At 32.7% G+C, this 57,671-nt stretch carries 55 protein-coding genes (2 of these 55 cut by a window edge); 18 read left to right on the top strand and 37 right to left on the bottom strand.

The window, feature by feature from the left end:
• The 6 genes from I6U51_RS19505 to I6U51_RS19480 all read right to left on the bottom strand — a co-directional run.
• Positions 1-322, bottom strand: the beginning of a protein-coding gene (locus I6U51_RS19505; RefSeq protein ID WP_211144240.1) for a sigma-54-dependent transcriptional regulator. 2,351 nt of this gene lie to the left of the window's left edge; 322 of the gene's 2,673 nt are visible here — the first part of the coding sequence; the start codon lies at positions 320-322; the stop codon falls past the left edge of the window.
• A gap of 65 nt (positions 323-387) precedes the next feature.
• Positions 388-663, bottom strand: a complete 276-nt coding sequence (locus I6U51_RS19500; RefSeq protein ID WP_211144239.1) for a hypothetical protein — start codon at positions 661-663, stop codon at positions 388-390.
• A gap of 18 nt (positions 664-681) precedes the next feature.
• Positions 682-984, bottom strand: a complete 303-nt coding sequence (locus tag I6U51_RS19495; RefSeq protein WP_211144238.1) for a PTS sugar transporter subunit IIA — start codon at positions 982-984, stop codon at positions 682-684.
• A gap of 40 nt (positions 985-1,024) precedes the next feature.
• Positions 1,025-2,344, bottom strand: coding sequence for a 6-phospho-beta-glucosidase (locus tag I6U51_RS19490; protein ID WP_211144237.1), 1,320 nt, complete (start codon positions 2,342-2,344; stop codon positions 1,025-1,027).
• Between the two features lie 116 nt (positions 2,345-2,460).
• A complete protein-coding gene (locus I6U51_RS19485) occupies positions 2,461-3,738 on the bottom strand; it encodes a PTS sugar transporter subunit IIC (RefSeq protein ID WP_211144236.1) in 1,278 nt (425 codons plus the stop codon).
• A gap of 18 nt (positions 3,739-3,756) precedes the next feature.
• Positions 3,757-4,062: a PTS sugar transporter subunit IIB gene (locus I6U51_RS19480; protein WP_211144235.1), complete on the bottom strand. Its 306-nt coding sequence runs from the start codon at positions 4,060-4,062 to the stop codon at positions 3,757-3,759.
• A 248-nt stretch (positions 4,063-4,310) separates the two neighbouring features.
• On the opposite strand from I6U51_RS19480, the gene I6U51_RS19475 reads away from it, so the two are divergent.
• Complete coding sequence (locus tag I6U51_RS19475) at positions 4,311-5,108, top strand: endonuclease III domain-containing protein (protein WP_211144234.1); 798 nt, start codon at positions 4,311-4,313, stop codon at positions 5,106-5,108.
• 97 nt (positions 5,109-5,205) lie between these two features.
• Here I6U51_RS19475 and I6U51_RS19470 read toward each other — a convergent pair whose 3' ends face one another.
• Complete coding sequence (locus tag I6U51_RS19470; RefSeq protein WP_211144233.1) at positions 5,206-6,288, bottom strand: GerMN domain-containing protein; 1,083 nt, start codon at positions 6,286-6,288, stop codon at positions 5,206-5,208.
• Positions 6,289-6,472: 184 nt separating this feature from the next.
• Between I6U51_RS19470 and I6U51_RS19465 the strand changes: the two genes are divergently transcribed.
• Positions 6,473-6,877: a secondary thiamine-phosphate synthase enzyme YjbQ gene (locus I6U51_RS19465; protein WP_211144232.1), complete on the top strand. Its 405-nt coding sequence runs from the start codon at positions 6,473-6,475 to the stop codon at positions 6,875-6,877.
• Between the two features lie 254 nt (positions 6,878-7,131).
• Here I6U51_RS19465 and I6U51_RS19460 read toward each other — a convergent pair whose 3' ends face one another.
• The 5 genes from I6U51_RS19460 to I6U51_RS19440 form a co-directional block, all read right to left on the bottom strand.
• Complete coding sequence (locus tag I6U51_RS19460) at positions 7,132-7,611, bottom strand: hypothetical protein (RefSeq protein WP_211144231.1); 480 nt, start codon at positions 7,609-7,611, stop codon at positions 7,132-7,134.
• Between the two features lie 79 nt (positions 7,612-7,690).
• Positions 7,691-8,230, bottom strand: a complete 540-nt coding sequence (locus I6U51_RS19455) for an AAA family ATPase (protein WP_211144230.1) — start codon at positions 8,228-8,230, stop codon at positions 7,691-7,693.
• Positions 8,231-8,271: 41 nt separating this feature from the next.
• Complete coding sequence (locus I6U51_RS19450; protein WP_211144229.1) at positions 8,272-9,438, bottom strand: CynX/NimT family MFS transporter; 1,167 nt, start codon at positions 9,436-9,438, stop codon at positions 8,272-8,274.
• Positions 9,439-9,761: 323 nt separating this feature from the next.
• On the bottom strand, positions 9,762-11,006 hold the full coding sequence (locus I6U51_RS19445; protein ID WP_211144228.1) for a chloride channel protein: 1,245 nt from the start codon (positions 11,004-11,006) through the stop codon (positions 9,762-9,764).
• Positions 11,007-11,212: 206 nt separating this feature from the next.
• Positions 11,213-12,133 carry a hypothetical protein gene (locus I6U51_RS19440; protein WP_211144227.1) on the bottom strand — a complete coding sequence of 307 codons (921 nt, stop codon included), beginning with the start codon at positions 12,131-12,133 and terminating at the stop codon, positions 11,213-11,215.
• Positions 12,134-12,482: 349 nt separating this feature from the next.
• On the opposite strand from I6U51_RS19440, the gene I6U51_RS19435 reads away from it, so the two are divergent.
• Both I6U51_RS19435 and I6U51_RS19430 read left to right on the top strand, forming a co-directional pair.
• Positions 12,483-12,911, top strand: coding sequence for a hypothetical protein (locus I6U51_RS19435; protein ID WP_211144226.1), 429 nt, complete (start codon positions 12,483-12,485; stop codon positions 12,909-12,911).
• The gene (locus I6U51_RS19430; RefSeq protein WP_211144225.1) at positions 12,912-13,289 is read left to right on the top strand and encodes a DUF6438 domain-containing protein; all 378 of its coding nucleotides are present in this window, start codon (positions 12,912-12,914) and stop codon (positions 13,287-13,289) included.
• A gap of 75 nt (positions 13,290-13,364) precedes the next feature.
• On the opposite strand, the gene I6U51_RS19425 is transcribed toward I6U51_RS19430, so the two are convergent.
• From I6U51_RS19425 to I6U51_RS25175, 4 genes are all read right to left on the bottom strand, one after another.
• On the bottom strand, positions 13,365-13,520 hold the full coding sequence (locus I6U51_RS19425; protein WP_211144224.1) for a hypothetical protein: 156 nt from the start codon (positions 13,518-13,520) through the stop codon (positions 13,365-13,367).
• A 195-nt stretch (positions 13,521-13,715) separates the two neighbouring features.
• Positions 13,716-13,847 (bottom strand): hypothetical protein, encoded by a 132-nt coding sequence (locus I6U51_RS25180; protein ID WP_281396112.1) that lies wholly within the window; start codon positions 13,845-13,847, stop codon positions 13,716-13,718.
• A gap of 128 nt (positions 13,848-13,975) precedes the next feature.
• Positions 13,976-14,626, bottom strand: coding sequence for a hypothetical protein (locus tag I6U51_RS19420; RefSeq protein ID WP_211144223.1), 651 nt, complete (start codon positions 14,624-14,626; stop codon positions 13,976-13,978).
• A gap of 17 nt (positions 14,627-14,643) precedes the next feature.
• Entirely contained in the window at positions 14,644-14,772 is a 129-nt protein-coding gene (locus tag I6U51_RS25175; RefSeq protein ID WP_281396110.1) for a hypothetical protein, read from the bottom strand.
• A 60-nt stretch (positions 14,773-14,832) separates the two neighbouring features.
• Here I6U51_RS25175 and I6U51_RS19415 point away from each other — a divergent pair, with 60 nt between their 5' ends.
• The 4 genes from I6U51_RS19415 to I6U51_RS19400 all read left to right on the top strand — a co-directional run bounded on the left by I6U51_RS19415 (position 14,833) and on the right by I6U51_RS19400 (position 19,081).
• Positions 14,833-15,975 (top strand): RNA-guided endonuclease InsQ/TnpB family protein, encoded by a 1,143-nt coding sequence (locus tag I6U51_RS19415; protein ID WP_211144222.1) that lies wholly within the window; start codon positions 14,833-14,835, stop codon positions 15,973-15,975.
• 624 nt (positions 15,976-16,599) lie between these two features.
• Positions 16,600-17,262: an isochorismatase family protein gene (locus I6U51_RS19410; protein ID WP_211144221.1), complete on the top strand. Its 663-nt coding sequence runs from the start codon at positions 16,600-16,602 to the stop codon at positions 17,260-17,262.
• 493 nt (positions 17,263-17,755) lie between these two features.
• Positions 17,756-18,433, top strand: a complete 678-nt coding sequence (locus I6U51_RS19405) for a uracil-DNA glycosylase (protein WP_211144220.1) — start codon at positions 17,756-17,758, stop codon at positions 18,431-18,433.
• Positions 18,434-18,517: 84 nt separating this feature from the next.
• On the top strand, positions 18,518-19,081 hold the full coding sequence (locus I6U51_RS19400; RefSeq protein ID WP_211144219.1) for a spore coat protein: 564 nt from the start codon (positions 18,518-18,520) through the stop codon (positions 19,079-19,081).
• A gap of 138 nt (positions 19,082-19,219) precedes the next feature.
• On the opposite strand, the gene I6U51_RS19395 is transcribed toward I6U51_RS19400, so the two are convergent.
• Positions 19,220-19,741 (bottom strand): flavodoxin domain-containing protein, encoded by a 522-nt coding sequence (locus tag I6U51_RS19395; RefSeq protein ID WP_211144218.1) that lies wholly within the window; start codon positions 19,739-19,741, stop codon positions 19,220-19,222.
• Positions 19,742-19,872: 131 nt separating this feature from the next.
• Positions 19,873-21,267: a putative bifunctional diguanylate cyclase/phosphodiesterase gene (locus I6U51_RS19390; RefSeq protein ID WP_211144217.1), complete on the bottom strand. Its 1,395-nt coding sequence runs from the start codon at positions 21,265-21,267 to the stop codon at positions 19,873-19,875.
• Positions 21,268-21,574: 307 nt separating this feature from the next.
• On the opposite strand from I6U51_RS19390, the gene I6U51_RS19385 reads away from it, so the two are divergent.
• Both I6U51_RS19385 and I6U51_RS19380 read left to right on the top strand, forming a co-directional pair.
• A complete protein-coding gene (locus I6U51_RS19385; RefSeq protein WP_211144216.1) occupies positions 21,575-22,027 on the top strand; it encodes a hypothetical protein in 453 nt (150 codons plus the stop codon).
• A gap of 2 nt (positions 22,028-22,029) precedes the next feature.
• Entirely contained in the window at positions 22,030-22,458 is a 429-nt protein-coding gene (locus tag I6U51_RS19380) for a ferritin family protein (RefSeq protein WP_211144215.1), read from the top strand.
• 78 nt (positions 22,459-22,536) lie between these two features.
• Here the strand turns inward: I6U51_RS19380 and I6U51_RS19375 are convergent, their stop codons facing one another.
• From I6U51_RS19375 to I6U51_RS19335, 9 genes are all read right to left on the bottom strand, one after another.
• Positions 22,537-23,583: a glycosyl hydrolase family 18 protein gene (locus I6U51_RS19375; RefSeq protein ID WP_211144214.1), complete on the bottom strand. Its 1,047-nt coding sequence runs from the start codon at positions 23,581-23,583 to the stop codon at positions 22,537-22,539.
• A gap of 15 nt (positions 23,584-23,598) precedes the next feature.
• Entirely contained in the window at positions 23,599-25,284 is a 1,686-nt protein-coding gene (locus tag I6U51_RS19370) for a polysaccharide deacetylase family protein (protein WP_246517515.1), read from the bottom strand.
• A complete protein-coding gene (locus tag I6U51_RS19365) occupies positions 25,268-27,145 on the bottom strand; it encodes a glycosyltransferase family 2 protein (RefSeq protein ID WP_211144212.1) in 1,878 nt (625 codons plus the stop codon). Before I6U51_RS19365 ends, I6U51_RS19370 begins: the two co-directional genes overlap by 17 nt.
• A gap of 29 nt (positions 27,146-27,174) precedes the next feature.
• Positions 27,175-29,787, bottom strand: coding sequence for a polysaccharide deacetylase family protein (locus tag I6U51_RS19360; protein ID WP_211144211.1), 2,613 nt, complete (start codon positions 29,785-29,787; stop codon positions 27,175-27,177).
• A 343-nt stretch (positions 29,788-30,130) separates the two neighbouring features.
• A complete protein-coding gene (locus I6U51_RS19355; protein WP_211144210.1) occupies positions 30,131-31,612 on the bottom strand; it encodes a hypothetical protein in 1,482 nt (493 codons plus the stop codon).
• A gap of 129 nt (positions 31,613-31,741) precedes the next feature.
• Positions 31,742-34,843, bottom strand: coding sequence for a type I restriction endonuclease subunit R (locus tag I6U51_RS19350; RefSeq protein ID WP_211144209.1), 3,102 nt, complete (start codon positions 34,841-34,843; stop codon positions 31,742-31,744).
• A complete protein-coding gene (locus tag I6U51_RS19345; RefSeq protein WP_211144208.1) occupies positions 34,840-35,994 on the bottom strand; it encodes a restriction endonuclease subunit S in 1,155 nt (384 codons plus the stop codon). Before I6U51_RS19345 ends, I6U51_RS19350 begins: the two co-directional genes overlap by 4 nt.
• Positions 35,991-37,559 (bottom strand): type I restriction-modification system subunit M, encoded by a 1,569-nt coding sequence (locus I6U51_RS19340; protein ID WP_211144207.1) that lies wholly within the window; start codon positions 37,557-37,559, stop codon positions 35,991-35,993. Before I6U51_RS19340 ends, I6U51_RS19345 begins: the two co-directional genes overlap by 4 nt.
• A 4-nt stretch (positions 37,560-37,563) precedes the next feature.
• Complete coding sequence (locus I6U51_RS19335; RefSeq protein WP_013810668.1) at positions 37,564-37,785, bottom strand: helix-turn-helix domain-containing protein; 222 nt, start codon at positions 37,783-37,785, stop codon at positions 37,564-37,566.
• A gap of 653 nt (positions 37,786-38,438) precedes the next feature.
• Between I6U51_RS19335 and I6U51_RS19330 the strand changes: the two genes are divergently transcribed.
• The 4 genes from I6U51_RS19330 to I6U51_RS19315 all read left to right on the top strand — a co-directional run bounded on the left by I6U51_RS19330 (position 38,439) and on the right by I6U51_RS19315 (position 43,894).
• Positions 38,439-40,733 (top strand): phage/plasmid primase, P4 family, encoded by a 2,295-nt coding sequence (locus tag I6U51_RS19330; protein WP_343069740.1) that lies wholly within the window; start codon positions 38,439-38,441, stop codon positions 40,731-40,733.
• A gap of 272 nt (positions 40,734-41,005) precedes the next feature.
• Entirely contained in the window at positions 41,006-41,905 is a 900-nt protein-coding gene (locus tag I6U51_RS19325; RefSeq protein ID WP_211144206.1) for a phage major capsid protein, read from the top strand.
• Between the two features lie 75 nt (positions 41,906-41,980).
• Complete coding sequence (locus I6U51_RS19320) at positions 41,981-42,184, top strand: transposon-encoded TnpW family protein (protein WP_211144205.1); 204 nt, start codon at positions 41,981-41,983, stop codon at positions 42,182-42,184.
• Between the two features lie 57 nt (positions 42,185-42,241).
• Complete coding sequence (locus I6U51_RS19315; protein WP_211144204.1) at positions 42,242-43,894, top strand: recombinase family protein; 1,653 nt, start codon at positions 42,242-42,244, stop codon at positions 43,892-43,894.
• Positions 43,895-44,140: 246 nt separating this feature from the next.
• On the opposite strand, the gene I6U51_RS19310 is transcribed toward I6U51_RS19315, so the two are convergent.
• Entirely contained in the window at positions 44,141-44,338 is a 198-nt protein-coding gene (locus I6U51_RS19310; RefSeq protein ID WP_211144203.1) for a hypothetical protein, read from the bottom strand.
• Positions 44,339-44,637: 299 nt separating this feature from the next.
• Between I6U51_RS19310 and I6U51_RS19305 the strand changes: the two genes are divergently transcribed.
• Positions 44,638-45,435 (top strand): polysaccharide deacetylase family protein, encoded by a 798-nt coding sequence (locus I6U51_RS19305; RefSeq protein ID WP_211144202.1) that lies wholly within the window; start codon positions 44,638-44,640, stop codon positions 45,433-45,435.
• 48 nt (positions 45,436-45,483) lie between these two features.
• On the opposite strand, the gene I6U51_RS19300 is transcribed toward I6U51_RS19305, so the two are convergent.
• From I6U51_RS19300 to I6U51_RS19280, 5 genes are all read right to left on the bottom strand, one after another.
• The gene (locus I6U51_RS19300) at positions 45,484-46,158 is read right to left on the bottom strand and encodes a pentapeptide repeat-containing protein (RefSeq protein WP_211144201.1); all 675 of its coding nucleotides are present in this window, start codon (positions 46,156-46,158) and stop codon (positions 45,484-45,486) included.
• A 225-nt stretch (positions 46,159-46,383) separates the two neighbouring features.
• Positions 46,384-46,803: a GyrI-like domain-containing protein gene (locus I6U51_RS19295; RefSeq protein ID WP_211144200.1), complete on the bottom strand. Its 420-nt coding sequence runs from the start codon at positions 46,801-46,803 to the stop codon at positions 46,384-46,386.
• 88 nt (positions 46,804-46,891) lie between these two features.
• Positions 46,892-47,602: an Ig-like domain-containing domain gene (locus tag I6U51_RS19290; RefSeq protein WP_211144199.1), complete on the bottom strand. Its 711-nt coding sequence runs from the start codon at positions 47,600-47,602 to the stop codon at positions 46,892-46,894.
• Positions 47,603-47,705: 103 nt separating this feature from the next.
• Positions 47,706-48,578 (bottom strand): hypothetical protein, encoded by an 873-nt coding sequence (locus I6U51_RS19285; RefSeq protein ID WP_211144198.1) that lies wholly within the window; start codon positions 48,576-48,578, stop codon positions 47,706-47,708.
• A 20-nt stretch (positions 48,579-48,598) separates the two neighbouring features.
• Positions 48,599-49,843 carry a WD40/YVTN/BNR-like repeat-containing protein gene (locus I6U51_RS19280; protein ID WP_211144197.1) on the bottom strand — a complete coding sequence of 415 codons (1,245 nt, stop codon included), beginning with the start codon at positions 49,841-49,843 and terminating at the stop codon, positions 48,599-48,601.
• A 415-nt stretch (positions 49,844-50,258) separates the two neighbouring features.
• On the opposite strand from I6U51_RS19280, the gene I6U51_RS19275 reads away from it, so the two are divergent.
• The 3 genes from I6U51_RS19275 (at position 50,259) to I6U51_RS19265 (ending at position 53,846) form a co-directional block, all read left to right on the top strand.
• Positions 50,259-50,960, top strand: a complete 702-nt coding sequence (locus tag I6U51_RS19275) for a response regulator transcription factor (RefSeq protein ID WP_211144196.1) — start codon at positions 50,259-50,261, stop codon at positions 50,958-50,960.
• Positions 50,935-52,401, top strand: a complete 1,467-nt coding sequence (locus I6U51_RS19270) for a sensor histidine kinase (RefSeq protein WP_425489781.1) — start codon at positions 50,935-50,937, stop codon at positions 52,399-52,401. The genes I6U51_RS19275 and I6U51_RS19270 overlap by 26 nt, the downstream gene beginning before the upstream one ends.
• An 86-nt stretch (positions 52,402-52,487) precedes the next feature.
• Complete coding sequence (locus tag I6U51_RS19265) at positions 52,488-53,846, top strand: hypothetical protein (protein WP_211144194.1); 1,359 nt, start codon at positions 52,488-52,490, stop codon at positions 53,844-53,846.
• A gap of 558 nt (positions 53,847-54,404) precedes the next feature.
• Here the strand turns inward: I6U51_RS19265 and I6U51_RS19260 are convergent.
• The 4 genes from I6U51_RS19260 to I6U51_RS19245 form a co-directional block, all read right to left on the bottom strand.
• Positions 54,405-55,313, bottom strand: coding sequence for a hypothetical protein (locus I6U51_RS19260; protein ID WP_211144193.1), 909 nt, complete (start codon positions 55,311-55,313; stop codon positions 54,405-54,407).
• 48 nt (positions 55,314-55,361) lie between these two features.
• A complete protein-coding gene (locus I6U51_RS19255) occupies positions 55,362-56,237 on the bottom strand; it encodes a helix-turn-helix domain-containing protein (RefSeq protein WP_211144192.1) in 876 nt (291 codons plus the stop codon).
• Positions 56,238-56,300: 63 nt separating this feature from the next.
• Positions 56,301-57,230: a hypothetical protein gene (locus I6U51_RS19250; RefSeq protein WP_211144191.1), complete on the bottom strand. Its 930-nt coding sequence runs from the start codon at positions 57,228-57,230 to the stop codon at positions 56,301-56,303.
• Positions 57,231-57,281: 51 nt separating this feature from the next.
• Positions 57,282-57,671, bottom strand: partial view of a suppressor of fused domain protein gene (locus tag I6U51_RS19245; protein WP_211144190.1) — the end only. It continues 681 nt past the right edge of the window; the window shows 390 of its 1,071 coding nt (coding positions 682-1,071); its start codon lies off the right edge, out of view; the stop codon is at positions 57,282-57,284.

Genomic DNA, 57,671 nt, shown 5'->3' with positions numbered 1-57,671 from the left:
CTGCCTTTGCTAAGGATATTTGATTTTTTAGACTTGCATCTCTTCCTATTACAGTGTCAAAAATAGATGGTGCCTCAGCTTTATCTTCACATATATAATCCTTTTCATTAAGCTCAACATAATAAAGTACAGGCTTTCCCTTTTGTTTTTTAACTTTACCTTCAGCAACTAATTTATTTAGTTCTCTAGACACATTTGTCCTTCGCATATTTAAATATAAGGACAATTTTTCTGTACTTACTCCAATATTTATAGCTTCTTTTTTAATTTGTTCTACGCAAATTTTCCTCAATGATTCGTATACTATCTCCTGATTTTTCATTTCTATAACCGCCTTATTTATATCGCTCTATATAAATAATATAATGGATATTAAACTACTAATCACTATTTTCTGTACTTTTTTAATTCTTTTTCTCTTTTTTCCATAATCCCCTTGGATATTTCAAAGAACATTATACACATAATGGAGAATATAACTATTAATAAATTCAATATCCAAGGATTTTTTATATCAAAAACTATCATAGGTACCATTATAACCAAAGGGGCACTCAAGGCTAAAAGCCATCTATTAATCCTAAATCTTTTGGTTATAATATTAGATAGCTTAACACCAACTAGCATTAGAGCTATAAATGCTATGCCGTAAAATAACTTCATAATTATTTCCCCCTAAAATTATTTTCTTAGTTCTCTATACATATCAACCATCTCTTCAATTAGATTTTTTTCTGATATAGCAGTCATAAGCTGATCTTGTGCATGTATCATCAAAAGAGAAGCCTTAAAGGAATCTCCATTTAATTCTGCTTGAATTAACTTTGTTTGGGTGTTGTGAGCTAAATCTAACTCTTCCTGTGCTTTTTTTAATCTTTCCTCTGCTTTTTCCATATCTCCTGCTTTTGCTGCTTTTAATGCTTCATAAGCATAGCCTCTTGCATCTCCAGCGTGAGAAATTATATTAAAAATATGTTCTTCCATAGATAAAACCTCCAAAGTCAAATTATTTTCTTATTGTTAACTAATCTAATTTAAATTGTGGTAAATATTCTTTATTTATCATAAGTAAGTCATCTAACAAATCTTTTGCTACAGTTACGGATGGAACTAAAGGATGACTTGCTAAAGCTAATAGTGCCTTTTCCTTATCTCCCTTAACTGCTGTCTCTACAGCAAGTACTTCGTAGCTTTTTACAGCTTGAATTAATCCCTTTACTTCTATTTGTAAATCTCCCTTTAAGCTAAGTGGAGTTGCTCCTCTGCTGTCTATTATGCAGTTTGTTTCTATAACAGAGTTATCAGGTACTCCTTTAATTATTCCATTGTTTAAGGTGTTAACTGTATGGATTTCTCTTTTGTCATTGTAAATTGCACTTATAAGTGACACTGCTGCATCTGAGTAATAAGCCCCTCCTCTTTTTTCTAATTCTTTAGGCTTAACATTAAGTTCAGGTGATTTATAAAGCTCAAATAATGTTTTTTCTACTGCCTTTACCTGTTCTGCCCTTGTACCCTTGTTGCAATCCTCCGCCGCTTCTATTTCTTCCTCAACCATTTTATCTGTCATATAAAAATATCTGTGGTATGGACAAGGAATCATTCCTAAGGCTCTTAAAAAATCCCCGTCCCATTTTAAGTTAGATATATTTTTCATATTAAGCACTGCACCGTCAAGAAGTTTTTCAATAACTTCCTTAGTTACATCCTTATCCTTATGCCAGACTTTCTTACCCCATACCAAATGGTTTAAGCCAGCAAATTCTATAAAAATATCTCTATAAGGTACTTCCAGCATATTTGCTACATCCATTGCCATGTGTATAGGTACATTACATAAACCTATGCACTTTATATCAGTATATTTTAGTACAGCCTCTGTAACTAATCCTGATGGATTCGTAAAATTTATAAGCCAAGCATCTGGACATACTTCTTTTATATCCTTGCATATATCGAGCATTACAGGTATAGTTCTAAGGGCTTTAGCAAAACCGCCTGGTCCTGTTGTTTCTTGACCTAATACTTTATATTTTAAAGGAAATCTTTCATCCTTTGCTCTCGCCTCTAATCCGCCTACTCTAAATTGTGTAACTACAAAATCCGCATCCTTAAGGGCTTCTCTTCTATTTAAGGTTATAACTAATTTTATATTTAGTCCTGCTTTTTTTATCATTCTTCTTGCTAGGCTGCCTACTATACTTAATTTTTCTTCTCCCTCTTTTATGTCCACTAAATGTATTTCTTTAATAGGTAATTCTGATATTCTCTTTAAAAATCCTTCTATTATTTCCGGGGTATAACTACTACCCCCTCCTATTACAACTACTTTAAGCTCCTTCATAATCTGACACCTCCAAATTTATATGCTGCTATTACTTACTACATAATTGCTCTCTTAACTTTAAATTAATAGTTAGGTGAACTTTAATTCACCTAACTATAATTTTCCTTATATCATTAAGCATTTAATGTATTATCTTCTTCACTTATTCCCTGTTCTTGAAGTAATTTTTTTTCGTAAGCTTTGAAGAATGGGTAGTATATTGCTGTTGTAATTGCTATGTTGACTAAAACAAGAACTATAGCCTTCCAATCTCCTTTTGTAGCAAGATATGCACCTATTGGTGCTGGAAGTGTCCATGGTGCTTGTATTACCGGTCTGGCTACTATATTAAAATACATTGCAAAATATGATATAAATGCCGATAATATTGGTCCTAAAATAAATGGTATAAGGAATAATGGGTTTAGCATTATTGGTGCACCAAATATTACTGGTTCATTAATGTTGCAAATACCTGGAATTAAGGACACTCTACCTATATCTTTTAAATATTGTGATTTAGACCTCATCATTAAAAGAACTAAACCTATAGTAGCACCTGAACCTCCTATCCATACAAACCATTGGAAGAATGGTTCTGGAGCTATGTGTGGTATTGCTGTGCCTGCTGCTAATGCCTTTGTATTTTCATCTAATAAAACAAGCCATATAGGTCTTGCTACTGTACCAACAATAGAATCTCCATGAATACCACATGCCCAAAGTAAAGTAATAAGGAAGGTAGGGACTAATACTCCGCCTAAAGTATCTCCTGCAACTACAAGTGGCTCAAATATACTCATTATAAAATGTTGTATATCAAAGTTTAATAAGTCTCTAACTATCCATAATACAACTATAATAATTGTTGCTGGTATTAATGCTGCAAAGGAGTTTGCAACAGATTCCGGTACTCCTTCTGGCATTTTAATTGTTAAATTCTTTTCCTTTGTAAATCTTAGAGTTTCTACAGCAAAAATAGCCATTAATATAGCTACGAACATTCCTGCACCGCCAAGATTGCCTAAAGGTAAAACAAAGCCTAAATCGTTTTCTTTAACTGCTACTGGTAAGCTTGTCAATAAGAATGCTGCTACGGATAAACTACCTCCAGCTAATGAATCTAGCTTATAGGATTTGGCAAGACTATATCCTATTCCAAAGGATGCATATAAGGCCATAATTCCCATAGTTAATCTATAAGGATATAATATCCTTCCTATATAAGGCTTTACCATTTCCGCCCATGAATTTACAGGTGGAAAGGCAATAACTAAGAAAAAACTGCCTACAATTATAAGAGGTATAGTTGAAACGATACCATCACGTATAGCTCTAAGATGTCTTTGTTCTGCCACTTTTGTCATAGGCGGCAAAAGATATTTCTCTAAAAGCTCAAAAATTAATTTCATTTTAAGTCCCCCTTAATATTATTTTGAATGTTTTTTTATTTGTTCTAATACCTTTGGAGCACCTATTGGTGTATATCCCATTGGAACTATTAATTCAACAGGTATATTAAGTTCTTCTGCCTGTGTTTTAAAAACTTCTAATCTGTGTTTTACTTGTGGAGCAACTAATGCCATGTCATATCCTAATTTAATTTCATCTTCAAATTCATAAGTGCCCACAGCCTTAATTTCTAGTGGAAAATTTTGTTTATCAGCTTCAGCTTTTATAGCTTTAACCACTATTGCACTAGACATTCCTCCTGAACAAACCATTAAAACTTTCATATATAAATTCCTCCTCACATTTGTTTTTATATTAAATTATTAAGCAATAGTCATGCCAATATCGTAAACTCCTTCTATAGTAATTGTTTTCATTTGATCTGTATCATGCCGAAGTTTTTGATACACAATTTTTGATACACAAATAAGTTTATTGTACATTGTAAAAAGATTTTTTAGTGAATATTTTAGTATAATAAGGATATACTTTACCACATTACTAATGAAGTATTTAAAAGGAGGAATTTAATATGGTCAAAAAGAATCTGTCCTTAAACAACCACATTGATAAAGAAAAGAATTCCTTTGAATTAATTAGAGAAGATATTTTATCATATTATAATATCCTTAGTAATGAGCATAGCATAACAAAGGGAACATTTTTGGAAGAAAGTGCAAAGAAATTTATACTAGAAAATCCTAACGCTTTTTTATTTGCCTTAATAGCAGAACAATCCGTTAAAACAGAAGTTGCTTGGAGCTTACCCTATAATTTAAAAGAAAGATTAGGTCATTTTGATATATATAAATTTGCTAATTATAGCGAGGAAGAATTTGAAGTGTTTTTTAAGACAAAACCTGCATTACACAGATATCCAGGTACAATATCGAAATATATTTTATCCGCATGTAAAATCCTTATCGAAAAGTATAGCGGCTCAGCAAATAATATTTGGAAATATCCCTCTACTGCCAATGAAATAATAGCTAGATTAAATGAATTCAAAGGCATTAGTCAAAAAAAAGCTGCATTAGGCGCAATGTTGTTAATAAGAGATTTCATGCTAGAAGTTGAAGATAAAAATCATGTAGACATAGCCTTTGATGTTCATATTAAAAGGGTTTTTTTACGTTCCGGACTTGTTAATAAAGATGATTTAAATGAATTAATAAATATAGGTAGAATTTTAAACCCCGAATATCCAGGTATTTTAACCTCACCCTTTTGGAATATTGGCCGTAATTGGTGTAGACCGACGAATCCCAATTGTTCTGAATGTCCTATAAGAAGAGGTTGCCTAAAAAAAATAAATTCTTTTACTAAATAAAGAGAACCATAAGCAGATTAAAAATCCACTTACAGTTCTTTCATAATAGAGCACTAATAATCTAAGTTACAGCACTGTAGATAATTACTTTATTATACTAATCTAAGGATACTATATTTTCATAATTTACTTTAAATACTTCTCCAGCCTTCTTTATTATATGACCTGAAGCATAAGGCTTACCTTCTATTGTAATATATACTTTATCCACATTATAATAGTTTCCTAAAGTGTCCGTTACAGAAGTCAGTACTGCCTGCTCTTTATATGTCCCTGCATTCATTTGGGAAACAAATTCCTTTGAAAAATCTACATAAACTTTCTTTTCAGCTTCATTTAAATAAAGTTTATTTATCTTCGTGTTAGCAGTCATTAAAGGTATTGTAGATGAGTTTGGAGCTTTTTTAAAGTTTTTTTCAAAGAATGATTTTGTTTCATCGTTGGTTTTAAAGCTTGCTACTATTTTCTTTTTTCCAATCTTACTATCTTCAGGCATAGGATAATAGAATTTAACAGTCTGTGTGACAGCTGCATCTTTATCAAGCTTCTCTAAGGTAGTAGTAACAAGTAATCCATTAGATTGAAAAACAGTTTTTATTAGTCCTATTCCTAATCCATAATAATCTTTTGTGGTGGAGTCTTTTCCTTCTGTGGTAACTTCTATGGATTTAAACTTTCCAGCTGGAGTAGTTATAAAGTCTCCAACAGCTGTTATGGTTCTTTTTCTACCATCAGATAAAGTCCATGTATTCCCTTTCACTATTGGTTCTTTAATTAAAATGTCATTTGTATTTGAATTTTCCTTTGTTAAGTCATCTCTATAGTAAAACTCACCCCTGGAGAATACTGTTTTTAGCTCTCCATTTTTATTTTCAAGTATTTGTCCTCCTGTGGTACCTCCAGTTATAATTCGCAGCTGAACTTTGTTATCTCTTAAATAGTCAACATATACGTCCTTTGATGCATATTCGTTTCCTGATCCAGCATATTTCATTCTGAGGTTTCCCTTCATTGGGAAAAAGTCATTTATTACATATTGTTTTGATTCACTTTCTGTTTTGGTTTGAGTTTGATTTTGTGTATCTGTAGGTTTTTGCTCTACTGTTAAATTTGCGGATTTATTACATGCTGTTAACACAACCATAAACAAAGATAGTATAATTACTATTAGCTTTTTCATAACATCACCCCATATAATGTTTTGTAAATTATATAATATATAATATATTTAGTAAACAAAAAAGAAGTGAAGAGTATCAAAAAATATAACACTTTATACATTTAATTAATTGTGGTGAAATATAATAAAAACAGTATTATACCTTTATTTTTTGTATAATGAATATAAAAAGGAGGATTTAGCTATGAGTAACACATTCAAATATGATATTAAAACTACAAAAGAAGAGCAATTTATTAATATAAGCCATCTTGTTGAAAAGTCTGTTAAAGAAAGTGCTATGAAGAATGGAATAGCAGTAATTTTTTGTCCACATACCACTGGTGGTATAACAATAAACGAAAATGCTGATCCTGACGTAACTAGAGATATAATTGCTACTTTGGATAAACTTATACCAATTAAAGGCGATTATAAGCATTTTGAAGGAAATTCCCATGCTCATCTTAAAGCTTCCTACATGGGCTCTAGTGCTACTGTCATAGTAGAAGATGGAAATCTTCTTACAGGAACCTGGCAGGGAATTTATTTCTGTGAATTTGATGGCCCTAGAAATAGAAAGGTTTATATAAAGGTTATTGAAGGATAATATCTACTTTAAATTTACATATGAAGTGGAAACTTGAATCAGATGGGGTTTCACCCCCCACCTGATTCTTAGTTGAACGAATCCATGGACGTATCCGCTATTTACTCCCTCTTTGAGAAAAGCAGATATCCCAAATCTGTGATTTGGTGATAGTCGCTTTCACAGAGTGCGAGGGAGTATTAGAGCGGGTAGTCATCGGATAAAAAAGAGAACGTAGATAGATTTGTTTAAATTCAAATCTATCTAAAATACAATTACCCTGTAACACAAATACACATTTTCTCTGAGCTTATTTCCGTAAGATCATCCTCTGTAAGCTCTGATAGCTTAATCTCCTTTATATTTCTCACCCTATATATTTCATTTTTATTTCCAATCCAAATTGACCATATTTCAACCTTTTGGTCTTTCAACATGTTCTTTTTCAAGTATTCAAGCAGCTGTGCTGAACATTTCTCAGTAAATCTATAAGGTAACCAATAAACATATTTCTTTTTTATGTGATAGTCCAAATTATTTGGTGGATTATCACACAAACTAACTGTTAGCCCGTCCATGTCATCCTCTGACTCACAATACATTACTTCTAAATTTTCATCTAACCTATCTAAAGGTAAAGGACTCTTCGCTTCAGGGTTCAGCTTTTTTAATTCCTTTACTGTGATTCTTTTTACATTCGTTAAATCAACTTCTGGCATCTGGATGTCAGAAGCTATAAGATTATACTTACTCATAAATTATCTTTAGTGAGAAAGTGTATTGTAAGTACCAAACTCTCACCAAATCTATCCTCCTTTCGTTTTATGTTATTATTCATCCAACCTGCCAATACGCATTTAGAATATGTGCATAAAGTGCATATACTGGCTGATTTCCGTCTAAAACTAATGTTTTACAAGATGCTTCCTTCAAACGAAGCATATGGCTTGCTAATGAATTAACCGCATTTTCATCCTCAGTCAGATAGGTTCTACACCAGTCAAGAAACTCGCAGGTCAAGTGATAGTGATCTCCACCTGGAAGCATCCTTTCTCCGAATCTTGCAAACTCTCTGTCAGAAATTCTCTTCATGCGAATCTCCTCATCAAGTATCAGCAATACCAGCAACTCCCTATCATTGAACCCTTCAGGGTTCCAAGAATGCACAGAACCTGAAACAACATAATCTTGATGATTAGCAATATCGTCGTTATACATCTTAAAACGTTCTTCAACATGATGATTTTCAGTAAAAGAGCTATCTTTCCATAAATATTTGTCTGTATCAATCCAGTAAGCACAAGTTTTTTCACTTATATATTTGCATAATGTACTTTTCCCTGTGCCTGAGGCACCTATAACCTGTATTTTCATATTAATGCTCTTGTCCCCTCCCTTTTAAAAAGTTATGTTTATTATACTGTTCTTTCTTCTCCTGCTTTTAAACTAATGGCCAAAAGAAATACTGCCATAACAATCAAGCATATTATCGGCACATTCCATGAGTGGCAAATATCAAAAATAACTCCCATTATAAATGGGCCTACAGCTGCCAGTAAATACCCCATTGCCTGTGACATTCCTGATAAACTTGCAGCCTCTTGTGCCCCACAGGAACGGAGTCCAATAAAGGACATTGCAAGACTTATGCAGGCTCCTGAACAAAAACCACAGATCAAAACTGAAACTGCAATAAGTATGGGGTTATCTGCAAATAGGAATAACATTAACCCAAGAGCATAGACAAAAGAAATGATACCTGCTATTGCCTTCTGATTTCTCTTTCTTACTGCTAACAGCGGAACAGAAAATGAAGCTGGAATTCCCATAAACTGATATGCCGAAGCATAATATCCCGCTGTTTCGGTATGGATTCCTTTTGCCTGCAGTATAGTGGGCAGCCATGCCACAAAACAGTAGAACAATAAGGACTGAGTCCCCATATACAAAGTAACCGACCATGCTACAGATGATTTATACATGTTCTTTTTAGGAGCTTCTTTGTAAGCCTTTTTATCTTCTAGCTGTAAATTCCTCTGCAGAATCCAGATGGCTATTGTTATAACTGCAAGAATCAGCCACACTGCTAAAGCGTTTTTCCAGCCTAGCCCTGCCTTTGTTGCAAGTGGAACACTAATTCCAGAAGAGAGCCCAGCAAAGATTGTCATTGATGTTGTGTAAATGCTTGTCATCATTCCGACTTTATCTGGATACTGAGATTTTATAATGCTAGGGAGCAAGACGTTACCAACTGCTATTCCTGTACCAATTATGGCTGTCCCAATAAACAAGCCTGCTGTTCCTGTATAAGAGCGAACAACAATTCCAAAAGCCAATGTAATAAGTGAGTAAATCATAAGTTGTCCAGCACTGAATTTCTTGCTGAGGCCGCTTATAAAAGGGGAGGCTATTGCAAAAGTAATAAGTGGAATAGTTGTGATGATTCCCGCAGAGCTTACCGATAGATTCAGCTCCGTTTTTATGGCGCTAACAAGTGAACCGACTCCTGTAATAGGTGATCTTAAATTAAATGCTGTAAACACAATAGCTAAAATTAATAAAATGTTCCTCTTTTTATTCATCTATAAAATTCTCCTTATCATAATTAATTTGATTAATTATGATAAGACTATTTATCTGCAATAAGTGCCTGTATTATTTCGAAATTATATACAGGAAGATAAGCTTCAAAAGTCACTTTAAAACACCTCCTAAAAATAGTATCTTCCATTAGGATTTCAGTAAAAATTATATCATTGCATAAAATATATCACAATATTTTATATATTTGTTCAAAAATAAAATTTAAGCCATTGCTTAATAATTAAGCAATGGCTTTTTACATCAAATTTGTATTTCCAATTTGTTAGCATCTCTCGGAGAATCTTCTGAAGGAGATTGAAACTTAGGTTGGCGATACTCCTGTAAAGTTATCCTTATACTTTAATATATATATTGGAATATATGCTGCTAATACCATTGGTATAATTAATTTTATTGGGAATAGAAGGATTAAAATAAATACAACTGCTATTGGCTTTTTAAGTACTGCACTTGTTAGTGAAGTAGTTACAATTGTAATGGATGTTACTGGATCTATTGAAAATAAGGATGCAACTCCAAATCCTATACTTACTCCTGCGAAAATAATAGGAAATATATGTCCTCCACGCCAACCAGTTGTCAAGCAAAATTCTGTTATGAATAACTTTACAACAGCTGTTATTAATAATAAATAAACAGACATATTTGTCCAATCTACTGCTAGTTCTGTAAGCTGATGCTCACCGGAGAATAAAGTAATAGGAAGAATAGTTCCTATCAATCCTAATACTAATCCACCAATAACAGCTTTTATTATTTTATAACCTTCCAATGGTTTAAGTAACTTGTGAAGAATATCTCCAAAAAACTCATATAACATTGCAAACAATACCCCTATAAGTATAAGTGGTATTATAGCTATAATTTCATTTTTACCTATTGTTGCTGGACCAAAGTCAGCCAATGAAAATCTCCTGTTATCTATTTTTGATAAAAATATAAATACACCAAAGCCTGCAAAAGTAGTTATCAAATATACAAGTGATTTTATCATCTTTGTAAGTTTTGAATCTTTTTTATCCTCAAAGAATGTAGTAGCACCAAATAGTGGTGTTCTAAAAATCATGCCAATTGTGGCCTCAATGCTATATTCTATTATTATGTCTCCATACTCATTTAAAACCGCTTTTTTCTTAATTATAGATTTAATAGCGTCTCCTGCCCATGTAGAAAGGCCTCCTATCAGTCCAACTAAAGCCGCTTCAGGTCCAAGACTAGCTCCAAAGGAAAGAACACAAAGTGCAGCTATTGTACTCTTATATAATGATCTATAATCAACTCTCTTAGTTTCCTTGAATTCCGCTAATACTTCCTCCATATTACGTGGATAATTACCAAAATACTTTTGACATAGACCTACCAAAAGGCCTCCAACTAGACAAAGTAATATAGTCCAGTTTTGAATATTAAGTGACTCTGGTAAGCTAACCCATAAAAAATGAGTTGTTAAAGAAACAATACCTAAAAAGCCCCATGTCAACAGCCCTACAATTCCTCCTACAACTATGCTATACAGTATTAGAATAGCTAAACTTAAAAATTTCATCTTATGTATATGCCCTCCTTCTCATGTTTCGATTATGAATGCCTAAACATATTTAACTAACTAAATATAATTTTGTACTGCAACATATGAAAATATTAAACTATATTTTAAAGGGATGCAACCGTTCTTCTTTAAGTTTGCTATTAATTCTTCTAGTATATTCATTGCTGCCTATACTAAAATAGTTGCCTGGCAGTCCTGTAATATTAAGAATGAGGTATTTGCATTTTAACTGGGCACACATGGTAATAGTAACAATTTCTACAGTTATTATCATAGAAGCGCTTAGCAATAACAACTTCTTCTTCCTCACCTTCTTCTAAAGGCTCCTGATTCTCTTGTGGAATTTGAGTTTTTTTCATTACTTCGTGACATTTTATTTTTCTTATCCTATCATACAAAATTTTTCCATGCTTATCGGTGGTAACTGAATCTCTATCATGGCTTATTATCTTGTCCCAAAATTCAGTATCCATTTCAGTCCAGATATAAAACCACCCACTTTTACAAGAATCTATTATTTCTATTATTTTATCTTTAGACATAGTACTACCCGGTGGTTCTGGAGGAATATAATTAGGTGGTTCATCTCTAAATCCAGACATTTCTACTGGGGGTTCTTCCATCCTAGGTCCTATTCTTCCGTAGCCTCTGCTACAATTATTATCATTGAAGCGTTCAGCACTAACATACTCATCTTCATTTTCTTCTTTATCTAAAGGTTCATTATTCTCTTGGGGAGTTTGATCTAATTCCATTGGTCTAGGACATGATATTTTTCTTATCCTATCATACAAAATTTTTCCATGCTTTATAGTAGTAACTGAATCATTATCGTAGGTGTCTATCTTGGCCCAAAAATTATCTCCCACTTTAGTCCAGATATAAATCCACTTACTTTTGCAAGATTTTATTACCCTTATTATTTCATTTTTCTTCATAGTAGCACCCGGTGGTTCCGGAGGAATGTAATCAGGTTCTTCATCTCCAAGTACAGACAGTTCTACTAGGGGTTCGTCCCCACCTAGTCTTAATCTTCCGTAGCCTCTGCTATAGTAATATGGCATTGAAATTAATTGATTCTTGTAAGAACACTGATTAAAATATTGACAGTTGTAACAATACATAAGGCTTTCTCCTTTTAATTATTACTATAAAAAATTCATTATAAAATATTTTATGATATTAAAGAATCAAGGGTTACTATTTGTTTTGAATGTATAATTATAAATTCAAAACAAATAGTAACATCTATCTGCTAAATATCATATTATAATTTGTAAGCAATTTTCACAAAATTCCTTATACAAATAACATCAATAGAGTCTATTGTGGTAACGATGAAATAAAGGGTTCACAATTAATGTATAGAAACAACGAAAATAGATGAAGATGAGTATCCACCAGACGAGGAAAGGTATGTTTAAAGCATATTATTGATAAAATTGATATCAATTATATAAGGAAGGGAAAAGAATGAATTGTTGTTATCAGTGCCCTTATATGGTAAGAGGAACTTTTAATTCTCCAGGATGCTATTGTCCTTACTATTATAATTTTTATTACAGGCAAGAAGAAGGTTTTGAAGTTGAGGAAGAATACCCACCTCAAGCAGCACCAGGTACTTTCTTAGCTGTAGACCCTAGTTTTGCAAGAAGAGTTGCTAGACGCTGCGAGGAAAGAAGAAGACCTAGGCTAGAGGTGACCTTGAATAATGGTCAAGTAATTACATTAAGAGATTTTGAAGCAGGAGAAGATAGTTTAGTCGGAACAAATGTAAGGACTGGGGATGATGAAGTATTAGACTATCAAGCAATAAGAAGACTTAGATGTTTGCGAAGAAGAGCGAGAAATGGAAATCCTGATGAATACGAATATGGGGAATGTGACTGTAGAGAACAATGAATGTTTAAAAAAATTACTCTTGAAAGAACGGCCTGTTTTGGCGCCTGTCCTGAATATATAATTCAAATAGATAATACGGGTAAAGTTAAATGGACTGGTATTCGGAATGTTTCCAAACTGGGGGAACATGAGTGGACTATATCCCCTGAAGCAGTGAAGGAATTAAATGATCTAATAGATCAATTTGGATACGCTGAATATGTGTATAAGCCTTTAGGACCTTCTAAAACTGATTTTCCAAGCGTTATAACTTCTGTAGAATATACTAATGGGCATACTAAAAAAATAAATCATTACTTAGGTGATACATTGGATTCAAATGCACTCACAGAATTTGAAAATAAAATAGAGAAAATTGCAACTTCACGCGTTAAATGATCCATTAATTGTTTTCTACCATGCTGACAAAATTAATCTATTATCTCCACTACTGTTTATCCGTCCAAAATTTTATTATATCAAAAGTAAGCCTGCATTTTTATAGATGCAGGCTCTAATTGCTTTACAAGATGCTTCCCTCAAGCGAAACATCTGGCTTGCTAATGAATTAACTACATTTTCATCTGCAATCAGATAAGTTCTACACCATTCAAGAAACTCACAGGTCAAGTGATAGTGATCTCCACCCGGGAGCATCCTTCCTTATTGTACATCCATATAATGCAAATAAGATATACAAAACTTGTATATCTTAAACATTACAATATGAATGTAATTCTGCTGCCTTTTTATAATGCTTTATAGTATTAACTTCTTCCTTAGTTTTTCACTAGCTAGTACTATTACCTTAACACAGGCTTTGTTCTATCTCAAACGTTTCTTAAACTTTAAAACCAGTAATCCTCCTATCACGCCTCCAGATATTATTCCAAGTAAAAAAACACCTAAAAGATACTTAACTAGCTGTGATACTGACATAAATATCTTTGCTTCCATAAAAACACCTTCTGAGGAAATTGATAATCATTAATATAATATTCAGAGCCCTGCCAACTTATTATAACTTTTAATTCATTACCTAATGCAGAGAAACTAAATTGGTGAAAAGCCTAAATGGCTTTTCACTAAGTATAAAGCACCTTACTACTCTCTGCGAAATTTTTAACTCTTTCTAAAATGTACTGCACTAATTTATCTTTATTTTTCCATTTGCAAGTCTCCCCTTTATGGTCTGAGACATACTCCTTTATTATTTGTATCAATTCCTCATTTGATAGATAACTAAGTTTTTCTTTTAACTTTTTTTCTCCTTCTTTCCTATAAAAAGCAATTGGATTGAAGGAGGGCTTATCATCTATGGCATTTTCATCTTTTTCATTAAAAGAATTATCCCAATCCATAGTAAACTTAACTTTAAAATCCTTTATATACCTATAATTCTTCTTAATATTTTTAATAAAGCTTTCAACTTCCTCTAATTTCACTATAACATCTTCCTTTTTATCAGCAGCTTTTCCCTCTTTATCGTTAATTATATATCGAATTATTCTTTCTAGTTCTTCTACCCTAAGCTTCAACTCATTTGTATCTTTATTAATACGATCTATTTCTGATTTATCAATATTTCCCTTATTTGTTTCGTCGCTTATAGATGGTTCTCTTTTATCTTTTAGCACTTGTCTAATATATTTTAAGCTAGTCTCTATTCTATCTGCAATTTCTTTATCCTGGACACCATTATTAAATAATCTAATTATTTCTTCCTTCTTACTCATAATGCCTCCTTTTTAATCTAAATTGCTTTACTGATACATTTAGGTACTAAAGCTTTAAATTCATCTAATCGTGGCAAGAATACTCCCACTTCTACAAGTAGGGGAGGAATTGCCATTTGCCGATAGGCAACTCCATAACTTACCACTTACACACCTCGCTTTCTTGTTATATATTCTTCACTAATATGATATGATTATTATAATTAGTGAAAGGAGTTGATATTATAGAAATTACTATAACATCCAAAATACAAATATATCCTACTAATGAGCAAATAGAAATTTTAAATAATACAATGTTTCAAATAAAAAAGGCACTAAATTATATATCTAAATATATCTTTGATAATAATTGTCCTAATCAAAAAAAGATTAATGAAGACACTTATTATTATTTAAGAGAAACATATAACTTAAAATCTCAAATGGCTCAAAGTTGTATGAAAACTGCTATTGCTAAATATAAAACCAATAAGTCCAATGGGCATGATTTTACCTTAATACAGTTTAAAAATTTAGAGTATGACCTTGTTTGGAATAGAGATTATTCCTTAACTAAAGATATATTCTCTATTAACAGCCTTCAAGGTAGACTCAAAATACCTTATGAAACTAAAGGTATGGAAAAGTATTTTGATGGCTCTTTTAGTTTTGGTACTGCTAAATTGATATATAAATTTAATAAATACTTTTTGCATATACCAATGACTAAAGATTATCCTCAAACCACACCTTTTGAAGTTAATAAAATTGTAGGTGTTGACCTCGGTATCAACTTTTTAGCAACTACCTATGATAGTTATGGTAAAACCACTTTCTATAGTGGTAGACATATAAAAGCTAAAAGAGGACACTATAAAATATTAAGAAAACAACTACAAGAATGTGGTAGCAAGTCAGCAAAACGTAGAATTAAATCTATTGGTTCAAGAGAAAACCGTTATGTTAGTGCTATTAACCATACCATTACAAAGGCACTCGTTGACAAATATGGAACAAATACATTATTTGTTCTTGAAGATTTAACTAACGTTAGAACTGTTACTGAAAAAATTAATATTAATAATAGATATGTTTCTGTATCTTGGGCTTTCTATCAATTTAGGCAATTACTTGAATATAAGACTAAAATGAATAACTCAATTGTTATAATAGTTAATCCTAAATATACAAGTCAAACTTGCCCTAAATGTGGGCATGTTGAAAAAGCTAATAGAGATAAGAAGAACCATATCTTTAAATGTAAAAATTGCAACTATCAATCTAATGATGATAGGATTGGAGCAATAAATCTTTGGAGAAAAGGTCTTGAGTATATTGAGAATAACTCCAAAGAGCATAGTGAGTAAACTTGCTATGTTGCGGTGCTGTCAATCACCGTATCGTAACCTACGTTTGAGATGGGAGATATTAAATATCGCTAGTACCATGTGTAGTAGAGTTACAAGCTCCCGCCTCTATAGACGGTGAGTAATTGACTAATTACTTAATCACTTATAACTATATTATTATTGGACTTGTCTAACTATGCATTTTTTCAACTCATTATAGTATCCTTTAGAACATTCCATAGAGTTACTGTACCAAAAGTTGACTTATGCACTAAAAAGTATTAGTAACATTTTCAGAGGACAGAGGACAATTGATAGAGGACAGATTAAGGTAAGTTTTCTTCCTTGCGTCAGAAAACTATTATATTTTCGAGCCTATGTTTCACTAATGCGAAATATAGATTTAAATTATATATTAAAGATTTTTCGGAGTATAACAGATAAAAATCCTCCTTCTCTATCAATTGTACTCTGTCAATTGTCAATTTTTTGTTCTCTTTTCATAAAAATTACTAAATTAAATTATAGTATTAATCAATATTTTAGTTTGGATATCTATATTGTAACTTATCTATTTGAAGTCACCTTTTCTTAATTAATCACATAATATATAAGGATATAAAGAATTTTAGGAGGATTAACGTGAAATATTTTTGCCCTATATATGGTAAATCCTTTGAATACTTCAGCGATGATAATCCTAATTATGGTGGGGACAACTCTTCTTTGAACATACGAGCTGGTGCAGCAGATCAAACAATTATTGACGAATGGAATACCGTCCCCATTCCTCCTGCACCTGAACTAAAGCCGGTAACAGTTGATCCTAAAACCACCGCACTGCTGATATTAGATATGGAAACTTCTATATGCAAAAACCCTCGTTGTATAGGGTCTATCCCTAATATTAATAGTTTATTGACTAGAGCCCGCAAAAACAACATGCTAGTTGTCTATAGTCTTATTCCTACGGGAAGTCCCTCAGATGTCTTTAAGCAGCTAAGTCCTTTACGTGGCGATCCTATTGTTAAATCAACTGTAGATAAATTCTATAGAACAAATTTAGAAAAAATATTGCAGAAAAAAGGCATCAAAACTGTCATAGTCACTGGTTATGCAGCTAATGGTGCAGTCCTCCACACAGCTACAGCTGCTGCTTTTCGTGATTTCAATGTTATTGTTCCTGTTGACGGCATGTCTGCTAATAACCCTTATGCGGAACAGTACACAGCATGGCATATGCTTAACAGTCCTGGAACTAGAGGTCGGGCTACCTTAACAAAGGCCAATTTGATTAAACTTTAAACTACCTGCCACTAAAATCTCTTTCCTTTATTTTGATAATATTATAAATAAAAAAGACGTAAAGTCAACTTATACGACGGGCTATGTTTCCAAGCTTCAGTACGTTAAAAACTTCTAGTCCGTCTAAAGCTTGTGTTTTAGACGACCTAAGAACCTTCGAGAACTCGCTATGCTCAAACAGCTCGAGGTGCTAAGGTTGTCTTAAAACCCTTCACTAAGACTGACACAAAGTTTTTAAATCTACCTTCGGTTTTGGAAACATATCCCTCTGTATAAGTTAACTTTCTAGTTAGTTTTACTATATGCCTCCTTCTATACTATAGTAAAAGAACGACATCCTAATTAAAGAATGTCGTTCTTTTCTATTCAACCCTTACATTACATAAAGGTAATAATTTAATTAATAGCCAATGTCTTTATATTTTTGACATAAATATGATATTATTATTTAGAAACTTACTTAAACAAATTTTATAATTGGAGAGTGATAACTGTGGCTGTTAACATAAAAAATGATTGGATGGAATTATTAGAAAATCAATTCCAAATGGAATATTATAAAGAATTGAGAACCTTCTTAATACATGAATATGGCTCTAGAACTATATATCCAGACAAATATGATATATTTAATGCCCTAAATTATACTGCATATAAGGATGTAAAAGTAGTTATCCTAGGTCAAGATCCTTATCATGGTCCTAATCAAGCACATGGACTTAGCTTCTCTGTAAAGCCTGGAGTACCTGCGCCTCCTTCCTTAGTAAATATTTATAAGGAATTAAAAGATGACCTTGGCTGCTTCATTCCAAACAATGGATATTTAAAAAAGTGGGCTGATCAGGGTGTGCTGCTTCTTAATACAGCCCTTACAGTAAGAGCAAGAGAAGCAAATTCTCATAGGAATAAAGGTTGGGAAATATTCACTGATGCGATTATTTCTATATTAAATAAAAGAGAAAAGCCTATAGTCTTTATTTTATGGGGAAGTAATGCTATTTCAAAGGAAAAACTTATAACAAATAAAATTCATTACATAATAAAAGCTCCGCATCCAAGTCCACTTTCTGCTCATAGAGGTTTTTTCGGAAGTAAACCCTTCTCAAAAACTAATAACTTTTTAGAGTCTATTGGCGAAGCTCCTATTGATTGGCAAATCCCAAACATATAATATTTTAAAGCATGCATAAATAACTCTTATAGTGGAAAATTAATTTTTGTAGTAATACAAATTAATAATCTTGGAGGTAATCTTATGCAATTAGCTGCTCATGAGGTATACGACTTACATGAATTAATAGTAAGCTGTGTAAACTCTATATCAAATATGGCTATGTTTAAAAATATGGCAAAGGACCCGGAACTAAAGGCTATGATAGAAAGGCATTTTCCAGCTCATGTTCAGGACTATAATATGAAAGTAGAATTTGTTAGCAAAGCTAATGGCTCCACTCAAAAGCTTAATGTTCCAAACTTAAATGCAACTTTACAGGACTATACTAAATCACCAACTAATAATTTCCCTCCAATTACACCAAGAACTAGCATACAGCAAATGGATGATAGGGAAATAGCTACTGCATATCTTTTGACATTAAAAAGAGCAGGAAGAGAATATGCGTGGTCTGCAATGGAAACAGGTAATCCTACAGTTAGAGAGTTCTTAAAAGATGCCTTTACGATGAGCTGTAATCACGCTTATGATGTTTGGCAGTGGATGGTGCAGAAGGGATATTATCCTTTAGAACCAGCATCTCAAAATACGTTAAACACACTTTCTTCAATCTATAATGAAGTTCGTGAACCTTCACTAGTCTAAACAAAGGGGCTGTGGCATTAAGAATAAATACTACAATATATTGTATGTAAATTCTTTAGTGCGGCAGCCCTTATTTTTATTAAAGCATATGGAAATAGATTGTAATTGGAGCACTTGCTAATTTAACTCCTAGCAAAATTATGAATTTGCATAGACAACTAATTCTTGTATATTTTTCTTTTCTACAAAATCCATAGGATGGTCATAGGCAGCTAACATCCCCTGCTCATCAGGAGTTAAATCTTTTTTCTTTTTTAACTTCCACTTTAGAAATGTCATAAGTATTTTGTTAAGAGTGCTGAGCTTTTTATAGTTAAAGCCACCACGCAAATAAAAGAACTTAATGTATTTCTGCTGCTCAGCAGTAAAGTTTTTATTCCTCACCCCATCAATTTCCTCAGCTCTTCCTACTGATGCTCCCGTTGCAAAAACTATAACCTTTTTACCCTTAAGACTATCACTGTTTTCTGTTATAAATTTTGCGCCGCTTATCCCACCAGCATATAATCCACCGCCATAAATTACAGTATCATAATTTTGCAGTTTATCTACATTAGCCTCTGAAACATGAAAAATATCCGCACCTAACTCTTCAGCAATCCACTCGGCGTACTTTTTAGTAAAACCTGTTTGTGATTTGTATATAACTATGCTTCTCATCATCTATACCCCCTTTTAATAGAAACATCCCCTTTCAGCAAAAGCAAATGTTTTTATTTTATAATTATATTTCAATATATTCAGGTTTTCACCTGCTTATTAAGGATAGCTCTAATTATGATTAGCTTATTTTATAAATTACTTATCGATTCCTTTTTCAGCATTTCTTCAAATTCTTCCTTAGATACAGGCTTACTAAATATATAGCCTTGTACCATATCACAGTTATATTTTTGAAGTATTTTTAACTGAAGCATATCCTCTACCCCTTCTGCTACTACCTTAAAATCTATTCCATGAGCTAGCTGTATTAGTGCAGAAACTATGGCACTTTGTTTTTTATCTTTGCCAATATCATCTATAAAGGATTTATCTATTTTTATATAGTCTACAGGAATGGTTTTTAGATAGCTTAGAGAGGAATAACCTGTACCAAAATCATCAAGATACACCTTAATACCTAAATCTCTAATTTTATTTAACATCTTTTTGAAATACCTAAAATCCTCCATAATGATGCTTTCTGTTATCTCAATTTCTAACCACTTAGCTTCTAATTTTGTATCATTTAAGGTTTTCTTAATTAAATTTAAAATTCTATTACTCTTTAATTGGTTTACAGAAAGGTTAACAGCTATAGCTGCCTTCTTGTAGCCTGCCTCCTGCCATTTTTTATTCTGTGAACACACAGTCTTCATTACAATTTCTCCAATTTTTTCTATTAAACCTATTTCCTCTGCTAGGTTAATAAAAACTACTGGAGATATTATTCCCTTTGTAGGATGAATCCATCTGACTAAAGCTTCTGCTCCCTCTAACTTTCCTGTTCTAATATTTACTTTTGGTTGATATAGCACAGTAAATTCATTATTTTCAACAGCTTCTCTAAGTTCCTTTTCTAGTTCTACTTTTTCTAATACCTCTTTCCTCATATTGCTTTCGAAAAATTTATAATTACTTTTTCCAGAAATTTTAGCAAAACTCATAGCAGTATCTGCATTTCTGAACAGTTCTTCCAAGTCCCGTCCGTCTTTTGGATATATGGCAATGCCTAAACTTGCTGATATATATATATTGCTATTTTCAATAGTGACATTTTTCTCTAAGGATTTTGATAATGAATACACAAGTCCTGCCAGATCCAATTCATCCTTAACACTCCTCACTAATATTGCAAATCTATCGATGGCTACATGGCAAAGCATATCCTCCTCTTTTATATATCCCTTTATTATAGACACAATCTTTACAATTAATTTATCTCCCAATTTGTAACCTAAATCATAATTCACATTTTTGAAATCGTTAATATTAATATATACAATAGCAGCAAATTTACTTTGTTCCACTAAATTAATTATTTTAGGAAGGTTCTCTTTAGCATATATAATATTAGGAATATTGGTTAAAGGATTATACAGAGCTAGACACTTCATTTCCTTTTGCGGATTTTTCATATCACTAATGTGTTTATGACTATCTATATTTTCTATTTTAAAATTACATTTATTTTGATCTATTGACATTTATTTATCTCCTTTCTATATATAATCATGAAGCTTTCAAAATATGTAGTAACAAATAAAATCAACTCTCTTCTACAAATTCTCAATGTATTATACTAAAACCTTACATAAATAGTTATGCTAGTTATTTAAAATAAAAAACCATATATTAGTAAAGTATCAGATTTATGTACAAAAAGGCAAGTCCTAATATTTCATATCTATTTTTCATGATAAATATAAATGGATATATTTGCATTTCAACAGTTTCAATTATATAATAATAAGTACTACATAATTGATTTTTTATAGAGAGGAGCTGATTTATTTGGTAACGGATATAGATTTTAATTCATTAATAACTTCTATTGGTAACTGTTGCCTAGGTACTAGTTACTGTGAGTCCTGTTCTAAAGAAAATTGTCTTATAGGCTACTGTAAACAAAATCTTTTAACCTGTTTAAAAACAGGAGAGCAGTTTATAGAAGATGAAATAAATAACATTCCTGTCTTTGATACAAAGGTTTTTGACCAAAAATCTGTAATGGACACCATAGGTTTTATATTAAATCAATGTAAAAACTGTAATGCATATCACGATGAAGAGTGTATTATAAATATGCTCAGAAGCGCCTGCGAAGTAATATTACTAGGTAATCCCATAGATTATAATGGTAGTGTTCTTTTATATATAGATGAAGTAAAGGACATTAATCCAGAGATATCTAAGGGCATATATGAATCCTTTAAAAGAAATAAACAAGAAAGAGAAGGTATGTAATAATGGAAGATATCAAATTAACAATTGAGACTACTTTAGGTGAAACTAAAGGGACTGAACTTGATAGAGCAGTAAAACAAACCTTTAATGGTGAAACTAAGGAAGCAGGTCTTTATCTTGCTATAGCTCGCCAAGCTCAGAGACAAGGCTATGGTGATATTGCTGAAATATTAAAAGTTTTAGCTCTTGAAGAAGTAGAACATGCAGCAACTTGTGCTGAATTGAACGGAATGATAACAGAGGATTGTTTTCAAGATATAAGACAAATGCTAGAGGGAGAGATCTTTGCTAACAATGCTAAAAGACAGGATGCATTAAAGGCTGATTCCCTAAACATAGAATCCGCTAAAGAATTCTTTAATACTGCCGCTAAGGATGAAGGTAGACATGCTAGAATATTAGAGGGAATACTCAAAAAATATGGAAAGTAAGAAAAATGCTTGCCATTTTTCTTACTTTCCTACCTAAAATAATGATTTTACGTTAGCTATTACTGAGGCTGCTTCCTATTAAAACAAATTGCCGCCTAGTCTCCAAATGCTAATATCATATCCTTTTTCCGTTATAACCTTCATCCAAGACTCCAAAGTAACTTTATCAGCATACCATACCTCGTGTTTTATATTATTTTCATCTTTATAATTGAAGAACAGGCACTGGCTTTTATTGTCACGTTCTGCTTTAACATTATATGTTTTTAATAAATTACTAGCTTCAGCTTCTGTAACGGAAGTAGTTTTCCCATTAGAGGCCCAATTAAAGCCTCCCGTAGCAATTGCAAAATCCTTTTTTCCTGGAACTTTACTCATTTTTTCTATTGAGTTCCTGATAAACTCAGGATCTGCCTTTCCTCCCGGTTCACTAAAACCACCATGCAAATTGTAACACATTAATACATAAGTTGGACCTTCAGGGAAACTCAGTTTATCAAAAGGTGTATTAGTTTCTAACACAACTCTTAGCTTTAAACCTTTATTTTCAGCTTTTTGATACAGTTCATTTATGAATAATATGTAATTATCCCATAATTTCATATCATTTTTTATTTGTTCATAATCAATTTCTATACCATCAAAGCCATATTTAGCTGCTAAGTTTATAATCTCTTCAATATGCTTACTTCTTGAATCCGGATTACTTAATATAGAATTTAATAAATTTGTATCTTTTAATGAATAACTCCCATCACTATTCATTTTATCATTGACAATAGTTATATATTTATTGTAATCATAACTCTTTGTTTTGTTATAATAATTAATTAATTCTTCTGGCATTACTAATTGATTATTGGAATTAAAATTAGCTGCAAAATAAGAGATATTTTTCAATTTCTTATCTAAAGTTTTAATTTCTTTATCAGAATTTAAATCCCAATATACAACCCAAGCTGAAAAATTATTTATATTCTTATCAAATATTTTTGTATCTTTATTCAAGGCTACATCTTTACTCTTAGAATTAGCTTCTTTTGAGCTAACAGTTATAAATATAACTGATATTAATAATATTACTAATCCAGTAAAGATCAAACTTTTTCTCACATTGTTACTCATTAATTACCTCTCAAATTATAAATTCTTAATAAACCAGTTCACAATCTTATTGTAAGAACTTTTAATCTTATAAGTTATAGCTTCTACTCCTTTTAAGGAAGAATCATATAAAACTTCGTTATTCATATTGGTTACTTTAAAACCTTTAAATACTCCATCATACACATCATCGGCAATATTTCTTTGGCTATATCCATAGTTTCCCCATGCAGACTCAAGAAGAATACTGCCCTCATTTTCATTACTTATTTTTAAGTCTTCTACTATCTTCTTGTCATCAATAGATAAAGTCAGTTTTTTATCAATTAATGTTATATCAACTTTCTTACTTCCCGGTTCTTTTATATCAAATTCTTTATTCTTATCTCCTAAAGCTAAAGAATATAGGATATTTTTATTGCCATTTGTGTTTTCAATAACATTAACTGTATTATTAATAAGCTGAACACATATGCTATTGCTTCCATCTTCATTAGATCTTAAATATATAGACTGAGAACCTATAATATTACCATTTAACATTGTTGATACTTTAATATTCTTGTAACTTTCACTATTTAGCAATTTAATAAGACCTTTTTCCTTTGGTAGGGATGTTAATATAATTTTATCATCTATAAACTCCGTTTGTCCTTTTATTTCTTGGAAATTTTTAGCTTTTTCTTCATCTCCTACAACAAATTTAGTATTTTTCTTAGTATCATCCCAAATTCTCATTAATAAATGATTGGTGCTCCAATATGCCTGTGGTTGAACCCTAGTTAAGTCATAAATAGAGCTGTTTGGTAAATTTAACGAGTATCCCTCTCTATTAAAATTCATACTAAATAACTCTTTAATCCACTTGCTATTTACTTCACTAGCTTTATCATTTGTACCAAACTTTCCTGTATTTGAATGCATCAGCCCATATAAAGCTGGTACATATCCAAGCTCTTTATTATATATGTTTGATAAGCTTTTATAATCATTATCAATACGTTCTTTCATATCTCCATAACTTTCCACAGGAATGCCATGTTCATCTCTCATGTAATCCATCAGATAATGATTATATTGTCTATTGATTTTAGAGGCTGCCTTTGAGAACTCAACAGAATTTAGATTTCCTAAGTAATTTGAGTCTTTATCAAAAACATTGATATACTCCAGTCTATACCCATTAGTACCTAATTCCCAATAAGAGGTATCTTTTAGTTGTAATAAATCTTTAGGATTTAAAAACTTAGGGTCTTTCTTTGCAAATTTATCTGCATAAGTCAGCATTGTGGCTTTATAGTTATATTGCTCTAGAATTTTTTGAGAAAATATTGCCGTATCTCTTCTTCCATCCTCAAATAATAAAAATAATGATTTTTCTGGTAATGCCTTACCTTTTTTATAGTAATCTAATATATCTTGTTGAGTTATTGTTACATATCCATTATCTTTTAATGCTTTTATTTGTTTCTCTAATGCTTCAGTACTTATTAGTGTAGCATCTCCAGTTCTATCTACACCAAAATATGATACCGCAATAAAACCACTATTTCTGTCTTTAGAGGCAGCATATGAGCTATAGGGATCATATACTGAAAAAGTACATAAAGCTTTTATGATAATTAATAGCATTACACATAAAATTATCCCTTGAAATATGCTTCTTATTATCTTAACTCTATCTTTTTTTTCAGGAGAAAATTCTTTATTCTTCAAATGCATTCTCCCCCTTTTTTCTTAATATACTGAAACCTTTCCTTTGCTCTTTTTTTCTTTGAGCTTCTATATCACTTGGAGTCATCCTTGTCCCCCAAGTTGATTTCCAAAATGTTACCCATGCAATAGGCATTTGCCAAAGTAATACCGCTTCATAATATATACAAAACAACATTCCAAAAATCCAGGTTGTACTTCTTCTAAAAAACATTTGAGCAAAACTCATCATTAATGCCATCATCAATAACCCAACAAGAAATGTGGTTGGAAATATCCTATGTACGATTGGTACATAAATTAGGTTATAGGTAAATATTACAGGTGCAGCAACAGGGACAAATACGCCTATATAAAAGAAAGCGGCCATAAAAGGTTCCTTTTTCCACATAAACTTTCCTGCAATAATTGATTCTCTGAGCCAAGACCTTTTCCATCTCATTTGCTGTTTAAGAAATACCTTATACTTATTAGGTACAATAGTAGAGCAAATTGCCGTATCTTGATAACTAGTTCTATATCCATTCAATACAAAATTAGTCATAGCTCTATCATCCCCAAAGGTTGCCTTTTGACCTAAAAACTTTTGATTTATCCATTCCTTCATATTATCTATAACTATTTGTTTTCTGTAGCAGGCTAGCGGTCCTGATAAACAGGTAACTGCATCAAAATAGGCTTCTGCTGCTTTCATAATTCTAAAAGCAATATAATATCTAACAGACTGCATTTTAGTTAGATTATTTGTAAAAGTATTAGCAACATCTGTTCTACCTGATACTCCCCCCATTTTAGGGTCTTTGAAAGGTTGAACTAGATTTCTTATTGCAAAAGGATCTAGGAAACTGTCCGAATCAACAAATACAACTAAATCATGCTTTGCCTTTAAAACTCCCCTGGAAAGAGCCTCTCTTTTACCTGAGTTTTTTTCTTGAACAAAATACTTTACCCTGTTTGGAGCATCAAATCTTTCCGCTTCTTTATTTAGTTTCTCTATAGTCTCTTTGATTTTGTCTACAGAGTTATCATTAGAACAATCATCTACAACTATAACTTCTAATTTATCAATAGGATAGTCTTGGTTAATGCAGCTTAAAATTGTATTTTCTATCCACTCCTCTTCATTAAAACAAGGAATAATAATTGTTACACCTGGTGTATAGTTAACATCTATTGGCATAGGCTTGTACAAAACACCAAATAAATATCTACTTAATAAAAATACAGCTGTAATAATACTATATAGATATAGCCACTTATTAAATTTAAAGTATATAACACTTTCTGTACGCATTAATATAATGAACATACTTATGAATAATAATAATAAGCTAGATGCAGCTAATACATACCTATCCTTCTTTCTACTGGAATATTGTGATAAGCTTTCAGTAAATTCTATGCCGCACATTATTTTTCCATCTGCTGTAATAGCATCTCGAACCTTTTTCCCATTAATTTTAACATTCATTTCATATCCTTCTGGCATAGAACCAGGTAATACCCTAAATTTCAACCTAATGCTATTAGCATCGCTAATTATATTTAATTGCTCTTGATCTTTTAATTCTAATAAAATTCCTGTAGTAGAAACATCTAAAGATTTAACTGTAAATGTGCTGTCACCTTTTTTGCTTTTACATATTACTTCAACGTCAGTTTGCATTACATATCTTATCCCTGCTTTTTTACTTTTTATAAATGAGCTAGGATCCTCATAATCCTCTAATACCTTTTTTCCTCTACGATCAACACTGGTTCTTATAGCTTCTTTGTCGGGAACATTTGCAAGTAATCTTCTATCTTTGCGTGGATTTAAAAGAACATCCTTAGCTTTGTCTTTTTTTAATCTTTTGTATTTAAACCTCATTGCTCAAACTCCTAATTTAATATATAGCATTATTTCTCTAAATAATCACTTAACTTTGCAATTTTATATTTTTCTCCATACAATCCTTTTTCATTGTTAGTTAAGAATATATCTAAAGCTTCAGCGGTATAATAAGCTTGGTCATTCATATGCATTACTATTACGTTTCCCTTATTTTTAACTAGTCCATCTTTTATATAATCAACAATATCCTGTGCAGAATTCCTTTCATAGTCATGTGTTGTAATATTTCCACTAATAGTATATTTATAGCCACTTTCGTATACAGCCGCTAATCCTTCTTTTCTTAAAAGCAAAGTAGGTGGTCTAAAATATGGTCTAAGAGAATCTAAATCACCTATTACACTATCCATAACGTTATAAGATTTAATTAAGGAAACTTCAAGTTCTTTCCTATCAACTCCTAAAAGTTCATGGTTATAATTATGACTTCCAATATCATTACCATTTAAAGCAATGGTTCTAAGCAGATTTGGGTTAGCATTTGATATACCGCTATTGATATCTGCATATTTTGATATTACAAAGAAGGTTGCCTTTACATTATGTTTATTTAACACATCTAGTATTTCATTTATTACTGGGTCTCCTCCCCAGTCATCAAAGCTAAAGAATATAACATTTTCACCCTTTGTATCAATAGTTCCACTTTTATCAATAGATAGTTTTTCCTCTTCACTAAAGTCACTTAAATCTATATATTCATTACCTATATAATTTGTTTTCATCATTCCTAGTGCTTCTTCATAGGTTCTTTCCTTCATAGGGATTGGATTGCTTATAATATTGTATCTACCGAACTGTGATGATGTCTCAATAGTTTTTTGTAGATTATCTAATGTTACTACTGAATAGCCTAATGGTTTTTGAGCTAAATCATAGGATTTTAACTTTTCATTATATTTGTTAATATAACCATTTTGAACATAATTTTTAGTTACTAGCTCAATTATATTGGCAATAGCATCCTCATTTTTAAATAAATTAGAGTCTAATCTAAAGTAAACTATTTCTCCCTTTCGAAGTGATACGTATGAATTTATGTTGAAATAATCAGATACAATGTCTTCAGCACTCATACCTTTGTATTTGTTAACAATAGGTGCCTTTGTGTAGGTAAACAATTCATAATTTTTAAGAGATGGAATACTAGTTATTGCTGATAAAGCTTCTTGAATTTGAGGATCTACATATCCATACCCAGCCATATATGCATTTGTAGTTATTCCTTTTTCTTTTAATAATTTATCTACTTCGTATATTTCTTTACAAATTTCTTCTGTTGATTTATTTAATAAAGTCAAATTAGTTGTTATGCCGCCGTTTCCAATTTCATGACCTTTACTTAAGATTTTGTTTATTCTATCGGGATATTTTAATATTTCTTCTTTTGTTACAAAAAATGTTCCCTTCGCATTAAGTTTTTCAAGTGTATCTAGTACTTTATCTAGACTAGCTTCATTGCTTAGGCCTCTAAATGTATATGCTAAAGACTTTTCTGTAGTGTAAAACTCTGATACAACAGGTGCTTGTTTTTTATTATTTTTTTCTATTAATTCTTTAAAATTTATTGAATCTATATCATTATTAGTTTCTTTGTTTGTCTCATTATTTGCTTCCTTATTTTCTTCTTTGTTTCCTAATGTATTTTTTTCAACCTGATTATTATTTGATATGTTGCTTTTACTATATTTGTTATTTGATACATTTTTTATTTTTTGTGGTTTATTGTATTTTTGAGCACTTGAGAAATCAGATACTTTAACAACAGTTTTATTTTGCTCGTCTATTGATTTTAAAATCCACTCTACTATTTGTGTAATAGCAACTTCTTTTTCCTCTTTATTCTTTCCCTCATTTATTCCAGCCTGCTTATCTATTGCAGGTTTCTCTTCTGCTCTTTTTTCTCCATATTCAGTGCTATCAAGAACACCTTCTAATTTTATGGAGATTATTGTTCCTTTTTCTAAGTTCTTTACATACCCATATGCTTGGTCATAATTTTTAAAACTTTGATAACTTAAATAATGATTACTATTAACAACATATTTATTTCCTGATGCATAAGCTGCTGTTAGGATATTGTCATTATAGACAGTAGAATTACACTTTAGTAAAACAGGATCTTTTCCAGTTATAGATTTTAAAATCTTATTACTTCTGCAAAAATCAGTAACCAAGTCTTTTGATGATAACTTGTCCATATTCTTAGTCCAAGAAAGGGTTCCACTTCCTATGTCATGTCCACCTTTTTGAATCATTTTAACTATACTAGGATCCTCAGCTGCTTTAATTCCTGGAATAAAAAATGTTGCCTTAATTCCATGTTCATCTAACATATGTATTATTTTATTCATAGTATCTTTATCGCTAAGGCCCTCAAAAGATAATGCTACTATATTTGATGATGTATCAACATTTGTTATAAAATCTGCCTTTTTATTGCTATTTAATAAGTTTAATGCCTTTTTAATTTCCTCTGATGCATCATAATTACTTTTTTTACTTATTACTATTTCTCCTGAGCTAGTATTTACACTATAATTTTTATATACAAAGATACCTGTAAAAATGCTTGCTGATAAAATTATAATAGTAACGATAATGCGCTTTTTGTTCATATTTCACCTCGCAATTATAACCTTCATTTAATTAACTTTAATTATTCAAAAATAAATTTTCACCAAGTCATCTAAGAGTACGGAACTTTTCGCTTTTGGACTCAATTGTTTCAACATATAATATCCTGAGACTCTTTTAAGGTAGAATTTTTCTACAAAATACTACTATTTTAGGGTTGTGTATACATATTGTAACTTATTTCTACTTTTTTATCAAAATAAAAATAACCCTAAAGAAGCGTTCACTTAGGGATTGAAGAAAAACTTAAATGAACAGCTTCAAGCGGTGATAAAAATGACCAGTCATATTCAAGAGTAATTACTTGAATCGGCTGGCCATTTTTTATATTTTTACATTGGATGCAGATACCTTATTGTCAATCGCATCAATCAAAACAATATCTTTACAACCTTGCAAACCTAGTTCGTTTAGAATAGTTGATATCTTTTTATACTCATTATCGTTAAAATATAGTATAACCTTTATTGCACGATCAGTATTACTAGCTTTTTTATAAATATCAACCTGTTTTGCAAGATTATTCTTTAGCTTACTGTTAGAAGCTAATTTGAATTCAACAAGAGTGGTATCCTTAGAACCTTTAGATATTTTGAAGTCAACTGGACCACGACCATTGTTCACTTCCCGATTTACATCCATTTCACTAGCAAACCAAACAAGACGATACATAATTTGTAAATCACTTTCACGCTTAATAGGTTTACCATTTAAGTAAAATAAGCGATATCCGTCCATATCTTCAATTACAGATTTTAAAAATAACACTCTATTGTAGGCTTCATCGTAAGAATTTGGTTTAGTTTTATAAAAATCTGTTTTCTCTAAAAGTATACGAGTAAGCTCTTGCAATTGAGTATTAAATAATTGTTTTACTTCTTGGACAACTTGCTTGCTAATTGAAGTCGCCTCTTCTTCTTTTTCCTCTTTATATTTTATATAATAATCAATAATTTCAGGATGTTCCCGTATCAATATTGAAGCAGCTTTATCTTTTTCGGTTTTTGACATCTCTTTCTTTTTCTTAGGTAGGACATTAATGAAATAATTATTTAGCTCAAATCTAATTGTAGCATCCTCAATAGAAGGAGCAATGTTTTGTAAATTATTGATCATATCAGTACGATTTATAAATGTATCATCACGCGTTAAAAGATCTCTAGGAGTTAATAGAATGTAATCTCCATCAAAATACGGCAAGTAGTATTCTTTTGACATCCAAGTCATTGTAGCATAATTAAATTCAACTTTTGGCACATTAAACTTTTTACATTGACATGGATTCAAATACTCACTAGCGAATGTTGTTGTGTATTCTAATAAATATTTCTTGGCAAAGTTTGTTGTAAAGTCACTAATTTTATCTCGTCCAACTAATGGGCTAATTAGACAGAGTTTTTCTAGGTGTGAGCTTTTAGTTATTGTTTCTTTACCAAAATCCTTGAAAATAGTTTGTAAACCTTTATGAAGGGTTAATGCAAACTTCATCCCAAGTCCACGCCCTGAATTTCCATCTAGACTAAAACCAATCCATGTTTGTTTTACTTCCGGGAAGAGATACCAAGATGCAATCATACCCGAAGGTGGCTGAGGATATTTTTCCGCTTGTTCTTGTAAAAATAATAAGTATGCAATAATTTCCTTATGTATCTTCTGATACTCTTCTTTTTCACTATTGAATAGAAGAAAAGGATCTATAAAAAGAGGCAAATCATTGATGAGCGATATGTTAATCGCACCATATGATTCAATTATATCCTCATCTATCCCAAAAAAATCTGAAAAATATAGTTTTAAATCGCCCATCTAATTTCCCCCTTCTAAAAAATTATTCTACTAAAATTTCCTTAGAAATCTATCCAGCCTGCTTATTGTTTAACTGACTAGTATTCCCCAACATTTCTTATGGCTATATAAGAAGCGAAGATCTGACTTCTACACCAATCCCAAATACTTCTCAAAGAATAACATCAGTTTTTCGATAATCCCTTGCTTTTTCGCAGCTCTGCCTCCGCCAAAGCGGGATACAGGTGGCATGATTTTATCAATAGCTGTACCGGTTGTTTTAAGCATTCCATCTCGGAAAGCATTATCGATGAATCGGCGGGTTTCTTCAGGCTTTAATTTCTCTTCTTCTATAATTGCTGTAATATCCGCTTCCTTACGCTCGTCGAGGAATTTACGCCAATCCTCATCCACTTTGGTCGATACATTGACTTGCTCTATAAAACGCTCGATAAGTTCTTTCTTACTTCGAAGTTCAATACTTGAATTGATAGCCTTATCAATAGTTGTAAGAATGGTTTTGTCTTTGCAGTTGGATTGTTGATATTTAGCTACAAGCATAAGGATGTAATCAATATTTACCTCTATCTGTTTGACCAGTTCAATCTCAAAAACGATGTCATCATTGATAGTTTCTTTGTCACCATCAGCACCTTTTCTGTATTCCTGATACAGGTCAATATAAATGCTTTGATAGTCCTGAAAATCCCTTTCAGATAAAATCTCCTTTCCTTCAAAGTCATCGAAGGAAGTAAGAATATTCTTAAGCCGAAGTATTGCTCCATATAGCCGGATAAAGTCTTTTTCAGCTTCTTCTCCGAGAATAGGTTGGCCAAGGGGATACTGTGTTGTAAGAGTTGCAATCAGTTCAGCATAGCCCGGCTTATACTCACCTTTATCATCATAGCCGTTATAGTATTCTTCGAATGTTTTTAGCAGTACAATACCGCCTGCATCTTTATTGCCGAATAGGGCAATAGCCTTGTCAGTTTCTTCTTTCAAATCTCGGAAACAAACGATATTACCATATGTCTTAACGCTGTTTAGGATGCGGTTAGTTCTTGAAAAAGCCTGAATCAGTCCATGCTGGCGCAGATTTTTGTCTACCCATAGCGTATTCAGGGTTGTTGCATCAAAGCCTGTCAGGAACATATTGACAACAATCAATATATCGATCTCCCGATTCTTTACACGAAGAGAGAGGTCTTTATAATAATTCTGGAACTTATCCGAGGAAGTATCGTAATTTGTGCTAAATGTGGAATTGTAATCTCGGATAGCCGCCTCAAGAAAATCTCTGGAGCTCTGGTCAAGGTTTTCCATATTAAAATCCTCTTCAGGCAACAGTCCATCTGGCTCCTCCTCATTTGCACTAAAACTGAAAATAGTTGCAATGGTAAGGTTACGGTTCTTTTCCGCTATCTGCTTCTTAAACTCATTATAGTATCTGATTGCCATTGGGATGGATGCAGCAGCAAATATGGAGTTGAAACCGGCAACTCGCCTTGTTTCACGCTTTTCTATCATCTTTTTAGGGTTGTGCTTATCTGCTTCTTCCCATTTCGCAGAGAATGTGTAATAACTATTGCGCTTCGTCTTTTGATCAAAGTGTTCAAGAACGTAAGAAACAATTTCACTGATTCGCTGTGGATCTGCTAAGGCTTTTTCTCTATCTATGCTATAGACTTTTTTATCATTAACGTAATCAGGCATCTTAATGGTGTTAATAAAATCTATTCTAAAAGGCAGAACATTCCCATCATTGATTGCATCTACAATGGTATAAGTATGCAACTTTTCTCCAAAAGCCTGTTCGGTTGTACGAAGCAGTGGGTTACCTCCCGAACTGGCATTAGCAGCAAAAATCGGAGTTCCCGTAAAGCCGAAGATATGGTAGTTCTTAAAGCTCTTTGTGATAGCTTGATGCATTTCGCCAAATTGGGAACGGTGGCACTCATCAAAAATCAGCACCACGTGTTTCTTGTAAATATCATGCTGTTTATTTTTACGGATGAATATATCCAACTTCTGAATAGTGGTTACAATGATTTTGTATTCATGAGGATTTCCTTTTTCATCCCTGTCTTCCAATTGTCTTTGAAGAACTCTTGTGGACGTATTACCATTAGCAGCTCCCTTTTCAAAACGGTCATATTCCTTCATCGTCTGATAGTCCAGATCTTTACGGTCAACAACAAACAGTACCTTGTCTATATAAGGCAAGGCAGAAGCTAATTGAGCTGTCTTGAAACTGGTCAAAGTCTTACCAGAGCCTGTTGTATGCCAAATATATCCTCCAGCTGCAGTTGTGCCCATCTTCTTGTAGTTGGTTGATACTACAATACGTGATAAGATACGTTCCGCAGCAGCTATTTGATAAGGACGCATTACAAGGAGCAGGTCTTCAGATGTGAAAATACAATATTTTGTTAGAATATTTAAGAGGGTATGCTTGGCAAAAAATGTTTTAGTAAAGTCCACAAGGTCAGGAATAATTTTGTTGTTAGCATCTGCCCAAAAGCTGGTAAACTCAAAGCTGTTGCTTGTTTTCTTACTTCTTCGACGCTTGCTGTTGCTTTGTTCCTTTATATGAGCGTTTCTTGTGGTGTTACTGTAATACTTTGTATGGGTTCCATTGGAGATTACAAATATTTGCACATACTCAAATAAACCAGAAGCCGCCCAAAAGCTGTCACGCTGGTATCTTTTTATTTGGTTGAAAGCTTCTCGGATAGCAACACCACGACGCTTTAACTCTACATGAACAAGGGGAAGTCCATTAACAAGGATAGTCACATCATATCGGGTTTCATGCTTGCCGCCTGCTTCTTCGTATTGATTAATAACTTGCAAACGATTGTTATGGATATTCTTTTTATCCAAAAGGTATATGTTCTTTGTTGTTCCATCTTCACGTTTTAGAATCTGGATATGGTCATCTTGAATCTTTCTGGTTTTTTCAACAATACCCTCATTTGTATTGGCAATACATTCTGTGAAAAATCTATCCCATTCACTGTCAGTAAAAGTGAAGTCATTAAGCAGTTCAAGTTGCTTTCGGAGATTTTCTATCAATGCAGCTTCATTGTGTACTGAAATATATTCATATCCTTGTGAAGTTAGTTGCCTGATAAACTCCCGCTCAAGTTCTGCCTCGCTCTGATACTTTTCAGGACGGACATAATATTCAGCTGCATATTCAGCAACAACCGTTGCTTCGTCAGTACTTGCAACGATATTGTATATACTCATGCCGTCACCTCCTTGAAAGATAACAGTTTATCTCTGTAATATTCATATTGCTTTTGCCGTGCTTCGATTTCGGCCGGAATGCCGCTGGTTAAGTCGTTGCAGAGAGCGTCAAAGCGATCGAGAATAGCTACGATGCGCTCTTGTTCTTCTAAGGGTGGAACTGGGATTGGATATTTCATAATTGCAGTTTTATCTCCACGAGGCATTTTTGCACCTTTCGCATTTTGCATATTATATACAAAAAAGTTATCTGATGAAAGAACGAAATATAAATACTTTGGTAAAACAGCTTTTCTATCATTTATGCGTATAACAAGAACATCTCCATTTGTTCCACCTGCGTCCGTTGCTAACCATATTTTTTTTAGATATGGGCGAATATTACCTATGAGTATGTCTCCAATATCATATTTTATTAAACGGCCTTCTAATGGCACGTAGTTTGATGTTGTCTTTCCCATCTTATCAGGTAGAAGGTTGTCCACACCAACATATGTATCCGCATTTACTTCCCTAGCTTCTATACGACTTTTTGCATATCTAGCGATTTCATCTAAAGTCTTCCACTCTACCTCATCACCAAATGTCAAGAGCAAATCCCTATAATACTCATACTGCTTTCTCCTTGCTGTAAGCTCTGCTGTAAGCTCTGCTGTAAGCTCTGTGAAATTGTCCAGAATACGGACAATTTCTTGCTGTACAGGCAGAGGGGGAAGGGGAACAGAAATCCTTGCCATGACGTTGCTCATCAATTTTGGGTTACCCATACCATCATTAACATATTTCTTTGCATATACTTGCAAGACATAAAATAGAAACTTAGTACTTACCAGTTCATTATTTTTAACCCTTAATAATCCACAAACATTTGTTATACTAAATTTTTCGTTAATATGATAAAAAACAGAACCAGCATTTGCTCCATCTGTTGTCCATGTTACCGATTCGCAGTCATAATCAAAAGTATTTATGTAGCCAAAAATACCGTTATTTGCGGTTTGTGATGAATAAACGGGATAAGCACCGATATTTTCTCTTAGATAATTTTTGGACATTACTCTCCCACGTGTAATGTCGCAAATTTCTTCCACTGTTACAAACTCCACTCCATCTGGACAAAGTTCAGCAATTAATTCATCTAATTTACTCATTTGCCCACCTCAATTTCTGCAATAATCTTATCTATTTCTACCCTTAAAACCTGCTCTCGTGCCACAATCTTTTCTATCTCAGCATTGAGAGCAACAATATCAATCTTTTCTCTGGTATCCTCCTGTTCAACATAGGTAGAAACAGAAAGGTTGTAATCCTCTTCAGCAATTTCGCTGTTTGGCACAAGCCTAGCAAAATGCTCAATATCTTTTCTATCTTTGAATGCGTTAAGAATGGTCTCAATATTTTTCGGTGTCAGCTTGTTGTTATTCGTAACCTTGACAAATTCCTTTGATGCATCGATAAATAAGGTGCTATTTTCTGATTTAGACTTCTTCAGCACCATAATGCAGGTAGCAATGCTGGTACCATAAAACAAGTTATCCGGTAACTGAATGATACAGTCGATATAGTTATTGTCAATCAGGTACTGCCTGATTTTCTTTTCAGCGCCTCCGCGGTACATTACACCGGGGAAACAAACGATAGCCGCTGTTCCGTTTGTTGCAAGCCAAGAGAGACTATGCATAATAAAAGCAAGGTCTGCCTTAGACTTAGGAGCCAATACTCCCGCTGGAGAAAAACGGGGATCGTTAATCAAAATAGGATCATTGTCGCCCTTCCATTTAATAGAGTAAGGTGGATTTGATACAATGGCTTCAAAAGGCTCATCATCCCAATGTTGCGGATCTGTTAGTGTGTCCCCAAGGGCAATATCAAATTTGTCATAATCAATATCGTGCAAAAACATATTAATTCTGCACAGGTTGTAGGTTGTAATGTTGATTTCTTGACCGAAGAAACCTTGACGTACATTTTCTTTTCCTAAGATTTTTGCAAACTTTAGCAGTAGAGAGCCAGAACCGCAAGCGGGGTCATATACCTTGTTGACTTCAGTTTTTCCTACTAATGTTAAGTGGGTAAGGAGTTCAGAAACCTCCTGCGGCGTATAGTATTCACCACCACTTTTTCCTGCATTGGATGCATACATACCCATTAAAAATTCATAAGCATCACCGAATGCATCTATAGTATTGTCTTTGTAATCTCCCAGCTTCATTTCTCCAACAGAATTCATTAGCTTAACCAGCTTTTCATTACGCTTTACTACAGTGTTACCTAGCTTATTGCTGTTAACATCAATATCGTCAAACAGGCCTTTGAAATTATCTTCGCTTTCTGTTCCTTGCGCAGATGCTTCAATATTACTGAAAATCTGTTCCAGTGTTTCATTTAAGTTTTCATCGTCCTTTGCGCCAGCTCGGACATTTTCAAAAAGCTCGCTGGGTAAGATAAAGAAGCCTTTTGTCTTAACTAAATCCTCTCGTGCCTGTTCTGCTTCTTCGTCGGATAGCTTAGCATAATCAAATTCCGTATTGCCAGCTTCCCATTCTCCGGCGTTAATATAGGCGGTAATATTTTCAGATATGTAGCGGTAAAACAGCATACCTAGAACATATTGCTTAAAGTCCCATCCATCTACACTGCCTCTTAGATCATTTGCCATATTCCATATCGTGCGGTGTAATTCCGCCCGTTCCTGTTCTTTTCTGTTATTCTCCATAACTCTACTCCCTTTCTTCAACCATATTAGGCACTAATTCCATGATATCTTTAAAATCAACGCCAAGTGCCGTACAAACCTTTACAAGAACGTCCATACTGACATATTCGTTTTTAGAAAGCTTTGAAATTGACGATGGACTTATTCCCGCAGCAGCCTGTAAATCTTTCTTCTTCATATCGCGGTCTATCAACAATTTCCAAAGCTTTTTATAGCTAACGGTCATCTTGGTCACCTCTTTATATATGTTTTTTCCATTATAGCACATTTTCTTCAAAAATAACATGATAATTCTGTGTTTGTGAAGTAATTTTTCAATGTTAACAAAGATAATGATAGTTGTGTATGCCTTTATTTTTGATTTAAATAAATACTTTTAGACAAAAATGTCTGTAAGTCTATTTGTAAAACCAAAGGCAAAGTTATAACATTCAGCCTTCTTAAATTTAATACCACTTTCGCTCAAATTTGAGCAAAAGCATAAACATTACAGCCGTCTTTACCTTAGAAAAAAGACAGGCTGTTTTTTTATTTTAAGGGGTTCGAATCAATAGAATTCTTCGCTTATGGATGAGGAAGAAAATTATTTTTGGAAAATCCTCAACTAATGTGCCCTACCGTGGCTATAAGGTGAGAGGAAAAATAATCCCCCAACGAAAGCATAGTTTTTCTCTCACTGCTCCTTGACAACTGAATATCCCGAAATGCAAGAGATACTTCAAGCAAAATATGCCATGACGATAATTCCGAGCGTATTCCTTGAAAGATAACGAGGTTGTGTCAAACAAGGCAAACCCTCTGGAACCGTAGCGTTTTGGGTCATTTATAACAGGCAAGGAGGTGAAATAACTGAATACACAATACGAGAACTTGCCACAGGTGCTTAAAGATATGCCACAGTTTTGCTGTTGGAAATATGAAGAGCGAAGCGGCAGAAAAACCAAAGTTCCCTATAACCCGGTAACAGGAAAAAGGGCAAAAGCAGATCAGCGGAGTACATTTAAAGATTTTAGTTCTGCGGTTGCTGCTTTAAGTGATTATGACGGTATCGGATTTTTGGTGGGTAATGACATATGTGTTATCGACTTAGATGATTGCTTTGATAACAGCGGTAAGCTTAAGCCTATTTCCCAAAGTGTTGTAGAGGCTTTTAGTAGTTGCTATATGGAACACAGTCCATCTGGGAAAGGGTTGCATATTTTCTTTAAGGCCACCGGCTATGACTTTGACAAAACAAAATACTATATCAACAACAGAAAGCTGGGAGTTGAGGTCTATGTGGCTGGAGCAACGAACCGCTTTGTTACCGTAACGGGAAATATGTTTGCAGATGGTGATATAGCGGAGAAATCGTATGAGCTACAGATGATACTAGACAAGTATATGCTACGTCCTGCCCCTGTGAGACAACTTCTGGATACAGAAAGTCAATCCTATCTGTCTGACAAGTCTGTTATTGAGAAGGCATTAAAATCGGCAAATGGAGAAAAATTTAAAGCATTATGGCAGGGTGATACATCAGGCTATGCTTCTGCCAGTGAAGCTGATTTGGCACTTTGCGGTATGCTGGCATTTTGGTGTGGCAGGGATATTGGACAGATGGACAGACTTTTCCGAAAAAGCGGCTTAATGCGAGATAAATGGAATAGACCACAGTCCGGCAGTACTTATGGAATGATAACCATAGAAAAAGCAATTGCAAATGCTACTGAAATATATAAACCAGGTGGTATACGTTCATCAGTTGCAGAAGATTTTGGAGAATGTTCCCTTGCTGACTTTAAGCCTGAGAGTAACGATCGCTACCCTTGGACGGATATTGGGGCAAGCAGGCTGTTTGCTGATTATTATAAACCTTTTGCCCGCTATGTTCCTGAAAGGAAAATGTGGTTTTGCTATGAGAATGGCATTTGGATTCCTGATGTCGGTAATCTCAAAGTGATGGAAATGTGTAAATCATTGGCTAACCAACTGCTAACCTATGCTTTGACTATTCAGGATGAACATCAAAGAAAGGCATACATTGACTATTGCCGAAAGTGGCAGTCAAGAAGATACCGAGAAACGGTTCTTAAGGATGCACAGAGCGTATATCCCATATCAATGGCTGAATTTGACCAAGACCCGCTTATGCTCAACTGTGCCAATGGGACATTGTTTTTAATGTCTATGGATTTTCGTCCCCACAACAGCGAGGACAGACTTACAAAGATATCTGGCGTTAAATATGACCCAGAAGCAAAAAGCGAGCGATGGAATAGATTTATTCATGAGATTATGAGCGGAGATGAGGAAAAGGCAAAATTCCTCCAAAAAGCCTTTGGCTACAGTATCAGCGGAGACACTCGGTATGAATGCCTGTTTGTTCTCTATGGTGCTACAACTCGAAACGGTAAAGGTACGCTATGTGAGAGCGTTCTTAAGGTATTAGGCAGTTATGGCTGTACCGCAAGGCCGGAGACTATCAGTCTGAAAAAGAACAATAACAGTTCAAGTCCAAGTGAAGATATTGCCCGGCTTGCAGGAGTACGCTTTGTGAATATCTCCGAACCTAGCAGAGGACTTGTCCTAAATGCTGCACAGGTAAAAAGCATGACGGGTGGTGACACCATCAACGCAAGGTTTCTACATGAGAATTCTTTTGACTTTTCACCAAAGTTTAAGCTGTATATCAACACCAATTATCTGCCCGTTATTACGGATATGACGCTGTTTTCCAGTGGCAGAGTGGTGATTATCCCTTTTGAACGACACTTTGATGAAAGCGAGCAGGATAAAAACCTAAAACGTGAATTCTCCAAAGCGAAGAATCAGAGTGCTATCCTCAACTGGCTAATTGAAGGCTATCAGCTGTTAAAAAAGGAAGGCTTAATTTTACCTGTTTCCGTTAAGACAGCAACGGAGGCTTATAAGCGTGACAGCGACAAAATAGCATTATTTTTCGAGGATGCCTTGGAGGAAAGTCCTAACAGTGAGGTGCGGACATCCGAAGTGTATGGCCGGTATCAGCGTTGGTGCAGTGCCAATGGCTGTTATTCGGAGAATGCAAGAAACTTCAAACAAGCCTTAACAGCTATCGCCCGTGTAGAACGGAAACGACCACGTTCTGGTGGTGGAATGACCACAATGCTTATCGGATATAAGCTGACTGAAGAAGAATTTCTTCTTATTTAAACACAGTGTAGCAGCTTGTAGCAAGAAAAACAGGTTATATAAAAAATCGCTCTCGTATAGAGAGTTTAGTTTTTACCTGCTACATCTTGCTACAAAGCTTAAAACCAGTGAAAACAATGGATACAACTCCATGTGTTAATACCTGCCCCTAGGGGAGGTCAAATCTCCACACTTTTTCATCTGGACAACGGGCGTGGGGCAACGTGTAAAAAAACGCGGTTTCAAACGGGGTATATACCCCACATTTAATAAAATTTAGGAGGTAAACGATTATGGCAACATCAACAACTTATAATAGAGCGTTTTGGAATGTTATGAAAGGAAAAGAAGAAAACAATCAAAATCTAAGCGAGGGCTTTGATAATGTAGGAGCCTATGTCGCACCAGATGAGTTCAGAGAAGGCTTTAACACTGCTTTGGCAAAGGAGAATGTATTCCGTAGATTTGCTACTGTTATCAATCTATCTTCTGCAGAAGGTAAAATTCAAGCGGTATCCTCAACGGGGACAGCAGATTGGGTTGAAGACGGAGATCCAATCCCCGAAAGCGCCGATACATTTACACAGTTTCTGGTGAAATCATACAAGCTGGCATCTCTTGTCAAGCTAAACCGCTCATTCGTCACCGATATGAACTTTAATCTTGAAAAATATCTGATGGGTGATTTTGCGAAGCGTTTTGGCAAGGCTGAGGAAAATGCATTGCTTAATGGAAATGGCACAACTCAGCCAACAGGTATCCTTACGGCAGACGCAGATGTAACTACAGCAGACAATAGTACCATCTCTTTTGATGAGATCATCTCTCTGTATTTTTCATTAAAAGATGAATACCGAAATAACGCTGTGTTTATCATGCATGATAATACAGCCATGCTTCTTAGAACCCTTAAAGATACAAGCGGTAGTTATCTGTGGAATTCTTCAGATAACACCATCTTCGGAAAACCTGTAGTTACCTCTCCATATATGCCTACAGTATCAGCAGGAGCAAAAAGCATTGTATTTGGAGATTTATCATACTACTGGCTGATTGAACGTCAACCAATAACGATAAAAAAATTAAGTGAGTTATATGCATTGCAGGGGCAAATCGGATTTTCTGCTTACGAGAGATTGGATGGGAAGTTGATTCAACCGGATGCTCTGAAAATATTACAAATAAAAGCTTAAATAATGGATTAGGCACTGAGTCATCAATTCGGCTCAGTGCCAGTTCCATCAAAACATCGGACAGGAGGTCACGATATGGAAAATCAAAGTAACAGCCGCACAACCAAATCCGATATCGGAGGTACGGTCTATGTGGTGGAATCACGAGTAAGTGATTCAGCAAAGGAAAGTGCATATTCCAAGCTGAAACGACTGATTACAATCAACGCAAAAAGCCTTTCAAAGTTATCAGATAGTTCATATAAACCCACGGAAATCAACTCGACTTCTTCAAGGTAGTACGGTAATATACATAGTGCTAAACCGCTTGAAGACTGTCGGAAATGGAGGAAAAAAATGAATAGACAGTCAACATTTAGCACTATACGTAAATCAACATTAGCATTTGAAGAAACGAAAATTACTGCTCTTTACTGCAGGCTTTCACGTGATGATGAGCTTGCAGGGGACAGCAACAGTATAGTAAACCAGAAGGCAATTCTAAAGAAATATGCTGAGGACAACGGTTTTCGTAACATCGAATTTTATGTGGATGATGGGGTCAGCGGTACAACTTTTGATAGACCAGACTTTAACCGCATGATTGCTGATGTAGAGTCCGGCAGAATCGGAACGATTATCATCAAGGATATGTCCCGTTTCGGCAGGGATTACCTCAAAGTAGGCTATTACACAGAGATTATGTTTCCTGAAGCAGATGTACGATTCATTGCTATTAACAATGGTATTGATAGTGCAAACCAAGCAGACAGTGACTTTACACCGTTTCTTAACATTATTAATGAATGGTATGCTAAGGATACTAGCAAGAAAATCCGTGCCGTGTTCAAATCCAAGGGACAATCTGGTAAGCCGCTCTGCACCAATCCGCCTTACGGTTATATTAAAGACCCTGAAGATAAGTTGCACTGGATTATAGATGAGAAAGCCGCCGAGGTGGTCAGAGATATTTTCCGACTGTGCATGGCTGGCTTTGGACCCACGCAGATAGCAAAGCAACTTGAAAAGCGTTGCATTGATACACCTACGGTTCATCTTCGCAAAATGGGTATTAACACTCCAGCAAGACCACCTGAAAACCCATATGCTTGGTCGGCTCGTACCGTAGCAGATATTCTGGCTAAAATGGAATATCTAGGTCACACGGTGAATTTCAAGACTTCTAAAAAGTCATATAAGAGCAAAGTCAAGATATTGAACAATCCAGAAGATTGGCTGGTTTTCAAAAATACCCATGAAGCAATTATTGATGAAGGCACTTGGGAAACAGTGCAGAAAATCAGAGATGGCAAGCGAAGACCATCACGATTAGGTGAAATGGGAATGCTTTCTGGCATGATGTTTTGTGCCGACTGTGGAGCAAAGCTGTATCAGGTTAGAGGCAAGGGATGGACACACGATAAGGAATACTTCGTTTGTGCTACTTACCGCAAGAAAAAGGGTATGTGCAGTTCACATCAGATACGCAATGTTGTAGTGGAACAGCTTTTGTTAGAAGACTTAAGGCGTGTAACCTCCTTTGCCAAAGACCATGAACAGGAATTCATTCGTATAGTTATGAATAATTCAGAAAAGGAACTTGCCAAAGAACTCCGCCAAAGTCAAAAGGAGTACGAACAAGTACAGACTCGCATTGCTGACATAGACAAAATCATTCGGAAACTATATGAGGACAATGTGATGGGCAAAATTCCCGAAGAGCGTTTTTACAAGATGTCGGCTGAATATGAAGCCGAGCAGAAGACACTGGAAGAAAGGATAATCAAATTAAAGCATACCATTGATACAGCAAATGAACAGTCCCTCAATACCGACCGCTTTTTGGCACTGGTTAAAAAATACACAGAAATTACAGAATTGGATGCAGAGATTATTCGAGAGTTCATTGACAAAATTATAGTATTTAAGGCTGAAAAAGTAGATGGCCGCAGAACCCAGCGGATTCAAATTTTCTATAACTGCATAGGCGCTATCGACTTACCAAAATAAACGAAAAAACGGCATAGCCGAATATCAACGACTATGCCGAATTTTTCAGGAATTATATATCCCTATCTGACCGCTCCTAAATAGGTATATTTTTTTAAAGATCTACATAAAGTAATGAGCTGAAACCATACCTATGACGTTTGGCAGCGGATAATACAAAAAGAGTGTCTTAAAACAACAGTTTAAGACACTCTCTTCTCTTTATGAAAGTATATTCGTTAACTATTTATGAACTTTTCCACTTTTCTATCCATTCATTTCATTTTTTGTTTCTATCTTATCTACAATGACATTAATGCTTGCTTTGACAAAATCCACTGCTTGCATCTTACTCTGTCCCTTATGTTTAACTTCCTTATCTCCTTTTCTGGCAATTGCCTTATATGGGTACTCTTTTTCATGATTCTCTGTAACCATTATTTCATATCCTCTATATTGTTCCATAAAACATACCCCCTTCTATGAACTTATTATATCATATTCTTAATAGTTTGAATATTATAAAATATTTATATTCATAAATTTTAACCTCAAAAAATTCTGGAGTTATTTTTATGTAAAAAATAAGCTGATAATATAGCACCAACTTTTTAAACTAAAAAATACATTTCCCATTGTATATCCTTTCATTATTCTCCTAAAGTTCTTAAGTTGAATAAATTACTAAAATTATTTATTAATTATAGGTTATCCTATAATTTAGATTGAAATTTAATATTTTAAACAAAAGAAGGTGATTCACCATGAAGAGACTTGCCAAGCATCCATATATTGTATTTTTAATCACATTATTTTTTATGTGTGTAAATAACAGAACTAATGTATATGGAGATGAACTAAACTTATTTAATAACAGCTTCAAAAATCAAAATGGAACAGAGTACCCTAAAGAGGTTTTTTTAACTTTTGATGACGGTCCTAGTGTAAATAACACAAGAAAAATATTAAAAATATTAAATGATAACAACATAAAAGCTACTTTTTTTGTAGTAGGAGTAAAGTGTGAAGAAAATCCCACCATATTAAAAGAACTAAGTGATAATGGTATGAGTATTGGTGTACATACTTATTCACATAATTATAAAAAAATATATGGAAGCTTAAAATCCTATATGGATGATTATGAAGCATGTAAAAATACAATACAAAAAATAACTAATAAAGAGCCTATACATTATATTAGGTTTCCAGGTGGATCTAATAACCCTATGGCAAGAAAAACAACCTTAGATTCAATAAAAAAAACTTTAAATGATAAGGGAGTAAAATATGTAGATTGGAATGTTTGTTCAGGTGATGCAGATGCTCATGAAGTACCAGTTAATAAAATAAAAAGAAATGTTAAAAATCAATGCCAAAATAAAAAGATTGCAGTAATACTTATGCATGATACGTACTACAAACATTTTACAGTGGAATCACTGCCTGAAATAATAACATATTTAAAAAATGAAGGATTTGTTTTTAGAACTTTTGGTGACTTAAGTGAATCAGAAGAGAAAGAAATGATAAACATTGAAATAATAAACAAAAAACAATAGCACCCTGTGAAGCTGCAAAGGGCGAGATCAAAAATATCGCCCTTTACTCTAAAGTCTACATATATTATCTTCTTTTAATACAACTCCAAGCAAACCAACAAGTGAAACAGCCTGGCCATATGAGATTATTGCACCTTGAACATCTTCTATTCCTGCAGAAATGCCATCAATACTGCAGCTGGTAAAATCTATTCCTTTTAGTTTAGTATTAAAGAATTGACTCTGTATAATATCAGTATCTTTAAATTCAACTTTAGAAAATTTACTTTGGTAAAACTCAGCATAGGGGATCTGACAATTGCTGAAGATCGTCTGTTTGAGATCTGTAAATCTAAATAATGTATATTTTCCACTACACTGATCAAACACAACATTTTTACAGGCTGCTTCTGTGAAATTGCTTCCTGTAAGCTTGCAGTTTATGAACTCTGCTCTATGTATTGAAGAATCACTTAGATTAACATTGGATAGGTCACAGTTTTCAAATCTTACATCTAAGAGTTCTGCCTGTTCAAGTGATATATTTATAAACTTTACATTTCTGAATATTACTTCATTGAAGGAAACTCCTTTAGCATTAATGTTTTCAAAGAAGCTGTCATTCACCAATATAGAGGAAATTGAATCATAATCAGAGATGCCTTTTTCTAATAAATCAAATTCAGGTAGTTTATCGTGAATTTTTGGCTTTAGTATTTTAGAAGCATTTTTATTTTCAACCATTTTGTATTTTATCTCTCCCTTGTAACTTGTTTCTTCTCTAATAAGTAATTATAGCATATATACTGTTTAAGACGACATAAATTACAATTGCATAGCAATTACATAATATGTATTAAATAAAAAGAACCATAAGCAGATTAATGATTAAAAATCCGCTTACAGTTCTTTCATAATAGAGCACGTAATAATCTAAGCTGCACCACCATAGATAACATCTATACTTTACTATTTTTTAACTACTGGTAACCATACTTCAGTTTTATAATTCTCAGATGTTGAATCTCCTTCAGGATATACTTCTATGTCTGGAGCATCAGCATACTCATATCCTGATGTAGGTAGCCACTCGGTAACAATACGTTTTTGCAGTTCTTGAATAGCATTAGGCATAGGTCCTATACATTCAAAAATTGCCCATGTTACAGCAGGTACTTCATATTCGTACATATTCTCTGGTATTGTTTTATCAGTGGAACATGCGATATAATAATCAAAATCTTTTCCATTCATACAAGTGCTAACACCAAGTACACCATAGGGCTCTTTATTAGACAATTGACAAACCCTTTCAAACATACCATTTTGGAAGGTTTCTGCCCAAAATTGCGGCACTCGAACAAAGTTTTCTTCCACATTCAATTCCATATGTTCCTTTGCTCCTACAATTCTATTGTCCTCTCAATTTGTGCCCAAAAATGTATGCCTAAATATAGCTTTTTATATTTATCTTTTTTTAGTTCTCTTGTCCTATTTTAGTTAAATCTTTATATTCATCTAATAGTAAGTTATACAAATCCTTAACACTTATTGAAGTTTCATATATAATATTTCCTAAAGTATATAATTTCCCATCTTTAATTCCGATAATTCTCGTATGACTTTTAGCTGGAAATCTATATCCTTTAGCTTCAAAATCTTTATCATAATCATACGAATTATCCTTAAATGGAACATAGTAAATATAAAAGTTATTAACGTTTCCTATATATTTAATTTTCAGTTTTTCTAATTCATCACTTGAGTAACCATGATGTGACCTAAATTCTTTTATAATTTTTTCATTATCTTTATTTATCTTATACTCAGTAACCGAAAACTTTTTAATTGAATTTTCATTTAAGACTTTACCTTTAACGGATTTGATATTTTGATTTACATTTAAACTGTATATCTCATTAGAAACATATGCTTTTTTAGGAATTAATGTAACTATTTTTTTATCATCACTTACATTCATAAGAGTATTAATTATTTTGCCTTTGCTATCTGTTATACTTACATTTCCATCCAATGTTTTAATATCAACTGCAATATTAAATTTTATATGCCAAGACTTATCAGTTTCTATATTAATTTGTTGTTGAAATTCTTTAGCATAAGTACAAATTGAAAAAGTTAATGTTAACAAAAATGCTAAGACTAATATTTTTAATATTTTACTCATATAGTCACTCCTCTCAAAATTTATTTGATAATATTCTACGATTCAAACGTAATATCTTACAATTGTACAGCAATTATATAATATTTATACTATGTGTCTAATATCAATCAACCTTTTTAAATAAGCCATATTTCTCATTTTCTAAAGATACATTACCTATAAAAATAGTAGCTTCCTTATTTAATAAACAATTACTTTCTATTATATTACCTTCATTAAATATAATCGATAAATCCGGCGCATTACCTTGTCCACTAAAAACTACAGCAGTATATCCCTTTTGCTCTGCATTAGCTGTATCATATACAAAGGTTTTACCACCTTTTACATAAATAAATTTATTTTTTTCAACTGTTAAAGTATTATTAGGATTTTCTTTATCTTTCCATACTCCTGTTATGCTAGCTGTTACATAATTATAGCTAATTGGCTCTTTAAAATTAAAAGTATATACATGTTGTTTAATATTTCTGCCCTTATAATTATATAGATAATCGACTGTAGCTATATTATCCTTAATCCAATTTACTTTATAAGTTCCTGCTGAAAAAGATCTATATAGTTTTTCAGTAGGATATTCGGAACTTTTCTTGGCAAACAAATAAAACCTTCTCTTTAAATCTAAAGTTTTAAGTGAACCATCCTTCTTGTTAACAACTTCCTTTATTATTATTTCATTTTTTAAATCAGGAGACTTAAAGATAAATACCTTATTTTGATTAGAATCTAATAAGCCTTTAGTATTAAATATAAAAATTATAAGTATAACTCCATACTCTATCCATTTTAAGTGCTTGTTTTTACTAGATAGCAAAATAAATAGAACTAAAATCATATAAATTATAATAAAATACATCCAATCATAAATTAAGTAATATCCCTTAAACTTTACTACCTCTATACCTAATGCCAATAATATTAGCATTATAAAAGCGCTAACTACTAATATCTTTATTTTCTTATGATCATTTAACATATATCTCTCATTCCTTTACATTATTCTACTGTAACAATACCATCAAACTTCCACGTTAGCCCATAATCTTCTGTCGTAAACTTGGACATCTTTCCTTTCCCCAATTCTCCGTTGTTCCCTTGCCCAACAAGTATTACACCTTTTTCTCCTTCAAACCTTGGGGATTGTGCTTCTGTAAATTTATCTTCATACTCAGTAGGCAATGGAAGTTTTAATTGAGTCCAATTGCTTCCTTTATCAATTGTGTATCTTATATTAGGATATTTATCATAAGATTTATAGCATATAAATCCTATTTTATCTGTTGAAAAGACTGCTCCATTTACTAAAGTATGAGTTATCTTGCTTGTATCTCCTATTTTGCTCCATGAACGCCCACCGTCCGTTGTTTCATAGACATAAGTCATTTCTGAAGACATTGCTCTATCTCCTGAAGCAACCACATGTCCATCCTTATCTGATGTAAAGTCTATAAACAGTTGTCTACTTCCCTCTGTTTTATTAGTAACTAAGGATTTTCTCCAAGTTATTCCCTTATCTTCTGATATTAAAACAGTAATAGGCAATCTATCACTTCCACCATATACAAAGCTTGTATTTTTAGGAGTAATAATAAAACTTCCATTTTGAAGTTCATCAGTATTTTTTAATGGTTCTCCCCTATCGAAAAGCACCTTTGCATCAATAGGTACATTGATCCAGCTCTCTCCTTTATCATATGTTACTTTTATATTGTGTCCATCTAAGTAATAGCTCCTGTTGATTTTTCCTAAACTCTTTTTATTTTTCTCTGCTTCCATTACAATTTTAGATTTATTATTAGATCCTTTTGATTTTTCTTTATCTATAATTTTATAAGTATAGTTATCTAAAATTTTTATTTTCAATATCCAGCTTGCTTCAAGTTTTCCATTTTTAATTTTCCCCCAACTTTTATGAGTTTTATTATTCTGAGGAATAAGATCAAAGTCTACCTTTACAACCATTTCGTCCTTATTAAATTCAAGTATTTCTTCTTTTTTAACATTGAGCTTTCTGATATTTTCTCTATCCTCATCTGATTTATTTATAAATGGTTTCATATAATCCTGAATTAATTTACCACCTATATTTAATAAATCCCCATCTTTATTTACTATTGAAATTACTTTCCCTTTATTCACTCCGTCCTCAATATTTTGCTCTTTAAAGTATAAGAAAGCTGTTACTGAAAGAATCACTATAGTACATATGCTTAGTCCAGCTGTCCATCTTTTCTTTTTCATATTTTATCCCCCTAAAACTACTTCAATATATACCTTCCTAAAAGCCTCCACACTGATCTTTCTTCTCTAAATAAACGTTAAACAACACTGCTAAATTAATATATCATATACACATCATAACGTATTTTCACTTTTTTATCAAAATATGAATTAATTGTATAAAACTCATGTGAAAAGGCTATGACATTAGTATTTTATAAATGCAAAAGGTACTTTTACTGATAACTATTTCAATATTTGTATATAGCTTATAAATTTTGTTATAATTTAACACGGGGCATTTTTGTTTATTTATTAAATTTCTGCTTTAAATTAGAAAATTGATTCACATAAAGAATATACTTATAGTTTTGCAGTAAGATTAAATACTTTTTCTGTAAATCTTAGATAATAATAAAATCTGGGGGGATAAAACTTGAACGAAAAAATACTTATAGTAGATGATGAAAAGAGCATTTTAAATGTATTAACCTATGCGTTAAAAAAAGAAGGTTACCATATAGAAAGAGCCTATGATGGTCAGGAAGCACTCGATAAAGTAAAAAGCTTTAATCCACATATAGTAATTTTAGATTTAATGCTTCCTGTAATCAACGGTTATGATGTGTGCAAAAAACTTGAAGGAGAAAATATTGGCATTATTATGCTTACAGCTAAAAATGACATTGTGGACAAAATATTAGGGCTGGAATTAGGTGCAGATGATTATTTGACCAAGCCTTTTGACATAAGAGAAGTAATTGCAAGAGTGAAGTCTCTATCGAGAAGATTTAAAAAAACTGTAAATGAAAAAAATGATAACAATATAATTGACATTGCAGAGCTTCATATTAATCAAAAACAAAGAACTGTAAGTCTAAAAAATCTACAGCTTGACTTTACTCCAATGGAATTTGATCTATTGTATCTGCTTCTTTCAAATCCGAATATAGTGTATTCAAGAGATCAGCTTTTAAATACAGTTTGGGGTATGGATTATATTGGAGGTACCCGAACTGTTGATACACACATACAGAGGATAAGGCGAAAATTAGGTGATAACTATCAAAATTTAATACATACCATCCACGGCATAGGTTACAAAGGAGTTGATGAACTTCTTGAAGATAGGAATTAAATTTAAGCTCATTGCCTTTACAGCCTCGCTTTTGTTAACAGTTATATTGTTTTTGAGTATTTTAGTACTTAATGGTATAAAAAGTTATCAAAATAAAGAAGTTGAAGCAGCTTTATTTAAACAAAAGGACATGTTTGAGCAGTATTTTAGTGAACGTTCCAGCTCAAGCAACAATAACTCTACTGACAATAGCATTCAACTTGCAAGAGGAAGTATATTTAATAAACCCTGGCTTAGAAATATACCTGCCAGTGTCTATAATACAAAAGGAGAACTTCTTTCAGGATTTAAAACCGACGGAAAATTGAATGAAAATAAAGATAAAGAATCTATGATACAATACGCTATTGATGGTAAAGTATCTTATGTGAAAGTCAATGATGTAATATATTTTTATTCACCAATTAAATATAAGAATAATATAGTAGCAATTTTAGAGCTTGAATATTCTGTTAAGGAAAATAGCTTGTTTTATAATAATATAAAAAAAATGTTCCTAATTACAGGTTGTTTTGCTCTTGCGCTAGGTATAGTTCTTGGGATTTTTTATTTTTTAACTCTTACTAGAGACATATATAAGATGAAAAATTCAGTGGAAAATATTCAAAAAGGTAATTTCGATAAAATAGAGCAGATTGATCGTAAGGATGAATTAGGAGAATTAAGCAAAGGCTTGATCTTTATGAGCGATACCATAGAAAAGAACATTGAAGAACTAAAAATTGAAAGAGATACTTTAAGTGTTGCTGTCGATAAGTTAGAAAAAATGGATAAACAGCAGAAGGAATTTATAAGCAATGTGACTCATGAATTTAAGACTCCAATTACTACTATAAAGGCCTATGCAGATTTGATTGAAATTTATAATAAAGATTTAGATTTGATTGAAGAAGGAACCTCAAATATATCAGAGGAATGTGATCGCTTAACAGCTATGGTAGACAGCGTTTTGAATTTATCTGCTTTAGAAAAGTATGATTTTGAAATACATAAAAATGAAGTAAATCTAAAAGAAATATTAGATCAAATTTGTAGTAGAATGATGGGTAAAATTAAGAAAAATAACTTAACATTAGAGTGTGATATTGAAGATATTATTACTACTACAGATGAAGAAAACTTGCGACATATTGTCATTAACTTGATCGATAATGCCATAAAATATAATAAACCTAATGGAAGCATACATATTTCCTGTCATAGAAACGAAGATAAAATAATTTTAACAGTGGAAGACACTGGCATAGGCATAGCTGAGGATGCTTTAGATAAAATTTTTGAGCCCTTTTATAGAGTGGAAAGCCATCGAAGCAGAGAAACTGGTGGTGCAGGTTTAGGACTAGCCTTGGTAAAAAAATTGGTAGAAAAACAGAGAGGTACAATAAAAGTAGCTTCTAAGTTAAAGGAAGGTTCTAAGTTTTCTATTGAATTTTCTATATAAAGTTTACAAATTTGTGACATTTATTGATACTTTTGTGAATATTTTTTGCTATTATAACCTCAGGAAGATTAAAGGAGGAAAATTCAATGAGTAGGAAAAAGATCATATCACTAATTTTAACAGTAGGAATTATAGGTAGTATAAGTCAATTTGTAATTACCCATAACACTTCTGCTTCATCTAGAAAAGATATAAAAGTAATGGCATACAAGTCATCTGCTAAAGCCAACGAAAATGGATTTCAAATTGATAAATACGCAAATATTGAAAGTGTAGCATGGCTAAATGACAATGAGGTTTTGACTTTAACTAAAAAGAGTGAATTTAAAAATCCAGATTCTACTATACCTATACGATACTGCAGTATTTATAATTTAAGCACCAAGGCTTCTAAAGACTTTAAAAATGTGGACATAGATGAGTTTTTAGGTGTATCTCCTGATAAAAAATATGTTCTTTATGCAGAGGCGAGAACTATTCCTAAAATTGGTGGTGAAGAATGGAAAAAGGCTCTTGATTCAGGAGATCTGCTTCATAAAAATGTAAAACTATTAAATTTATCTACAGGAGAAATTACAGCCGTAAATACGGAAAAGCTTAATAGTGATGCAGAATTTATATGGGTAGGTAACAATAAAATTTTAGCAAATTATTTTCATAAATGGGCAATTATTGATACTACAGGTAAAGTATACGCTGATGGAAGTTACAAGGCTGGTGAACTGGATTCTGCCTGGATATCCGGTACTGATGATATTAAAGATTTAGGAAATAGTGTAGAAGGAAAGTTTTATTATACTCAAGGTGAAAACGGAAAAGAAGGAGTTAAATTACGCACTGTAGATATTAATACTAAAGAAATAAGCACTATTTTCTCAAATCAGTATTCCTTGCATGCAGATAAAAAAGGTAAAACCATTATAATTGATAACTTTAATAATAACGGTGAAAAATCTTCTGACGGAGTTTATGTAAACAGGACTTTTGGAGCCCTTGTTTTAAATGAATCAGGTAAAACAATTCAAGAGATTAAATTGCCTAAAGGTAGATTTGGCGGCGCAGCATTTAATTTTAACTATATACTATCCCCTGATGGTAGTAAAGCTGTTTATGTTGAAAGTGCTTCTCAAATAGGTTCTAACAAGAATAATAATGACTCTGATTCATCTATTAAAGTTATAGATACTCAAAGTGGAGCTATAAAAGAAATAGTCAAGCTTTCCAGCTTAAAAGATAAGAATGCTCCAGATAACTATGCTATAGTTAAAAAACCAAAACAAGATGGTAGCATTGAAGAAAGAAGGGTAACTGTACCTCCACACTTTTCAAATATACGTTGGGATAGCACAGGTACAGCTCTGTCCTTTACTTATGGAGACTCCGTTTTTGCTAACACCACAAGCACTGCTCCTATAAATACTTATATTGTTAGCTTTGACAATTAAAACTTTAAATTTTTATGTACATGGGAGATACTTTTGTATCTCCTTAAAAATAATAATTATTGTATTAAATAAAAAGAACCATAAGCAGATTAATGATTAAAAATCCACTTACAGTTCTTTCATAATAGAGCACGTAATAATCTAAGTTGCACCACTATATATAACATCTATTACCATACTATGATGTTCCCACCATAATAAAGCAGTTCATTACCTATAATAATGGTTTCTTCGACTATATAGAATATCTACACAACCATATATAACCTCTCGGCTATATATAATCATCTCAACACTCCATATAATCTTAGCTCGACCCTATATCATAAGTTGGAACCTTTATATAGTCTAATATAGACTATATAAAAGCTTTTCCCTACAATATAGAATCTTCCCTCTGACTATATATAAGCTATTATAAAATAACCTACATATAATCTTTGGTCGATTCATATATACCTCTTTCAAAGCATATATGAATCTTCGCTCAACTGTCACATACCCTATGCTATTATAGTAACCTCTTTATGTTTATTATATACTGGTAATTTTTATGATTTATTTTATAAGTCCAAAAGCTTTTAAAATCTTCACTCTCTTTACAGCTATATAACAAACCCAAATTTTTGTAACATTCCTAGCCATTTCACTATCTATTCCCCAGGAAAAATTAGGGCTCCAAAAGCCATCTGTCTTCAAAGTATTAAGCCAAAAGTATAAGTTCTTTTCCACAAAAGGCTCAACTAGTTTATACCATTGTGATTCAGGTGAATCTACTAAATCCAAAGGCTGTGGCACATACTCTGTCCATTTACTCTCATCAGTACAAAGACAGTCTAATATTCTTCTTTCCATAGATTTTATAGCTATATCATCAATTAAAGTAGAGTTTAATTCTTTGAGTACTATAAACAATCTCTGCATACAATAACAATCATGTTCATCACAAAGTTCATTGCTATTTAAAAACTCTATACATCTGGCTGCTATTTCATAACCTAAAGACTTTTGTCCATCAGTTCCATATTTAATAAAAGCTGAAGCAATAACAGCACAAGGATTAGGACTAAACTTAGTGTCAGCTGCATAAGCCCACCAAGGCGAATGCGGAAAGTTCTCCACTTCCTTTGGCACCTTCTCCCAAAAGGACGGTGTTTTTTGAATGGTCTTTTCAAAGTAACTTAGCAAGTTTTTAAACCAAGGCTCTTCACAGTTAAGCTCACAATCATATGCAATAAGAATCGCTTCTGTAGATGCTATACTTGATGATGCTGGTAATAAAATATCCGCTTCTAGTCCATTTCCAAAACCACCATCACTATTTTGATATTTAACTAACTCTGACACTATAGCTTCTTTACTTCTATTATTAAAAAGGTAATTCCACTTTGCTTTTTCAATGTCTCTAGCATTATTAAATATATGCTTCTGTATACTTTCCATTTGAGTTTTTTGTAACTTTTCCATAGCGCACCTCACAAATTTTATTTTGTACTATGAATTTAGTTTACTGTCTTAATCTATTTTGGTATTGTAAAAATGCGACATTCCTTTATTTAACTCTTCAATAGATTTCGATGGAGTGCTGCCATGATATTTTTTAAAATCATTAATCATATGGGCTTGATCTGAATAACCATAATTATAGGTAATATCACTAAAACTTAAGTTTCTTTTGTAGACTAAGTCCTTCCATATATTTTGATATCTAACTAAGCTGCAGCATTTTTTAGGAGTTATACCTATGTATTCTCTAAAGATACGCTCTAATTGACGTGAACTAACACAGGTATACTGGCTAATATTAGAAATTGTTGTTGCGCCTTTGGCTTGCAAAATATGATATACTCCATTTAGTAAGTTGCTGTTGCTAAAAGGCTTGTTATAAAGCTTTCTAAGTAGTAACTTTTCTACATGATACACCCTTTCTTTAATGCTATGGTATTTAATAACTATGTTCTCTATATCCTTTTTCAAATTCTTAAAATAATTATCTACCTCTGAAAATTCATTACAAGCTTTAGGTAAATCCTTATCTGAAAACAAATGGACAGCCCAAAAATTAAAGCGAATGCCGAAAGTAGAAACTATAGAGGATTTTTTCACTTCTGCTGTATAAAAAGGTGAATCGTTTATACTGCAAAACAGGTTGTCTAATTTATTGCTGCAGTAATCTATATCAAAGATAATGTCCATGCAGCAATCTGGAATCACTAAATTTCTGCTCAAATTACTTACAGTCGATTCTTTATTTCTGTAAGGTGCAGGACTACCCCAAAAGCATCTAATATAAGGATTTAAATCATTACAGGGTACAATTTCCATATAGTTATCTGATTTATTTAGTATATTAACAGTTATTGGCTTAAATAAATTTGATAGTTCTTGCACCTTTTGCACCTCCTAATTAAATGGAGTTATGTTCTTTTACAAATGCATTAAAAATATTGTTTTCTACATCAAATCTTCTAATTTTATTTTTATAGGTAAATTTGCAATCCAATTTTGTAAAATTGAATTCATATATGTAAAATCATAAAAATCTTTTAAATTATCATTATTATTTTTTACAGCATTGTAAAACTCTAAATCCCAATATTGGCTTTTTATATCATTTACAAAATTCAAATTTGAATCTCCATGCAAATATTCTGCTAAATTTACAATCCCATGAGCAGTAAGACAAATATATTTTTGTTCTCCATCACTACTAAACTTTTTCTTATTGTTTTTTAGCATTATATTTATATTGGCTTCTAATTCAGCAAAGTCTCCATAAATTATAGCCAACACAGAACTTATTAAAGCCTTATCGAAAACCGATTTTTCATTAAATTTTTTAATATTTTCTGCGGCTATACTCATCTCCTTGTCATCCTTCTTTAAAATGCTATATAAAGAATTACAAAGCAGTATTGAAAATTTATGTCCCTCTTTTGCTGGTCCTGGTATGCTTAAAATATATTTTTCAATAACTTTAAAATCTCTTACAGCAAGTGCATCAATAATATCATAACAATGCAAACAATCAGCATAATCATATTCAAAATCTTTTATATTAGTTTTAATGTAGGCCAATCTTCCCCTTGTATATATACCAGAAATTTGCCTATCGATAGCTCCCAATAACATTCTGTCAAGCATTCCTTGAGCTTTAATATCACTTCCAGCAAAATATAATATATGCATTAACCTAGATTTAAACCTTTCAACGTTTTCTTTTCCATCCTTGAATTCTTCAATTGCTAAATTAAGTGGATTACAATAGCTTTTTTCAATTTTTTCTTCTATAGAAGAAAAATCTTCTCTATACCCCTCCAATATCCACTGATTTAAATTATGAATGTATTCTTGGTCCTTCTTAGCAAACCTCAAAAAATACATTTTACCACCACCTATTAAATAAAGTTATACCCTTCTATAAATACATTAACTTTAACCAATAACTTGTACTACTTTGCCTTCTTGATCCCTTATTTCTGTTTTCTCTATATTAAACTTTACCTTTTTCATTGTATTTAAAGTAAAACTTTTTTCCTTTGGAATTAATTCCGAAGCTATTTCAAGTGCTGTTTCTTTGCTTATCATAAGTTCTAAATCATTTTCATCAACCTTCACCGCTGGCTCTTTAGAATAAGTAATAATTATATTGCTTTCCTTGCCAATAAGAGTTAATGGTCTGTCCTTTAGAATGCGGCCTTTTAAAACTTTTCCTATAGTTTCAGCTTGGTGTGCACCTATAGTGATTTCGTAACTTTTCCCGGTAAATAATCCTTTGTTCTCTTTCCAAGAAAGCTTATCATTAAACAACGTTCCTGTGCTTGA

It is taken from the genome of Clostridium aciditolerans (genome assembly GCF_016316925.1).
Taxonomy (GTDB): Bacteria; Bacillota; Clostridia; order Clostridiales; family Clostridiaceae; genus Clostridium_AM; species Clostridium_AM aciditolerans.
Note: the sequence above shows the minus strand (reverse complement) of the source record. Positions and strands in the feature narration are given on the sequence as shown.

Coding starts and splice junctions, on each gene's coding strand:
- I6U51_RS19500 (WP_211144239.1), bottom strand. CDS start 663: ATGAAGTTATTTTACGGCATAGCATTTATAGCTCTAATGCTAGTTGGT.
- I6U51_RS19495 (WP_211144238.1), bottom strand. CDS start 984: ATGGAAGAACATATTTTTAATATAATTTCTCACGCTGGAGATGCAAGA.
- I6U51_RS19490 (WP_211144237.1), bottom strand. CDS start 2,344: ATGAAGGAGCTTAAAGTAGTTGTAATAGGAGGGGGTAGTAGTTATACC.
- I6U51_RS19485 (WP_211144236.1), bottom strand. CDS start 3,738: ATGAAATTAATTTTTGAGCTTTTAGAGAAATATCTTTTGCCGCCTATG.
- I6U51_RS19480 (WP_211144235.1), bottom strand. CDS start 4,062: ATGAAAGTTTTAATGGTTTGTTCAGGAGGAATGTCTAGTGCAATAGTG.
- I6U51_RS19475 (WP_211144234.1), top strand. CDS start 4,311: ATGGTCAAAAAGAATCTGTCCTTAAACAACCACATTGATAAAGAAAAG.
- I6U51_RS19470 (WP_211144233.1), bottom strand. CDS start 6,288: ATGAAAAAGCTAATAGTAATTATACTATCTTTGTTTATGGTTGTGTTA.
- I6U51_RS19465 (WP_211144232.1), top strand. CDS start 6,473: ATGAGTAACACATTCAAATATGATATTAAAACTACAAAAGAAGAGCAA.
- I6U51_RS19460 (WP_211144231.1), bottom strand. CDS start 7,611: ATGAGTAAGTATAATCTTATAGCTTCTGACATCCAGATGCCAGAAGTT.
- I6U51_RS19455 (WP_211144230.1), bottom strand. CDS start 8,230: ATGAAAATACAGGTTATAGGTGCCTCAGGCACAGGGAAAAGTACATTA.
- I6U51_RS19450 (WP_211144229.1), bottom strand. CDS start 9,438: ATGAATAAAAAGAGGAACATTTTATTAATTTTAGCTATTGTGTTTACA.
- I6U51_RS19445 (WP_211144228.1), bottom strand. CDS start 11,006: ATGAAATTTTTAAGTTTAGCTATTCTAATACTGTATAGCATAGTTGTA.
- I6U51_RS19440 (WP_211144227.1), bottom strand. CDS start 12,133: ATGTATTGTTACAACTGTCAATATTTTAATCAGTGTTCTTACAAGAAT.
- I6U51_RS19435 (WP_211144226.1), top strand. CDS start 12,483: ATGAATTGTTGTTATCAGTGCCCTTATATGGTAAGAGGAACTTTTAAT.
- I6U51_RS19430 (WP_211144225.1), top strand. CDS start 12,912: ATGTTTAAAAAAATTACTCTTGAAAGAACGGCCTGTTTTGGCGCCTGT.
- I6U51_RS25180 (WP_281396112.1), bottom strand. CDS start 13,847: ATGGAAGCAAAGATATTTATGTCAGTATCACAGCTAGTTAAGTATCTT.
- I6U51_RS19420 (WP_211144223.1), bottom strand. CDS start 14,626: ATGAGTAAGAAGGAAGAAATAATTAGATTATTTAATAATGGTGTCCAG.
- I6U51_RS19400 (WP_211144219.1), top strand. CDS start 18,518: ATGCAATTAGCTGCTCATGAGGTATACGACTTACATGAATTAATAGTA.
- I6U51_RS19395 (WP_211144218.1), bottom strand. CDS start 19,741: ATGAGAAGCATAGTTATATACAAATCACAAACAGGTTTTACTAAAAAG.
- I6U51_RS19390 (WP_211144217.1), bottom strand. CDS start 21,267: ATGTCAATAGATCAAAATAAATGTAATTTTAAAATAGAAAATATAGAT.
- I6U51_RS19380 (WP_211144215.1), top strand. CDS start 22,030: ATGGAAGATATCAAATTAACAATTGAGACTACTTTAGGTGAAACTAAA.
- I6U51_RS19375 (WP_211144214.1), bottom strand. CDS start 23,583: ATGAGTAACAATGTGAGAAAAAGTTTGATCTTTACTGGATTAGTAATA.
- I6U51_RS19370 (WP_246517515.1), bottom strand. CDS start 25,284: ATGCATTTGAAGAATAAAGAATTTTCTCCTGAAAAAAAAGATAGAGTT.
- I6U51_RS19365 (WP_211144212.1), bottom strand. CDS start 27,145: ATGAGGTTTAAATACAAAAGATTAAAAAAAGACAAAGCTAAGGATGTT.
- I6U51_RS19360 (WP_211144211.1), bottom strand. CDS start 29,787: ATGAACAAAAAGCGCATTATCGTTACTATTATAATTTTATCAGCAAGC.
- I6U51_RS19355 (WP_211144210.1), bottom strand. CDS start 31,612: ATGGGCGATTTAAAACTATATTTTTCAGATTTTTTTGGGATAGATGAG.
- I6U51_RS19350 (WP_211144209.1), bottom strand. CDS start 34,843: ATGAGTATATACAATATCGTTGCAAGTACTGACGAAGCAACGGTTGTT.
- I6U51_RS19345 (WP_211144208.1), bottom strand. CDS start 35,994: ATGAGTAAATTAGATGAATTAATTGCTGAACTTTGTCCAGATGGAGTG.
- I6U51_RS19340 (WP_211144207.1), bottom strand. CDS start 37,559: ATGGAGAATAACAGAAAAGAACAGGAACGGGCGGAATTACACCGCACG.
- I6U51_RS19335 (WP_013810668.1), bottom strand. CDS start 37,785: ATGACCGTTAGCTATAAAAAGCTTTGGAAATTGTTGATAGACCGCGAT.
- I6U51_RS19325 (WP_211144206.1), top strand. CDS start 41,006: ATGGCAACATCAACAACTTATAATAGAGCGTTTTGGAATGTTATGAAA.
- I6U51_RS19320 (WP_211144205.1), top strand. CDS start 41,981: ATGGAAAATCAAAGTAACAGCCGCACAACCAAATCCGATATCGGAGGT.
- I6U51_RS19315 (WP_211144204.1), top strand. CDS start 42,242: ATGAATAGACAGTCAACATTTAGCACTATACGTAAATCAACATTAGCA.
- I6U51_RS19310 (WP_211144203.1), bottom strand. CDS start 44,338: ATGGAACAATATAGAGGATATGAAATAATGGTTACAGAGAATCATGAA.
- I6U51_RS19305 (WP_211144202.1), top strand. CDS start 44,638: ATGAAGAGACTTGCCAAGCATCCATATATTGTATTTTTAATCACATTA.
- I6U51_RS19300 (WP_211144201.1), bottom strand. CDS start 46,158: ATGGTTGAAAATAAAAATGCTTCTAAAATACTAAAGCCAAAAATTCAC.
- I6U51_RS19295 (WP_211144200.1), bottom strand. CDS start 46,803: ATGGAATTGAATGTGGAAGAAAACTTTGTTCGAGTGCCGCAATTTTGG.
- I6U51_RS19290 (WP_211144199.1), bottom strand. CDS start 47,602: ATGAGTAAAATATTAAAAATATTAGTCTTAGCATTTTTGTTAACATTA.
- I6U51_RS19285 (WP_211144198.1), bottom strand. CDS start 48,578: ATGTTAAATGATCATAAGAAAATAAAGATATTAGTAGTTAGCGCTTTT.
- I6U51_RS19280 (WP_211144197.1), bottom strand. CDS start 49,843: ATGAAAAAGAAAAGATGGACAGCTGGACTAAGCATATGTACTATAGTG.
- I6U51_RS19270 (WP_425489781.1), top strand. CDS start 50,935: ATGAACTTCTTGAAGATAGGAATTAAATTTAAGCTCATTGCCTTTACA.
- I6U51_RS19265 (WP_211144194.1), top strand. CDS start 52,488: ATGAGTAGGAAAAAGATCATATCACTAATTTTAACAGTAGGAATTATA.
- I6U51_RS19260 (WP_211144193.1), bottom strand. CDS start 55,313: ATGGAAAAGTTACAAAAAACTCAAATGGAAAGTATACAGAAGCATATA.
- I6U51_RS19250 (WP_211144191.1), bottom strand. CDS start 57,230: ATGTATTTTTTGAGGTTTGCTAAGAAGGACCAAGAATACATTCATAAT.